The organism is Rhizobium sp. YS-1r (genome assembly GCF_000757525.1).
GTDB lineage: Bacteria > Pseudomonadota > Alphaproteobacteria > Rhizobiales > Rhizobiaceae > Neorhizobium > Neorhizobium petrolearium.
The window spans coordinates 224,497-279,951 of sequence record NZ_JPYQ01000009.1; the positions used below are offsets into that span (position 1 = coordinate 224,497).

Genomic DNA, 55,455 nt, shown 5'->3' on the forward strand with positions numbered 1-55,455 from the left:
GCAAGGTGGGGGAGCAGCCAGAGGTTATTCGGCCTTTACCCACAGAGGATAGAGGTCAACTTCACCCGTGAAGCGGACCGGGCTGAACTGGAAACCCTGCAGGTAGTCACGGCGGGCCCAGCGGCGGTTCTGCAGCATGCCGAAGACTTCCGGCTGGTCGGCGACGATCTGCGTCTGGATGTCGGCGTAGAGCTTGGCGCGCTCATCCCAGTTGGTCGAGCCGCGTGCCTTGTCGATCATTTCCGAAACCTTCGGATTGTCGTAGAACATCATCGCGTAATACTGGCCCCAGCTCGCCTTGTGGTACTGGTAGGCGACGGCGTCCGGATCGGTGGAGACCGGCGTCGTGTAGACCGAGGTCATGGCCGGTGAGGTCTCGACCTTCGAGCCGTTGGCGACCATGTTCGGCCACTGCTCCGGCTTGATCTCGACATTGATGTTGAGCGGCTTCAGGCTGTCGAGCAGCACGAGGCCGATACGGCGGGCTTCTTCGAGGCCGGCGACATGCACGTAAGGCAGGGTGATGCCGCCGTTCGGATACCCGGACTTGGCAAGATATTCCTTGGCCTTGGCGAGGTCCTTGCGCGGCATGCCGGGAACCGGAATATGGCCTTTCATGGCGTCCGGCAGGGGGCTGGTTTCCAGCGTTGCGGCGCCGTTATAGACCTGGATCAGCGCGTCGTAGTCGAGCGCGTAGGCGATCGCCTTGCGCAGGTTGATGTCGGCGGTCGGGCCCTTCTGCGTGTTGAATTTGATGCCGAAGGTGGTCATGCCCTTGTGGTCTTCGATGGCGATGCCGGGCACCCGCTTGATCTGCATGTAATCATCCGGCGTCAGCCCTTCGACGATGTCGGCTTCGCCGCGCTGTAGCGCTGCCTTCTGGGCGGCGGGCTCGCGGATGATCTTGAAGATCACGCCGGCCGGGCGGTTCTTGTCACCCTGCGGCCAACCCTTCCAGTAGTTCTCGACGGATTCGACTTCATAAAGGACGTTCGGCTCCCAGCGACCGAGCTTGAACGGGCCAGAGCCGGCCGCATGGTCGGTCAGCCACTTCTGACCGTAATCGCCGTCCACCTCATGCGCCTTCACCTCGGCAGGATTGACGATGTACCACCAGGGCAGGAAGGAGAGGAAAGGTGCATAGGGGGCCTTAAGGTCGAACTTCACGGTATATTCGTCGACCACGCTGATGCCTTCCGGCGCCAGAAAGTCCTTGAGCATCCAGGCCACGCCCTTGTTGAGCTTCAGGCCGCGCTCGAAGGAGTAGCGAACGGCTTCCGCCGTCACCGGATCGCCGTTATGGAATTTGGCGGTCTTGGCAAGGTGGAAGGTCCAGGTCTTTCCATCGGCGCTGGTTTCCCACTTTTCGGCGAGCCACGGCTTCAACTCGGCCGGATCGCCTTCATATTTCAAAAGCGCGTCGTAGACGGCCTGCTGGATCATGCGCGTCGACCAGTCGTAGCGGATATGCGGATCGAGAACCGGGATCGCCTGCCGGCCGCCGAACACGATCACGTTCCCCTTGTCGGTGCGCTCGAAGGCGCCAGCCGGCGAGGCGAGGACCGACGAGGCAAGCAGCCCCGCAATTGCGATATTCCTGATGATTTTGCCGAACATTCGTTCCCTCTCTTGTTCGTATGTTGGTTGTTCAGATCATTTGACGGACGACGCCCGCGACAACGCGGCGCGACAGGAGAACCGGGGCATCGACGGCGCGGCGGACCTCATCGAGCATCTCCGCCGAATAGCCCATGCAATGCATGACAATGAGATCGCAATCATCGAGCTGCTTGGCGCGCATGCCCATGTCGTCGCCCGCATAGGGTGAGGCCGACACGATGCTGTGATCGCCGCTGAAGACATGCCGCTCGTTGAAGTCGCGCACCTGCCGTTCGAGCGGCACGATGACCCCGAGCTTGCGGGCGGAGGCGGCCAGAGCCTCGACTGTCGAGTCGACGATGCGCTGCGCTTCGACGACCAGTGTATGTTCGAGCGGCTCGATCTTCGTGCCGGTGCACAGGAGGACGATCAGGTCGAAACCTTCACCATCGATCTTCTTCAGGAGAAGATTCAGCTTTTCTTCGGTCAGTGCCTTGGAGGAAACGATTTCTTCGCCGCTCTTCAAGCGCGTTGCGAAGGAATGCTCACCGTCTCTGGCGCGCATGGCATCGAGCTCTTCCGCGCCCATGCCGTCCAGCACGCCGAATTCGCGAAATTCGATGCTGCCTTCCGGCAGGCCGACGGTAATCTCCGCCATCATCTCGGGAACGAGATCCACACGGGGCGCCTGGCCGATCGTCACGAAGGCAATCTTGGATTTGGATGGCATGCTGTCGTCAATTCCCCTGCATGTTTGATGACAGGGAGCCTAACGCCCGGAAGCGCGCCTTCACTATAGGGTAATGCCCCTAGTCCGACATGATTCTGACATCTTTAATGCGGCCAATTTTTAGGCAAATTGGCTTTTCAACGCAATTTTCTTACGCAAAAATGCCTTTTTCGGTCACGGATGGCCTGCTGCGACCACCATACGGATGAGCGCGTTGGAAGAGGTGACTTCCATCTTGCTCATCACGTTCGAGCGATGGATTTCGACCGTCTTCGGACTGATGCCGAGCTGGCGGGCGATCGCCTTGTTGGACAGGCCTTCGGCCACCAGCGACAGGACCTGACGTTCACGCGGCGTGAGCCGCAGGAGCTTTTCGGAGAATTCCGGTGAAACGCCAGGCAGCGTGACGGGATGGGTGCCGTGCAGCAAGAGGCGGATGGCGCTTGCGACGATGCGGCGGGCGAGCACGACCGGCTTGCCGCTTGCCTTGGCGACCATCTGGCGGTCGGCTTCCGTAAAACTCACGGAATTCAGGACGATGATCTCCGCATCGGCAAGGTCGATCAGGGCACTTGCCAGCAGCTTCTTGTCGCCGTCGGCGGCATAGCTGGCGCTGATCTTGTAGGGCGCCAGCGCCGGGATTTCGAGTTCGCCAATCTGCTGCTGCAGCGGCTGGATGAGGCCGACGGCGGAGCCGTGCGCGGCGAGCGAGATGACCGCCGATTCCATCGCGCGCTGGGCGTTGACCGTCGGGCAGGTGCTCTCGAAATCGCCAAAAAGTCCGGTCGACAGGATCACCACCAGATCGAATTCGTTGGGCTGGAAGGCGGCGGCGATCTTCGCCATGCGCTCAGCGATCCGCGGCTTGGAGATGACGATGTCGCTGCCGTCAGCGAGCCGGGTGACGATGCTGGTTTCGCCGGGGCGCACCTTCAGATCATCGATTTCCGCCTGGGAAAGACCGTCGAGAGCGCCGATTTCCAGCGCCTCTATCGGTATATCAAGGTTTTCCAGCATGTCGCCGATGATATCCGTGCGCGGCGACTGTCCGACGCTCAAAAACATGACGCGATGACGGGCTTCCGCTGCTTTCGGTGAGGCCGAAGCCGGATTGTATGAGCTCTTCGTCACGGGCAGGGAATCGGTCCTTTCGATCGTCTCGGCATGATGGTTTTAGGCATGCACAAAATCAAGGCAAGCTCATTCTAGGGGCAGTCCCCTATAGGCATCCTTCGTCACACATGGCTAGGTTCTAGCACATTCTTCGGAGGTAAACATGATCCGTGATTTCGAAGCGGGTGAGATCGACCCGCTTGCCGTGGGCGCCTGGATTCTCGGAACCGGCGGGGGCGGCAGTCCCTATCTGGCCCAGCTGAACCTGAAAAAACTCTACAAGGAGGGCAAGCGCGTCAAGCTCATCGATCCCAAGGCGCTCGATGACGGCGATGCCGTTGCGGTTGTCTCGAAGATGGGAGCGCCACTGGTCGGCCAGGAACGCCTTGTCGATCCCGCCCATCTTGCCCGCGCCATGCAGCTCATGGAGGAATATACCGGCCGCAAGTTCCGCGCCGTGATGAGCGTCGAGATTGGCGGGGGCAACGCGCTCTCGCCTTTCCTCGCCGCCGCCATGCTGGATATTCCGGTCGTCGACGCCGATGCGATGGGCCGCGCCTATCCGGAAGCGCAGATGACGAGCTTCGCGATCGGCGACCTGCCGATGTACCCGCTGACGCTGGTCGATTGCCGCGACAACGAGGCGATCGTCGCCAAGGCCGCTTCCTGGAAGTGGATGGAGCGCATTTCTCGCAAGATCTGCACCGAAGTCGGTTCCACCGCGGCCACCTGCAAGGCACCGCGCACCGGCCGGGAAGTCAAGGAATGGGGCGTTCTTTACACGGTGACCAAGGCCGTCAGCCTCGGCCGTGCCGTGCTCGACGCCCGTGCCGCACATACCGATCCGGTCGAGGCCGTGCTTTCCCACGAGGGCGGCAAGGTGCTCTTCAAGGGCAAGATCGCCGACGTGGATCGCACGACGACCGGCGGCTTCCTGCGCGGTTCGGCGATGATCGAAGGTCTCGACGGCGACCGCGGTTCGAAGGTCGAGCTCGCCTTCCAGAACGAGTGGGCGGTCGCCTTCCGCGACAGCCAGCCGATCGCCATGACGCCGGACCTGATCTGCCTGCTCGATACGGTTTCGGGCGAAGCAATCGGCACGGAGACGGTACGTTACGGCCAGCGCGTGACGGTGGTGGCGTTGCCTGCGCCGGATGTGCTGACCAGCCCCAAGGGCCTGGAGCATGTCGGCCCGCGCGCCTTCGGTTATGACCTTGATTTCAAATCGGTGTTTGCAGCATGAAGCGGATCGGAATTGACGTCGGCGGCACGAATACGGATGCCGTGCTCATCGATGGCGAGAAGGTAATTTCGGCCATCAAGTTTCCAACCACCGCCGACGTAATGCAGGGCGTGGTCAATGCGATCGGCCACGTGGTCTCCTCCCAGGCGCCGGGCGCTTCGCCGGTCGATGCGGTGATGATCGGCACGACGCATTTCACCAATGCAGTGGTCGAGCGCGCTCGCCTGGAACGGGTCGCCGCGATCCGCATCGCCATGCCGGCGGGCGCGTCGCTGCCGCCGATGATCGACTGGCCGGACGAGTTGCGGGACGCGGTCGATCCGCTCTCCTTCATGGTGCATGGCGGCCATGAATATGACGGCCGCCCGCTTGTGCCGCTCGCCCGCGATGAGATCCGCGATGCAGCTATGAAGATTCGCGATGCCGGCGTAGATTCCATCGGTATCACCGCACTCTTCTCGCCGCTGACGGCCGAATGCGAGCTGGAAGCCGCCGAGATCATCCGCTCAGTCATTCCGAGCGCACGGATAACGCTGTCGCACACGCTCGGCCGCATCGGTCTGCTGGAGCGCGAGAATGTCACGCTCCTGAACGCGGCGCTTCAGGGCCTCGGGCGCAAGACGATCGACGCCTTTAAGGATGCGCTTCTGCGTGCCGGCATCGACGCTCCGTTTTACCTGACCCAGAACGACGGTACCGTCGTTCTGGCCGATGTCGCGGCCGCCAACCCGGTCTACAGCTTTGCTTCCGGTCCTACCAATTCCATGCGCGGTGCGGCCTTCCTGACCGGCCTCAAGGAAGCGATGGTCATCGATGTCGGCGGTACGACTTCCGACATCGGCTGCCTTGTCGGCGGTTTTCCGCGTGAAGCCAACAATGTCGTCGAGGTCGGTGGTGTCCGCACATTGTTCCGCATGCCCGACCTTTTGCCGATGGCGCTCGGCGGCGGTACCATCATCGATCCGGAAACCCGCAAGATCGGTCCGCGTTCGGTCGGCTATCGCATCACAGAAAAGGCGCTGGTCTTCGGCGGCGATACGCTGACCACGACGGACGTGGCGGTTGCCGCCGGCCTCGTCGAGATCGGCGACAGGGATCGGGTCAGGCATCTCGACAAGGCGATGGTCGCGGACCTCCTCAAGCGTATCGAGGCGATGGTGGAGGACGGCGTCGACCGGATGAAGACCTCGGCCGAAGGCGTGCAGTTGATCGCCGTCGGCGGTGGTGCGTTCCTGATCCCGGAAAAGCTCAAAGGGGCGAGCGAGGTGCTGCGTGTCGAACATGCGGGCGTGGCGAATGCGTTGGGTGCCGCAATGGCGCAAGTTTCCGGCGAGGTCGATCAGGTCTTCTCCGACATGTCGCGCGACAATGCGATCGCCGAGGCCGACCGCATTGCTCGCCGGCGTGCGGTCGAGGCCGGTGCGGATCCGAACTCGATCGTGACGCTCGACACGGAAGACATTCCGATCGCCTATCTGCCGGGTGATGCACGACGCGTGCGTGTGCGCGTCGTCGGTGACATCGCCTTCATGAAGGAGGAGGAGAAACGTGCAGCCGATGGCATGCGTTAACAGAGTGGCGGCAGTGCCTCTCCGGTGAGCCCAGTCTGAAAGATCATCCGGATCGCAAGACGCTGCATCCTATAGCGATGGGCGGCGATCCGGATTTCCTTGTTGAAATCCAGCCACTCAGCTATCGGATTTATCCTAGAGACTTGCCATAGTGCGCAAAGGCTTGCGGGAGAGGGGTCGTGCTCGCTCCCGGCTGTTGTGGTCTTCTGAAGATGCCGCTCTCCACATTCGCCGGCTCGTGGAAGTGATCCTTGATCCAGGGAATGTATTCGAGGATTGCCGAGGCTGGATGCCAGTAGCTCAGGTGAACATGCACCTGGCTCATTTCGCCGGCATGCGGGACGACAGGCAGGCGGTTGGCCAAAGCCAGATCCGCGACCTGGATATATTCGGTAACACCGCCAAGCCGTGTCACATCCGGCTGGACATAGTGTACTGCTCCAGCGCTGATGAAGCTTCTAAAGGCATCGATGGTGTAGAGCTGCTCGCCGAGGGCCACGGGAATGGAGGTGTTGCGGGCGAGGGCTGCATGGCTTGCCACGTCGTCGTACCACATCGGTTCCTCGAACCAGTAGATGTCGAGGTCGCGCGCCCGTGCACAGAAACGCTGGCAGGTGGGAAGATCCCATTTGCCGTTGGCGTCGATGGCAATCCGGACTGCGCCACCCACGCGCTTTCGGACCGCCTCCAGCCGCTCGATGTCGATGTTGGGATCGTCGTGGCCCACCTTGATCTTGATGCGGGTGAATCCGTCTTGCTCGACAGCACGGGCAGAACCCGCGATGAGTGCTTTCATCGAGAACGAGAGCCAGCCAATATCGGTATTGTAGGCTTCGAGCTTCTCGGTTCGTGCTCCACCCAGAAATGACCAAAGAGGGAGGCCTGCCTTCTTCGCCGCAAGATCCCACAGCGCAACGTCCACCGCCGCCAGCGCAAGATGCGTGATACCCGCGCGCCCGACCCACTGGAGGGCGGGATGACGGGCAAGCTTCGTCCAGAGACGCTGATGGTCGGAGGCGTCCTCGCCCATCAATAGCGGCGCATAGCAATCGCGAATACACGCCGTGATCAGCCGGTCTGACGGCAGGTGGGCATGGGTTCCGGTAAAGCCATAGCCCTCCAGGCCGTCTGTCGTGGTGATTTTCGTCCCCACGACTCCCCAGTGCGTAATGCTATGGGTGGAATCGGAGATTGAATCCGAAGTGAGCGGCAGGTGCAGGATAAACGGTTCGACGGCTGAAATCTTCATGATGGGACCTCCTCCCGTGCGCGGGCCATTTTGAAATGGGTGGACCGCTGGCCCAGACATAAACTCGGCTTCGCCGCTACAGGCGCTCCAGATAGGGTAAATCCGCCGGTTCGATCGTTTCGGCGACGGCACGAATGCGCAGCATTGCCCGGTGGCGAGATACCTTCAAATGTTGGACCAGCGCCTCGCAGGCCCCGGCGACGTCCCGGCGCTCAAGACGAGTGACGATCTTGAGATGTTCCGGCAGAAACGGCTCGCTCTCGAAGAGGCCTGAGGTGCGTCTGTAGAGGAAGTGGTGTGCAACCAAGAGGGCCTGTGGCAGGCTGACAGCCCGCAGGAGTGCCTGGTTCCCGCATCGCCTGAGCAGGTCCACGTGCAATTCCTGCTCCAGCTGATCCAACTGCTCGCTCCGCACCTCTGACGACGCCATCGTCATCTCGATGTTCGCTCGGAAGGCGGCAAGAAGCCCCCCAGGTAGATGAGGCACGGCCTTCTCAAGCGCGAGCGGCTCAAGCACCCACCGAAGTTCGTAGAGTTCATTAATGTGTTTTTCGGTTAAAGCCGGAGCACACCATCTGGCGCTGCCGTCTTTATGGACGATGCCCCGCTCCTGCAGGCGCGCGACAACATCGCGCGCCACGGTGCGGCTGACGCCGTAGTGGCGGGCCAGCAGGACCTCGTTGATACGCCAGCTGGCAAGCGAAGTGCGTGAGACGACCTCGATCTCGACTTCGGGATAGATCACCTCCCAGCTCGAGCGTGGCTGCAGTTCAAGCCCGTCATTGATGCCTGAAGTCTGAAGAACGCCTATCTCGCGGGTCACGGGCAAAACATCATAGCCTCGGCCTTCGGCCTTCTTCAGCAGGCCAAGTCGCTCCAGTTCGACCAAGGCCTGGCGTGCGGGGGCTCTGCTGATGCCGAAGCGTTCTGCAACCCGCGTTTCCGTCAGGCGGGTTGCTACCGGCAGCGCACCGCTACAGATGTCGAATGCCAGCAGATCGCAGGCGCGGCGGTAGAGCTTTGACGAAAGAGGTTTGGATGCGATCTGCATGGCGGCAAGGTCTTTGGAAAACGTCAGGTGATCAGGGATTGCACATCCTCGATCGAACGTCTAGTGTGTGCATTATACATTTTGCGAAAGAGGTGAGGGAGGAGCTTTCGCGATGCAGCAATCCGACCCGTCGACTCGATTGCCTCTGAACGAGTTGGCACGGTTTTCGCGCGAGGTGATTTCGGCCTCGGGCGCGGACCCTGCGACGGCCGACGCGGCTTCGCGCGCCATGATGCACGGCACGCGCCATGGCGTGGACAGTCACGGAATCCGCCTTCTTCCGCATTACATAGAGGCCTTGGAAGGCGGTCGCGTGAACAGGCACCCTAGCATCAAGATGCTGAACAGCTTCGGAGCGGCAAGGACACTCGATGCGGATCATGCCCATGGTGCGCTGGCGACCTACACGGCGATGCACAATGCCATCGAGTTGGCGAGCCGCTTTGGGCTTGGCGCCGTTGCGATCCGCAACACATCCCACTTCGGTCCGGCCGGCGCTTATTCCATCGAGGCAGCAAGACAAGGCTTTATCGGCCTTGTCTTCGCCAATTCCGACAGTTTCGTGCGGCTGCATGATGGGGCCGAACGTTTCCACGGCACCAATCCGATCTCGGTTGCCGTGCCGACGACAGAGGCCAATCCATGGCTCTTGGACATGGCGACGAGTGCTGTGCCCTTCAATCGCGTTTTACTTTATCGCAGCCTTGGACATCCGCTTCCGGATGCCGTCGCCTCGGACGAGGATGGGAATGATACCACCAATGCCGATCTCGTGGACATGTTAGCGCCTCTTGGCGCTGCATTCGGCTTCAAGGGTGCCGGGCTTGCCGGTGTCGCCGAAATCTTCAGCGCGGTGATGACCGGCATGCGCCTGTCTTTCGAAATCGCCCCGATGGGAGGACCGGACTTTGCCACCCCTCGGGAGATGGGGGCTTTCGTCCTGGCCATAAAACCGGATGCTTTCGTGGATCGGGAGACGTTCGATCGGGGCATGCGGCGTTATCTGGAGGGGTTGCGGACATCGCGGCCTCGTCAGAACGGGCAGGTGATGGCGCCCGGCGACAGGGAATGGAAGGTCGCGGAGGAGCGCGAGCGGAACGGCGTGGCGTTGGACCCGGCGACCGCAACAGCGTTTGAGCAACTCAGCAAGCGCTATGGCGTCGCCTTTCCCGCCTGAATGCTTAAACGCTCTCGTGAGGTCCTTGACATAGAGCTGAATTAACTCATAGTAGAAATTGGTCAGACAATCTGACCAGTTGTGCGTCAGGGGAGTGATGCGCCCGGAGGAGATTGATGTTCGTGGCTTTGGAGCCGCGCCGGCTTTATCGGCAGGTTGCGGAACAGATACGAGTGCTCATCGAGACGGGAGAGCTGAAGCCGGGCTCACGGCTTCCGCCCGAACGAGAGCTTGCGGAGCGTTTTGCTGTCTCCCGCCCGACGGTTCGCGAAGCCCTGATCGTGCTTGAGGTCGAAGGACATATCCAGATCCGGATGGGGTCCGGCGTCTACATCAGCAGCCGACCAAGGCTAGCCCTCGGTGTCCTGCCGAACGATGATACCGAAGGTCCTTTGGAGATCCTTCAGGCGCGCTGCCTGATCGAAAGCGGAATTGCGGAGGAAGCTGCGCGTCTTGTGACGCCCGCAAGCATTGCGCGTATCGATGCTATTCTGGAGCGTATGGAGCAATCGCTCAACGACGCCTCGGTTGCACTTGTCTGCGACCGGGATTTTCACACCGCTATTGCGGACATCATCGGCAATTCGGCTCTGAAACATTTCGCCGGGCTGATTTACGATTCACGGATGTCACCCTACTTCAAGAAACTCGCCAGCTATTTCGAAGGTCCGCACACCTGGAAGTTGGCGCTTGAAGAGCATCGTATCATTCGTGACGCCATTGCAGCAGGTGATCCTGCCGCGGCGCGTGAGGCCATGCGGCGTCATCTGACGCTGGCGCAAAAGAGATTCTCGGAAAGCTTCGGGGAGGAGCCAACCAGAGAAGACTGACCGTTTCGCCATCCGGGCGCGGTCATCCAGGAAGTTCAGTTTCACCTAGGAGGAAAGAATGAAACTCAAACTGACAACACTGTTGGGCGCAGCCGCAGTCAGCCTTGTCTCAACACTTTCTGCTCATGCAGAAACCGTTTTGAAGTGGGCCCATGTTTATGAGACCTCCGAGCCGTTCCACACGGATTCCGTATGGGCCGCGGAGGAGATCGCCAAGCGAACGGATGGCCGCTACAAAATCGAGGTCTATCCGGCGTCCCAACTCGGCAAAGAAGCCGACATCAACCAGGGCCTCAAGCTCGGCACCGTGGACATCATTATTTCCGGTTCCAGTTTCGCCGCGCGCGATTACAAGCCAATCGGCGTCACCTATTATCCTTATATCTTCCGCGACCCCAGCCATCTTCTCGCCTACACGAAGAGCGACGTCTTCAAGACGCTGACAAAGGGCTATGAGGAAAAGACCGGCAACCATATCGTGGCCGTCAGCTACTACGGAACGCGCCATACCACCTCGAACCGTGCGATCTCCAAATGCGCCGATATGGCCGGTTTGAAGATGCGCGTGCCGGACGTTCCGGCCTATCTTGCAATGCCACGTGCATGCGGCGCCAACACGACGCCGATCGCTTTCGCGGAAGTCTATCTGGCGCTTCAGAACGGGACCGTCGAAGCGCAGGAAAACCCCCTGACGACGATCGAGGCCAAGAAGTTCTATGAAGTCCAGAAGAACATCGTGCTGACCGGTCATATCGTCGATCACCTCAACACCGTTATCTCCAAGACCCGCTGGGCAAGCCTCTCCGACGAGGACAAGAAGATCTTCACGGACGTCATGCTCGAAGCCGCAGCCCGTACGACCAAGACCATCGAAGCGCGCGAGAAGGCGCTCGTTGATGAATTCAAGACGAAGGGGCTGACCGTCACCGAAATCGACAAGGCAGACTTCGAGAAAAATGTCGTCGAGAAAGTCAAACTTGAAGACTTCGGCTACGAGAAGGCCGATTGGGAAGCCATCCGCGCGATCAAGTGATGATCCTTGCCCCGGCGCATTCGGTGCGTCGGGGCAACCTCCTGCAATCTTTATGAACGGAGTCGATCCGATGACGGAGCATTCGCACGCGCCGATCAGCGTGGAAGAGATGGCGCATGCCTTTGAGGAAGAAGCCGCACCGGTTGATCTTTCTCCTTACGCGGTCGAGGACTGGGTGACGCTTGCGGTCTTCTGGGGCATGGGTCTTGCCGTCTTTTTGCAATTCTTCACACGCTATGTGCTGAATGACAGCTTCGCCTGGACCGAGGAAATCGCCGCCAATTGCCTTGTCGTCGTCGTTTTCCTTGGCTCGGTGATGTGCGTGCGAATGGTACGTCACATCCAGGTCGATCTACTCTACCGCTTCCTGCCGGGCCGGATCGTCAGAGCTTTAGAAACCACTGTCGATGCCATCGCCATTGCCTTCTTCGCCTATGTCACGTGGCTGATGTGGCGATATCTCGAGATTGTCGGCGACGAGCGGATGGTCACCGTCGATCTGCCGCGCGGCATAGTTTTTTATACGGTCTTCGCAGCCTTTGCGCTGATGTTTCTTCGCTCCCTGCAAAACCTGATCAGGGATCTGACAGGTACCAAATCGGTGCGCGAGCAGGCGCAGGAGCATATCAACGCGGGGGGAATCTGAGCATGCTTCTTCTTCTCGGATCATTCCTGTTGCTTCTGATTATCGGCACGCCGGTTGCCGTCTCCATGGCGGTTGCCTCGTTGCTATACTTGGTGATTTATGGCGTCGCGCCGGACATCATCGCAGCCCAGCGCATGATCGCCGGCGTCGAGAGTTTTCCGCTGATTGCGGTGCCGTTCTTCATTCTTGCCGGCAACCTCATGAATATTGCCGGCGTTACCGGGCGCATCTATCGGTTTGCGCTTGCGTTGGTGGGCTGGATGAAGGGCGGCCTGGCGCAGGTCAACATCATCGGATCGGTCGTCTTTTCCGGCATGTCCGGAACGGCGCTGGCCGATGCTGCCGGCATCGGCACGATCGAAATCAAGGCCATGAAGGACCACGGCTATCCGGTTGAAGCGGCAGTCGGCGTCACCGCTGCTTCGGCAACGCTCGGCCCCATCTTTCCGCCATCGTTGCCCTTCGTCATCTATGGCATGATGGCCAATGCCTCGATCGGGGCGCTGTTCATGGCGGGTATCATCCCCGGCGTCGTCATGACCGTACTGATGATGGTGACCGTCTATATCTTCGCCAGACGCAAGGGCTGGGGCTCGGATACGCCATTCGAACTGAAGCAGCTGCTGGGTGCTTCGCTCGAAGTGCTGATCGTGCTTGCCTTTCCCGCCTTGATATACCTGATGATCCTTGCTGGCCTGTCGATCAATATTGCGGTGCTGATCGGGCTCGCTTTTCTTGTCGCTCTCGACTGGTATTATGATTTTTCCGCGGTCATGGCACTGATGACACCGGTCCTCTTGATTGGCGGCATGACCATGGGTTGGTTCACGCCCACGGAAGCTGCTGTGGCCGCCGTACTGTGGTCACTATTTCTCGGGCTCGTGCGCTATCGCACGATGACGCTGCGGACATTGGCCAAGGCGTCTTTCGACACGATCGAAACCACGGCGTCGGTCCTGTTCATCGTCACGGCGGCATCCATCTTCGCATGGCTGCTGACGGTCAGCCAGGCCGCGCAACTGTTCTCCGACTTCCTGTTCGGCCTGACGGATAACTGGTGGACCTTCCTTCTCATCGTCAACATTCTTTTGCTGATCGTCGGAGCTTTCCTCGATACCATCGCTGCCATCAGCATCCTTGTCCCCATCCTGATGCCGGTTGCAGCGCGCTACGGAATTGATCCGGTCCATCTTGGCCTGGTCATTACATTGAATTTGATGATTGGCCTTTTAACGCCTCCGGTCGGTATGGTGCTCTTCGTACTCTCCCGCATCTCGAAGCTGTCCGTCGAGCGCACGACGCTTGCCATCCTGCCGTGGATGATACCGCTGTTCATAGCGCTTGGTCTGATCACCTTCGTACCGGCGATTACCCTTTGGCTGCCTACACTGCTGGGTCTCATCCGATAGGTATTCGGTCCGCTTCCGGCGGACCAAGCATTTTTTTGAACGAAAGGCATCAAAGCGATGCAAACGCGTGTTGCCCGACTTCACGCCCGGCGTGATTTGAGAGTGGAAACGTTTGAATATACCGAGCCACGGCCCGGCGAGGTCCTTCTCGTGATGGCGGCGGGCGGTATCTGCGGCTCTGACCTTCACTACTATCAGGATGGCGGATTCGGTCCCGTGCGGGTTCGCGAACCCATCATCGCCGGGCACGAAGCCTCGGGTTTTGTTCAAATCTTGGGCGAGGGTGTCACCGGGCTCGAAATCGGGCAACTCGTGGCGGTTAACCCGTCGCAGCCTTGCGGTGAATGTCAATATTGCCGGATCGGACAGCCGATCCATTGCCTCGAAATGCGTTTCATGGGCTCGGCCATGCGTTTGCCCCACGAAAACGGCATGTTTCGGGAAAGGCTGATCGTGCGGGCCACGCAGTGCCATCCGGTCGGCAATGGCGTCTCGGCAGGAGAGGCAGCCTGTGCGGAACCTTTGGCCGTCTGCCTGCACGCCGTGGCTCAGGCAGGCGATCTGTCCGGCAAGAAAGTGCTGGTGACGGGCGCCGGCCCGATCGGGCTGCTGACGGTTGCGGCCACTCGTCACGCCGGTGCCGCGGAAATCGTCGTCACGGATTTGACGGATGCCGCTCTTTCCAGGGCGCCGGCCATGGGGGCGACTCGGACAATCAACGTTGCGGCCGATCCGGACGGGTTACAGCCTTTTCAAGAGAACAAGGGCAGCTTTGACGCGGCTTTCGATTGCTCGGCGGCCGGGCCGGCGTTGCGCTCTGCCTTTGCCGCGGTCAAACCGCGCGGAACGATCGTTCAGGTCGGCGTTACCGGCGATATGACGATCCCGCTGAACGCCCTTGTCGGCAAGGAGATCGTCTGGCGGGGTTCGCAGCGCTTCCATGATGAATTCGCGCAGGCGGTGGAATTGATCTCGACGCGGCGTATCGATGTGCGGCCGATCATTTCCCACACGTTTCCGCTCGATCAGGTCGTCGAGGCTTTCGATCGGGCCAGGGACCGGTCAACGGCCTGCAAGGTGCAGATCACTTTCAAACAATCAAACCAGGTTTTGAAGGACGAGATATGAGACATACATGGCGCTGGTTCGGCCCGATCGACAAGGTGACCGTGCGCGATGCGGCACAGGCTGGCGCGGAAGGTATCGTCAGCGCGCTGCACCATATCGCAACCGGTGAGGTCTGGCCGGTTGACGAGATTGCCGAACGACACGAGCAAATCAAGGCCGGCGGGCTGGTATGGGACGTGGTGGAAAGCGTCCCGGTCTCCGAGGATATCAAGACGCAAACCGGCGACTGGAGACGTCACGTTGCCAATTGGCAGGAGACCTTGCGGCGTCTTTCTGCCTCCGGAATTCGCACCGTCTGCTATAATTTCATGCCGGTCTTGGATTGGACGCGGACGGACCTGCGCTGGGAAACACGCCATGGCGCAAAGGCGATGCGCTTCGATCTGGTCGATTTTGCCGCTTTCGACATCCATATTCTCAAACGTCCGGAGGCGGCTTGCGATTATCCGGAATGGCTGCAGGACGAAGCAGCGCGGCATTTCGCCGGGATGGCGGATACGAAGATTGCTGCGCTCGGCAAAAACATCGGTGCGGGACTGCCGGGCTCGGCGGATGGCTACACCTTGGACCAGTTGCTTGAGAAGCTTCGCTCCTATCAGGGCATCGATCGGGAGCGACTACAGCAAAATCTTGTCGATTTTCTCTCAGAGGTCGTGCCGGTGGCGGAGGAGGTCGGCATCAATATCTGCGCACATGGTGATGATCCGCCCTGGCCGCTCCTTGGTCTGCCGCGTATCCTTTCGACCGAGACCGACTACGCCCATATGCTGGAACAGGTCAACAGCCGGGCAAATGGCGTGACGCTCTGCACGGGTTCGCTGGGCGCGCGCGCAGATAACGATCTGCCCTTCATCGCCAGCCGCTTTCCCGACCGCATCCACTTCGTTCATCTGCGTAACGTAACCCGGGATACCGACACCGTTCCCTGCTCCTTCTTCGAGGATGAGCATCTGGAAGGCGCAACGGATATGGTCGCCGTTATCGCCGCACTGCTATCGGAAGAGGCGAGACGTCGCGAAGAAGGTCGGGAGGATCACCTCATCCCCATGCGGCCGGATCACGGACAGGAGATTCTCGACGACCTGACACGCGGTGCGCAACCCGGCTATCCCGCCATCGGGCGTCTTAAAGGCCTGGCGGAGCTTCGGGGCATCGAACGAACCTTGATGCATGCCCGCTACGGCTTTGGAGCATGACGGTGAACGCATGTCCGACAACACCGGCGGGCGCTTTTGTCTTGGTTTCGCCAACTATCCCATGATCGAAAGAGGCTGAAACCTGTGACCTATCCTCACCCGAAAGAGCGTTGCCTTAACCTGCGTGGGCGCGAATTGGTGCGGCGAGGGTCCTGATGATGCGGCGGTCGACAAGCGGTTTTACGTCCGGAACGTCACCACGGTCTATGACGACTGTGACGGGGTAAACGCGGCCACGAGCTGGTGACGGTCGCCCGGATAGGTGAGGCGAACCTGCGTAATGTGCTGGTCCGCGGTCCATGTGCGCCGCTCGATGACCAGGCAGGCTGTGCCGGCCGCGATGCCGAGGGTCGCGGCGATCTCCGGTTCGGCCGACACGGCGCTGATACGGTTTTCGGCCGCACTCCACGGCACCTTGCGCAAAAGCCATGTGCCAGGCCCTATATTGTCGTCAAACATTTCGTTTTCCGCTTCCGGTACCGCCCTCAGGCTGATCAGGCGATCCTCGTGGCAGAAAGGCCGGCGACCGGCATAGTGGCAACCGGTCACAGCGAGAACGCGGGCGCGGGGCGGCAGGTCCAGCCGATTGCGGTCCTCCGCGCGGGCAACGCGCAGTGTCCGGCCTTGCGGCCGCCAGGCATAGGCAAGCCCGAGCGCCTCCACCTCATGGCGGATGTCTTGAATCTCCAATACCGCCGATTGCACCTGCGGATAGGCGACGAAGCTGCCGGAACGACGGCGGCGCTCGATCAGCCCGCGTCGCACAAGATCGCCCAGAGCCTTGGAGACCGTCATGCGCGAGCAGCCATATTGCTGCGTGAATTCGTGCTCGAAAGGAATGCGGTGGCCGGGCGGCCATTCGCCGGACAGGATGCGGTTCTCGACATCGGCGAGAATCCGGTGGTGCAGCGTCGTATCCGGCGTCTTCTCCACCCGTTCGTCCATTGGCCTACCTTCGCATGACGCAATTCCCGGAAAGCCCGTCAACACCTTCCCGGGAAACCTTTTCGAACATTTGTCGCCGAAACCCGGTCGCGGAAATGCTTTGTCCACGTGCCCTAACCATCCGTTGCCGCCATGATCGCTTCGGAGCGGATTTCCTCCGTCAGCTTCAGGCGAAGCGCGGAGAATTCCGGGCTGGATTTGACCGTATAGTGACGCGGATGCGGCAGGTCTACAGGGGTGATCGATTTGATGCGGCCCGGACGCGCGGTCATTGTGACGACGCGGGAGGCCATGAACACGGCTTCTTCGATGTCGTGGGTGACGAAGATCACCGTCTTTACCTCGCGCTCCCATATCCCGAGCAGCAATTCCTGCATGAGGCCGCGTGTCTGGTTGTCGAGCGCGCCGAAGGGCTCGTCGAGAAGCAGGATGCGCGGATTGTTGGCGAGCGCGCGGGCGATCGCCGTGCGCTGTTGCATGCCGCCGGAAAGTTGCTTCGGCCAATGGTTCTCGAAGCCACGCAACCCGACCTTGTCGATATAACTGTCGACGATCTCCCATTTCTCCCTCTCGGGCACGCCTTTTTCCCTCAGGCCGAACGCGACATTGTCGCGGATCGTGAGCCACGGAAAGAGCGTGTAGGATTGAAAGACCATGCCGCGATCGGCGCCCGGCCCGGTGACCGGCTGGCCGGCCAGCGTGACCGAACCGGTTGTCGGCCGGTCCAGACCGGCGACGATGCGCAGGAGCGTTGACTTGCCGCAGCCGGAAGGGCCGAGGATGGTGACAAAGTCGTTACGCGGAATCTCCAGGTCGGTCGGCTGCAGCGCCGTGACCGGCTGGCCGCCATTGACCCCCGGAAAGACGCGGGAGACGTTGGAGATGACGAGTTCGGCGCTCATGCGAGCCTCCAGGCATAGAGGCGGCGATTGACCGCTTTGAACAGGAAATCGGACACGAGGCCGATAAGACCGATGACGATGATGCCGAAGATGATCTGGCCGGTCGCCATCAGCGCCTGCGAATTGATAATCATGTAGCCGATACCGGAGGAGGCGCCGATCAGTTCGGCGACGATGACATAGGTCCAGGCCCAGCCGAGCACGAGGCGTAGCGTCTCGGCAATGTCCGGTGCATTGGCCGGGATGAGCACACGGCGGATGACACCGGAATCCTTTGCGCCCAGCGTATAAGCGGCCTCGACCAGATCGCGGCGCGTATTGGCGACGCCGACGGCGATCATCAGGATGATCTGGAAGACCGAGCCGATGAAGATGACCAGCAGTTTCTGCAGTTCCCCGATGCCGGCCCAGAGGATGAGCAGCGGCACGAAGGCAGAGGCCGGCAGATAACGGGCGAAGGAGACGAAAGGTTCAAGCAGCGCCTCGACCGGCTTGTAGGCGCCCATGGCGATGCCGAGCGGCACGGCGACGACCGAGGCGAGCACGAAGCCGCCGACGACACGCCAGACGGTCACGCCGATATCGGTGAGGAAACCCTGCTCCGTCAGCAGATAGAGCCCGTCACGGGCCATCGTGATCGGGTCGGCCAGAAAGGTAGGCGATACGAAGCCGCCAAGCGTCGCAAAACCCCAGGCCGCGAAGAAGAGGACGAAGAAAAGAATGCCGAGGGCGATGCGCGCGCCGCGACCGATGGGCTGCAAGGGATGCATGGGGCCGGGTCCGTTTGTCCGGTTGGGAGAGGGGCGGCGCCTTCTGCGCCGCCCTTGGGCGTTTAGTCGATGAAGGACGTATCCGCCAGCTTTTCGAGGTCCGGCTTCGCCTTGATGACACCGGTCTCCAGAAGCAGGTCGGCGGCATCGGCGGTAAAGGTTTTGAACTCGCCTTCGAAGAACTTCTTGTTGGCGGCCTTGTCCTGCCATTCCAGATGCTTGGCGGAACCGGCGAAGGCTTCGGCTGACTGCTTCACATCGGCGCCCATGATGCCGTAGGACTTTTCCGGTTCCTTCTTGATCAGTTCGAGCGCTTCGAAATAGGAAGTGGCAAACGCCTTGGCCGCGGCCGGATTGTCCTTCAGGAAGGCAGGCGTGCAGCCGAACGTGTCCATGACCGCCGGATAATCCAGCGTCGTGGCGATGATCTTGCCCTTGTCGGGGGCGGCGCGCACGGTCGACAGATAGGGTTCATAGGTCATGGCGGCATCGTTCTGGCCCGCAACGAAGGCCTGTGCGGCCGGCCCCGGTTCCATGTTCACGACCTTGACGTCTTTCAGCGAGAGGCCGTTCTTCTTCAGGATATAGGACAGGAAGAAATAGGGCGAGGTGCCTGGTGTGGAGGCGGCGATCGTCTTGCCCTTCAGGTCGGCGATCTTGGCGACGTCCGGGCGCACGACCATACCATCGGCGCCATGCGACTTGTCCATCTGGAAGATCTGCGTCGAAGCGACGCCGTTCGCGTTCCAGACGACCCAGGTTTCGACCGTGGTCGCGGCGCACTGGATGTCGCCGGACGCAAGCGCCAGATGGCGGCTGGCCTGCGGGATTTTCTTGATGGTGACGTCGAGGCCATTCTTCTTGAAGATGCCGGCTTCCTTGGCGAGCGTCAGCGGCGCAAAGCCGGTCCAGCCCGATATACCGATGGAAACGGCGGTTTCGGCACGGGCGGCGCTGGCTGCAGCAAGCACGGCGAGAAGAGTAGTGGCAAAAATTCTGCTTTTCATAACGTTCCCCTTATCCAGAACTGGTTGTCTTATGATCGCGTTCCGGCAGGTATACTAGCCACGCCAGCTCTCATTTGTCTATGCATAAATGCCGATAAAAACGGCATTCACTCGTTTCGCAAAAGAACGAGGCAAAGGGACGCCGTACCGGAGAGATCAAGGAGGCCTCGCCTCGTCATGACCGCATCGAGGGCGCCGAGTCGCGCATCGCCGACCGACACCTCGCCGTTGCGGCAAAAGAGGAAGGCGATGTCGGAGCCGATCGGCAATTCGCAATGACCTTCGACCTCGATGGGCAGGACGCGATGCGAATAGCGGCCGCGGCGGGTCATGACGTTGAGATCGCGCACCGGCCCGCCGGTCAGGCTCGCGGTCACCGGCACATCGCCTGGAAAGGCAAGTGGCGGGGAGGAGGGGGCGAGAACGACCCGCCCTTGCCCCTCAATATCGAGCGCGACGCCGTCGCCGCTCAGAAATGTCAGCGTCCGGTCTATGCCGGGGAAGAGCGAAAAAGGCCCGTCGCTCGCCACGTCCGCCATGCTGATGCGCCAGTCGAAATCGTCCATCGAGGCACCCGGAGGGAAGGCAAGGATTTCAGCGGTCTCGCCACCGCCGTTTTTCCAGGCCATCCACTGATAATCGGCCGCGCGCAATATCTTCATGAATGCGTCCTGCATTGCGATCCGGCGGCCGAAGGTCAGTTTCCAAGAATGCCCGGCAAACGCAGGCCCATCTTCCTCGCGTGATCGATAGCGATGTCATAGCCGGCGTCGGCATGACGCATGACGCCAGTTGCTGGATCGTTCCAAAGCACGCGCTCGATGCGCCGCGCCGCATCTTCCGTACCGTCGCAGCAGATAACCATGCCGGCATGCTGCGAGAAACCCATGCCGACGCCGCCGCCATGATGCAGCGACACCCAGGTGGCGCCGGAAGCGGTGTTGAGCAGGGCGTTAAGCAGCGGCCAGTCGGAGACGGCATCCGAACCGTCTTTCATCGCTTCCGTCTCGCGGTTCGGCGAGGCGACGGAGCCGGAATCGAGATGGTCGCGGCCGATGACGACCGGCGCCTTCAATTCTCCCTTGGCCACCATTTCGTTGAAGGCGAGGCCGAGGCGGTGGCGGTCGCCGAGACCCACCCAGCAGATGCGCGCCGGCAGCCCCTGGAAGGAGATGCGTTCCCTGGCCATGTCCAGCCAGTTGTGCAGGTGCTTGTTATCCGGCAGCAGTTCCTTGACCTTCGCATCGGTCCTGTAGATGTCCTCCGGATCGCCGGAAAGGGCTGCCCAGCGGAAGGGGCCGATGCCGCGGCAGAAGAGTGGGCGGATATAGGCCGGCACGAAGCCGGGGAACGCGAAGGCGTTTTCCAACCCCTCTTCCTTGGCCATCTGGCGGATGTTGTTGCCGTAGTCGAGCGTCGGCACGCCTGCGTTCCAGAAATCGACCATGGCCTGAACATGCACCTTCATCGAGGCGCGGGCGGCCCTTTCGACAGCCTTCGGGTCGCTCTCCTGCCTGGCGCGCCATTCGGCGACCGTCCAGCCCGAAGGCAGGTAGCCGTGCAGCGGATCATGCGCCGAGGTCTGGTCGGTGACGATATCGGGCCGAACTCCGCGCTTCACCAGCTCCGGAAAGATATCCGCGGCGTTGGCGATGAGCGCGATGGACTTCGCTTCGCCGGCCTTCGTCCATTCGCCGATCCTTGCGAGCGCCTCGTCGAGGCTGTGTGTCTTTTCATCGACATAGCGGGTACGCAGGCGGAAGTCGGCGCGGGTCTCGTCGCATTCGACGGCAAGGCATGAGGCGCCGGCCATGACGGCCGCGAGCGGCTGGGCACCACCCATGCCGCCGAGGCCGCCGGTCAGGATCCACTTGCCCTTGAGATTGCCGGCGTAATGCTGGCGTCCCGCTTCCACGAAGGTTTCGTAGGTGCCCTGGACGATGCCCTGCGCGCCGATATAGATCCACGAGCCAGCGGTCATCTGGCCGTACATGGCCAGGCCTCGTCTGTCGAGTTCGTTGAAATGGTCCCAGGTCGCCCAGTGCGGCACGAGGTTGGAATTGGCGATCAAGACACGCGGGGCATCCTTGTGGGTGCGGAATACGCCGACCGGCTTGCCGGACTGTACCAGCAGCGTCTCGTCCTCGTTGAGATCCTTCAGCGTGGCGACGATCGTATCGAAATCGGCCCATGTTCGGGCTGCGCGGCCGATGCCGCCATAGACGACCAATTCGTGCGGACGCTCGGCCACATCGGGGTCGAGATTGTTCATCAGCATCCGGAGTGGCGCTTCGGTGAGCCAGCTCTTTGCAGTGAGTTCACTGCCCGTCGGGGCATGGATTTCGCGTTCGTTGTGGCGCGGATCGATCATGGTGGTTTCCCCTCAGTTCTTGTTGGCGAGCGCAAAGGCCTCGATGCGGGTGAGAATGGCCTTCAGGTGGACGCGAAGCGTCTCCGCCTTCGCCGCGTCATAGGCGAAGGGCAGGTCCTCGCTCCGCAAATGCGTGGATTGCGCCAGTTCCATCTGGATGGCGTGAACGCCGGTTTCCGGCTGGCCGTAATGGCGCGTCGTCCAGCCGCCTTTGAAGCGACCGTTGAGGATGGACGTGTAGCCCTCGGCCGTCGCTGTCACGTCGACGGCTATTTTTTCGATCTCCGGTGCGCAGGTCCTGCCCATGTCCGTGCCGATGTTGAAATCCGGCAGCCTGCCCTCGAACAGGAAGGGAATGTGCGAGCGGATCGAATGGCAGTCGTAGAGCACGGCAAAGCCATGGGTCGCCTTCACCCGCCTGATTTCGGCGGCGAGTGCGGCGTGATAGGGGGCGTGGAATTCGGCAAGCCGGGCGGCTATATCGGCTTGCCTCGGTGCTTCGCCATCCTCCCAGATCGCCAGGCCGTCGAAATCCGTTTCCGGGACCAGGCCCGTGGTGTTCTGCCCCGGATAGAGGCTCGCGCCCGCCGGATCGCGGTTGGCGTCGATGACATAGCGATGAAAGGTGGCACGCACCGTGGTCGCATCCGCCAGCAGACCGTCATAGAGCTTGTGGATATGCCAGTCGGTATCGGCGAGCTTGCGGCCATTGTCGTTCAGCCGTTCCCAAATTGCGGGCGGCACGTCGGTTCCCGTATGCGGGAAACCGAGAATGACGGGCGAGGTGCCCCGACTGACCTCGAAAACAGCCATCTCAAACCTCCAATGCGGGGAGAATGCCGGCGGACACCGACGCCGTCAGCGCGCCGGACGAAACCAGCGCGGCTGCGGCCTTGAGGTCGTTCGCCATATAGCGATCCTCCTCCAGCGCAGGCACGACGGCACGGATTGTGGTGAGCGCCTTCTGAAGCTCGGTCCCGGTCTTCAGCGGTCCGCGCAGTTCCACGCCTTGGACGGCGGCAAGCGCCTCTATACCAAGAATGGAAAACAGATTTTCCGTCATTGCCAGCAGGCGGCGCGCGCCATGGCAGGCCATGGAGACATGATCCTCCTGATTGGCGGAGGTCGGCGTTGAGTCCACCGAGGCTGGATGGGCCATCTGCTTGTTTTCGCTCATCAGCGCCGCGGAGGTGACCTCGGCGATCATCAGTCCGGAATTGAGCCCCGGCTTTTTCGACAGGAAGGCAGGCAGGCCGTAGGACAGCGCCGGATCGACCAGAAGGGCGATGCGACGCTGGGCGATTGCCCCGATCTCGCAGATGGCGAGCGCCGTCTGGTCGGCGGCAAATGCCACCGGCTCGGCGTGGAAATTACCGCCGGACACGACGGAATTATCGGAAAGGACCAGCGGGTTGTCGGTTACCGCATTGGCCTCGATTTCCAGCGTGCGGGCGACGGAGCGCAGAAGATCGAGGCAGGCGCCATCCACCTGCGGCTGGCAGCGGATGCAATAGGGGTCCTGCACCCGCTCGTCGCCTTCGATGTGGCTCTTGCGGATTTCAGAACCGTCCAGCAGTTCACGCAAGGCGCCTGCCGTATCGATCTGGCCTTGGTGCCCGCGCAGCGTGTGGATATCGGGATGGAAGGGCGCGGAGGAGCCCATCGCCGCATCGGTCGAAAGTGCTCCGGTGACCAGCGCCGCCTGCAATGCGCGGTGGGCGCGGAAGAGGCCGGCAAGCGCCAGTGCCGTGGAGGTCTGCGTGCCGTTTATGAGGGCCAATCCCTCCTTGGCGGCCAGCACGATCGGCACAAGTCCGGCCTTTTCCAGGGCTGCGCGGCCCGCAAGCCGGCTGCCCTCGAAAAAGGCCTCGCCTTCGCCCATCATCACCGCCGCCATGTGTGCGAGCGGCGCGAGATCGCCGGACGCGCCGACCGAACCCTTCTCCGGAATGACGGGGGTGACGCCTTTCTCCAGCATGGCCTCGATCAGCCGCACCAGTTCCGGCCGGACACCCGAAGCGCCGCGCCCGAGGGAGACGAGCTTCAGCGCCATGACGAGCCGCACGATATTTTCTGGCAGCGGGTCACCCACGCCACAGCAATGGGAGAGGATGAGGTTGCGCTGGAGTGTGGCGACATCCGCCGCGTCGATCTTGATCGAGGCGAGCTTTCCAAAGCCGGTATTGATGCCGTAGACCGGAGCGTTGCCGGCGGCAATCTCGGCGATGCGCCGCGCGCCATTTTCGATCGCCATGTCGAAGGCGGGATCGAGCCGGGCAGTGGCGCCGTTCCAGTAGATATCCGTCAGGACGGGGAGGGAAACCTGTCCGGGTGTGAGAACGTGGGTCATCAGGATGCCTTCCTTCCCTTGAAGATGCGGGCGTGAAGGGGATTGAAGCCGATGCGATAGACGAGTTCTGCTGGGCGTTTCAAGTTCCAGACCGTAAAGTCGGCGGATTTGCCGGCCTCCAGCGTGCCTGTCTCGTGGAGGAGGCCAAGCGCGCGGGCGGCCTCGCGGGTGGCGCCCGCCAGGCATTCTTCGACGGTAAGGCCGAACAGGGTCGCGCCCATATTGAGCGTCAGCAGAAGTGAGGTAAGCGGCGAGGTGCCGGGATTGCAGTCGGTGGAAAGCGCGATCCTAACACCGGCCTGCCGCAGCGCGGCCACCGGCGGCGCCTGCTTCTCGCGCAGCGTATAATAGGCACCCGGCAGAAGCACGGCTACCGTTCCGGCCCTTGCCATGGCTTCTGCCCCTTCCACGTCGAGATATTCGAGATGTTCGCAGGAGAGTGCGCCATAGGACGCCGCCATTTTCGCGCCGCCCTGATTGGAAAGCTGCTCGGCGTGAAGCTTGACCGGCAGCCCCAGTTCCTTCGCCTTGTCGAAGACGGTCCGCATCTCAGCAACCGAAAAGGCTATGCCCTCGCAAAAGCCGTCCACGGCATCCACAAGCCCCTCTGCATGGGCCATGTCCAACCCCGGCAGCACGACATCGCGGATATAGTCGCCGTTGCGGCCCTTGTATTCGGCCGGGGTGGCATGCGCGGCAAGCCAGCTCGTCACGACACGCACAGGGCGGATCTCGCTGAAGTGGCGGGCGGCGCGCAGCATGTTCAGTTCGGTCTCTACGGTCAGTCCGTAGCCGGACTTGATCTCGACGGTCGAAACGCCTTCGGAAAGCAGCGCATCAAGGCGCGGCAGGCTTTCTGCCACCAGTTGGTCCACCGAGAGCGCCCGCGTTGCCGAAACTGTCGAGACGATGCCGCCGCCGGCCCTGGCGATCTCTTCATAGCTTGCACCGGACAGCCGCATTTCAAATTCCATCGCGCGATCGCCGCCGAAGACGAGATGGGTGTGGCAATCGATGAGCGAGGGGGTGATCAGCCGCGCCTGGCAATCGGTCGCGGGCAGCGCGGCGAATTCCGCTGGCAGCACGCTTTCCGCGCCGGCATAGGCGATACGTCCGTCAACGACTGCAAGGGCTGCGTCTTCGGTGACGGCAATATCGTTTGAAAAGGTCGCAAGCCGCGCATTGCGCCAGAGGCCATTGGCCGGATGGTCGGAAGTAGGCAAGGAATTGTTCCCGCTCATTGTCTTTTGCCTTTCCTTTGTTCGTAATATGTATATACATAATGGTGAACCTGACAAGACGAAAAATCGGGAACGCGATGATGACGACGCTTCACGCAAAAACGGCATTGACGGCCGGAGGCTGGCTGCGGGATGTGCGGCTGATGCTCGAAAATGGTCGGATTGCGCGGGTAGAAGTCGGGGTTGCCGCGACCCCGACGGATGAGCGCCTCGACGTTCTCCTGCCCGCAATGCCCAATTTGCATAGCCATGCCTTCCAGCGGGCCATGGCTGGGCTGACGGAGGTGCGAGGCACGGGTGACGACAGCTTCTGGAGCTGGCGCACGCTGATGTATCGTTTTGCCTTGTCGATGACGCCGGATCAGGTCGAGGCGGTTGCCGCGCAGCTCTATATGGAAATGCTGGAAGCCGGCTTCGGCCGCGTCGGCGAGTTCCATTACCTGCACCATGACAAGGACGGTGCGGCTTATGCAAACATCGCCGAGATGGCGGAACGTATCGCCGCAGCCGCGGCCAAAACCGGCATCGGGCTGACGCTGCTGCCGGTGTTCTACGCCCATTCCGGCTTCGGCGGGCAGGCGGCCGGCGAAGGCCAGCGGCGTTTCGTCAATTCCACCGAAAGCTTCGCGCGGCTGATGGAGGGGGCGGCGAAAGCCGTCGCCTCGCTTCCGAAAAGCCGGATCGGTATTGCGCCCCATTCCCTGCGCGCAGCGACCATCAAGGAGATCGCCGAGATCCTGCCGCTCGCCAAGGACGGGCCGGTCCATATCCACGTGGCCGAACAGGTAAAGGAGGTGGAGGACTGCGTCGCCTTCTCAGGCGCAACTCCGGTAAACTATCTCCTGGCGAATGCCCCGGTCGATCGGCGCTGGTGCCTTATCCATGCCACCCACATGACGGAGGCGGAAACCCGCGCTATGGCGAAAAGCGGCGCCGTCGCCGGCCTCTGCCCGGTCACGGAGGCCAATCTCGGCGACGGCATTTTTCCGGGCGCGGATTTCCTCGCGGCCGGTGGTGCCTTCGGCGTCGGTTCGGATTCCAACGTGCTGATCGGGCTTGGCGACGAACTGCGCCAGCTCGAATATTCGCAGCGTCTCGCCCGCCGTGCCCGCAACGTTATCGCGCCTGTCAACGGCTCGACCGGCCGTGCCCTGTTCGACCGTGCGCTCGCGGGTGGCAACCGGGCGCTTGGCGATGAGGCGGGTATCCGCGAGGGCGCGCCGGCCGATCTCGTCTCGCTCGATCTTTCAGGGTATCCGTGGGTTACAGGCGATACGGTCCTCGATCATCTGATCTTCGCGGGTGGTCCGAAGCCGGACAGTGTTTGGGTGAACGGCGTCAGGCAGGTAAAAGGCGGTCGGCACAAGTTTCGCGAAGGCATCGAGGCTCGCTTCCGGGCGACCATGCAGGCGCTGTTGAGCTGAAACGACAACGACAGCTAACCGCTTAAACACATCCCTCCCTGGCATCTGCCAAGGATGAAAACGTGGCTGAGGAAGAGCGCAATGAGATTGTGTCCGTCCTCGCCTCAAATCCTGACGTGGGTGATGTCATGGTGGGGACAGGTGGCGCGCGGAAGATACCCTTTGGCGGTTGTAGCAAAAGGAGGAGCGGCGGCAATCTGCAGCAAAGACACACAGACAAATCTTTCCTAGGCAGTTCGAAACGAGCTGCGCAGAATGCCGGAGTGAGGTCGCAAACGCCACCAAGTTCAATCATCGCGAGCGCACCAGCTTCGGAGCGACATCTGTCGTTCGGCGCATCGGTGAACCGATGCCAGACGGTTTTATGGCCTATCGGCGATGTTCAAGCATCGCCGGAGAATCCAGGACGTCGCCAAGGTAATCGATGTCGACCCCGCTACACCGCGTTGTGAAAATACATCCTGCCATCGTCCAATCCAGCCGGCCACGTGGTTCCATTCATGCCGAGCATCCTCCTTCGACATGCCGAAGTAAGGTGCCGCTGCTACGGCGTATGCGAGGCTGAAGTCGTCCAGTCGTCCCCACGAACGCGAAGGGATTCGGACAAAAGCCTCATGCATTCGACAACATCCGCCAACAAAGCGTATCTACCATATTGATCCCGTCATGGAGGTCCGCAGATTGGAAGACGACCTCAACAATGTCGAGGTGATGGTTGTTGGCAGTTGCTACCCAAGGGTGCGCGGGCAGGTCTTGTTTTTGCCAAGGGCGAGGCCGATCCGGCGGACTATGTTATTCATATCTCGCCACAGCCGGACCTTCACGCCATCCGCCAGAAAACCGGATTGTCCCAAAAAGGCGTTTGCCGCCCGGTACGGATTTTCCTTCGGCCGTGTTCGCGATCGGGAGCCTGGGCGATCCAATATCGATGCACCGTCCCGTATCCTTCTCACTATCATCGAGAAGGTGCCGGGGGGCATAGAGCGGGGCTTTCCGTAGCTTGACCGGAGGTCTCATGATGCAGCCGGATCTGGTTATGGCGTCTCTTTCTTCTTAGCGGATCTTGAGGAGTGGGCGCTGAGCGCTTTTTCCTCCTCTTCGGGATAGGCGAACCAATAAAACCCCATATCGGCGAAACGCTGGGCGGCATTCGCTGCGCCGGGTTTTTTATTGGCGACACCGGCCGCAAGCGCTTCGAGTACCGCAAGAACGGCGGCATCGGAGGTCGAGGAGAAGCTGCGCCGGGCATGGGCGTAGACGACGACTTTTCCAAGCTTTGCGATCGGCGAGGTCTGGCTGTCCGTCACGACAAGGATCGGGATGTCGTGCTGATGGGCGAAACGCGTCATCGACACCGTGTCGCGCAGATAACGTGGGAAGGCGATCGAGATGACCAGGTCGTTCGGCCCGAGTCCCGCCAGATGGCGAGCGACGGAAAGCGCGCCGGCGCCACTTTCGACGGCGCGCGCGTCGCAGCCGATCGCCTGGAGCCGATGCATAAGGACGAGCGCCAGGCCCGCAGCGTTGTCGAATCCCAAGACGAAGATCCGCCGGGCATCGACGATCATGCTGACGGCTTGCTCGGCGCGCGCTGGGTCGAGGTTGCCGAGAGAACCTTGAAGATTGGCGATGTCTTCCATCAGCGAAGCCGCAACCACGTCCGGCGTCGTTGATTCCTCCGACAGTTTTCGCCGCAGGCGTTCCACCGGTTCGATCGCCGGCGCCATGCCACGCAGCAGTTCAGCACGAAAATCGGCATAGCCATCGAAGCCAAGCTTGCGGGCAAACCGGTTGGCGCTTGCGGCCGACACGCCGGTGATATCTACGGTGTCGTTGATGGAGAGGCCGGCCACCTTCATTGGATACTTAAGGACATAGTCGGCGAAGGTCCTCAACGCTTGAGAAAGCTCCGGATAGATGGTTTCGATACGTTCCGCGACCACCGAATTGGCTGGCAGTCCGGCCCGCGGGGAGGGTGCATCATCGGTTGTCACGGTTATGCTCATTTCGTTCTTGTAAATATTTTTTCATTTGATATCGTCTCTTGTAATAGCCGGTTACAGGATATCCAACAACAGCAATAGCACGAAATTTTCCGGTCAAAACAACAGGGGAACGATCATGAAATCTTTGCCCGCCGACGTGTCGCGCCGTGCCTTGATGCTGATGAGTATGGGGGCGGCGGCGTTGGCGACCCTTCCGAAACTCTCCTTTGCCGCCATGCCGACGAAGGTTACCACTGCTAACGGTTGGGTATCCAACGTCCAGTATTCCGGCTTCTTTCTCGCGATCGAGCAAGGTTATTTCGAAGAGTTCGGGGTGACGGCGGAGTTCCTGCCCGGCGGGCCCAATGCCCCGGATACGCTGGTATCTCTCTCGGCCGGCCAGGCGGAGATCGCCACGGCGAACTGGCTGCCCTTCATCGACGCCGTCCAGAAGGGAAACGACTTTGTGCTACTCGGCGCACAATGGGCGAAGAGCCCGGCAGCCGTCATGTCGATGGCGAAGAGGCCGTTGCTCGAGCCGAAGGACATACTCGGCATGAAAATCCTCATTCAGAAACCCTCCGACAGCCAGATCATTGATGCGATTCTCGACGGCGCCGGACTGCCGCATGACTATACGACCGCGCCGACCGGTTTCTCGCCCGAGCCGTTGCTGGCCGGCGATGGTGACGCTTACCTCGCATTTGCGACCAATCAGCCGATCACGCTGGAAAAGATGGGGCTTGTCGCCGGAAAGGACTTTCACGTCACGCTACTCGACGACCTCGGTTACCATGTCACACAGGGCCTTTATCTGACGAGCCGCAAATTTCTCACCGAAAACCGCGCGGCCGTGGTCGGATATGTGGCGGGCATGATCAAGGGCTGGAAGGCGGCGATTGCCGAGCCGCAGGCCGCACTCGATGTTGTGCTCAACAAATACGGCGCCGATCTCGGTCTCGATGCGGCCCAGCAGAAGCGTCAGAACGAACTGCAAATGCCGCTTGTGGCGCCCGCTCGGGATACGAAGCTTTTTGCTCTGCAGCCTGACGTGTTCACGGGTCCGATGTCGGAGGTGGCGAAGGCCGCGGGACGAACGGTGCCGGAGTTCGGCAGGATTGCAGACACGAGCGTCGTGGACGAGGCGCTCGCAAAACTGGCCTGAGGCCGAGGGGAACGAAAATGAAAAGACTACTTTGTTATGCGGCGATGCTGTTCGCCGCAGCCGCTTCGGCTTGGGCCGATGAAATGCCGAAGGTAAAGGTCCAGCTCGGCTGGATAGGCAACGTTCAATACGGCGAACACTATATCGCCCTGGAGGACGGGTTGTTCAAGAAGCATGGCATCGACGTCACGGTCAGCCCCGGCGGGCCGAACGCCCCGAGTGCGCTGACCTCCGTTGCGGCGGGCGACGCGGATATCGGCTTCACGGGCTGGCTGCCCTTCCTCGACGCGGTCGCGAAGGGCAATGATTACGTGCTGATCGCGGCGCAGATGCAGGTCTCGCCGCTCGGCATCATCTCGCTGAAGGACAAGCCGATCCTGAAGCCGCAGGATCTCGTCGGTTCGAAGATCCTGGCGCAGGGACCGAACGAGAAGACGGCGATCGAAGCGACGCTTTCGCTTGCCGGCCTGCCGAAGGACCAGTGGACGCAGGTGCCGGCCGGCTTCTCGCCGGAGCCGCTGCTTTCGAAGGCCGGCGACGGCTATACCGGGTTTGCGACCAACCAGGTCATCACGCTCGAGCAGATGGGGCTCGTCAAGGACAAGGACTTCTATTTCCGCAGCTTCGACGATCTGGGCTTCAAGGGGTATGCCGGCATCGCCTTCACCAGCCGCAAATATCTCGACGAGCATCGCGACCGGGTGGTCGCCTATCTCGAAGGAGTGATCGAGGCCTGGCAGAAGAACGAGAAGGATTTCTCCTACGCGCCGAAACTGATCGTCGAGAAATACGGCGCAGATTACGGTCTCGATATCCAGCAGCAGACGCGCCAGAACGAGGTCCAGGCGCCCTATTATCGGCCGGGTGGAGATCCGGACTTCCCGATCTATTCGATCAAGCTCGACTATATCGCCGGACCGATGATGGATGCCGCCCGGGCCACCGGACGGACCGATCTGCCGGAGGCTTCGAAAATCGCGGCTCCCGATCTCGCGCTCGAAGCGCTCGCCAATCTCAAGAAGACTGCGAACTGAGGCATTGATGACGACTGCAATACCCGAACGCGCCGATATCCTGATCCGGCGTGCCTATGTCGTGACGCTCGATCCGGAGAACCGGGTCCTCTCGGACGGTGCCATTGCGGTCTCCGGCAAGCGGATTACCTGGATCGGCACCAGCGCCGAAGCAGCGAAGATCGTTGCCTTGGAAGTCATCGACGCCTGCGGACAGATTGTGATGCCGGGATTGGTCGATGCGCATTTCCATACCGGGCAGCAGCTGCTGCGCGGCAAACTGCAGGCGATAGGCCGCAAGCGGCCGCTCAAGTTGCCGGTATGGAAGAATTACCTTATCCCATGGGAAAGCTGTCTTGAACCGGAGGACGTGTATCTTTCGGGCCTCGTCGCCTATTCCAATATGATCCAGGTGGGCACGACCTGCTTTGCGGAAGCGGGTGGTCCGCATCCCGACGAGATGGGCAAGGCGGCATTGGAAGTCGGCATCCGCGGCTTCATCTCGCAATCCACCGTCGACCAGAACGAGAATATCGGGGCGAACGTGCCGCCGAACATGCTGTTCACACATGACGAGGCGCTCGAAAAGAACGTTTCCCTGGTCAAACGCTGGAAGGATGGCGACCGGGTCAAGGCCTGGATGTCGCTCCGGCAGGTGATCGTCTGCTCGCCGGCTCTCATTCGTGATATCGCGGCCGAGGCCAAGGCAGCGGATGTGAAGATTCATACGCATCTTTGCGAGGGCAGTTACGAGATCGACTATACGGCGGAGAAATTCGGGTTGCGCCCGACCGAATGGCTGGACAGCATGGGCGTGCTTTCGCACCGTCTGCATTGCGCTCACTCGGTACTCCTGTCGGATCGGGAGGTCGATCTCTACCAGAAGCACCGTTTATCGGCCTGCCACTGCGCCTTCGGCAATTACTCGATCGGGCATTCACGCCTGATCGAGATGTGGCGTCGCGGCATCGATATCGGGCTCGGGACCGACGGACCGGGCGGCGGCGGCACGCTCGACATCTTCCAGGTGGCGCGCGTCGCGCGCATCGCCCAGCAGGCGATCCATTCCTCGACGCTGCATTGGAAGGATCCGATTTCCGCGGAGGAACTGCTGAGGGTTGCCACGCAGGGCGGGGCGAGGGCGCTCGGCATCTACGACCAGGTCGGCACGCTGGAAGTCGGCAAGAAGGCTGATATCCTGCTCTGCAACGTCGACAACATGGACCATCAGCCGATGCAGGACCCGCTTTTCGTCGCAGCTTCGGTGGTTGTCGGTCGTGATGTCGATACGGTTCTGGTCGACGGTCGCGTGGTGATGCGCAAGCGTGAGCTGCTAGGTGTCGATGTCGAACGCGTTGAGGCGCAGCTCCAGGAGCGCATGCCGGTGATCTCAGAACGCTTCGAAAGGCTGATCGCATGAGCGCGGGTACGTCAATCCTGCTCGATCACGTCGGCAAGGACTTCGAAATGGATGATGGCCGCAAGGTCGTTGCCGTCGAGGACGTGCGACTGGAGATCGGCGCCGGCGAATTCGTGGCGCTGATCGGTCCTTCCGGCTGTGGCAAGAGTACGCTTTTGCGTATGCTCGCCGCCCTCGAACAGCCCAGCCGGGGCCGCGTGACCGTCGAGAGAAAGGCACCGGAAGAGCTTTCGCGCAATCACCGCCTGGGCGTCGCCTTTCAGGACCACGCACTCCTGCCCTGGCTTTCCGTCGAGGCCAATGTCGCGCTGCCTTTTCGGATCGCCAATCGTACAGTCTATCACACTCGTGTGGCAGAACTGATCTCGCTTGTTGGCCTTAGGGGTTTCGAAAAGGCGCGGCCGAGCCAGCTTTCGGGCGGCATGCGCCAACGCGTTTCTATCGCTCGTGCGCTGGTGCTGAGCCCCGACGTACTCCTGTTGGATGAGCCTTTTGGCGCGCTCGATGCCGTGACGCGGCGGCAGATGAATCTCGAATTGCAGCGCATCTGGCAGGAGCAGCATATTTCCACGCTTTTGGTCACCCATTCGGTTGATGAAGCACTGTTTCTCTCGGACCGCGTTGTGGTGATGTCCGGCCGGCCCGGGCGAATCCTCAAGGAGATCGCGGTCCCGTTCGGGCGGCCGCGCGATCCGGAAATCATGCGCAGCGCCGAATTCCACGCATTGGAAGACGAATTGACCGAGGCGCTCGAACAGCCGGGAGTGGCCCCTTGAAGCGCATTGCCAAACGCCGCGTCCAGGATATCACCTATGGCATGATCGGCATCGCCGCCTTTCTGGCTCTTTGGGAATATATCGGCGTCAACACTCTTGCCGGCCTGACCTGGCCGCCGCTGACTGCGGTGCTGGCCTATCTCTTCGATCCTTCGCGGCAATCGCTTTTCATTCGGGCGACGAGTGCCAGCTTTTCAATGGTGGGGGCGGGCTATCTCGCCGGAAGCATGATCGGCATCGCGTTGGCGGCTGTCGCCCACCTTGTGGCGCCGTTGAGGGAGGGGCTAGGGCGACTTTCTTCCGTTATTCATTCCATTCCGTCGATCGCGCTCGCACCGCTCTTCATCGTGCTGCTCAGCAAGGAATGGTCTGGCATGGCGATCGCCACGCTCAATGTCTATTTCATCCTCTTCATCGCCACCCAGTCGGGGCTTGCCGCGGCGACGCGCGCCCATCACGACGTCTTCACGGTGCTCGGATCGAACCGCTTCAACCGGCTGGTGCGGCTGGAAGCGCCTGCCGCGCTGCCGGCCACGGTCTCCGGGCTCAAATATGCGGTGCCCGCCGCCTTTATCGGGGCGATCATTGGTGAATGGTTCGGTGCAACGCGCGGCCTTGGTCTCCTCATGGTCTCTGCCATGCAGAATTTCCAGATCCCGCTTCTTTGGAGCGCGGTGCTGTTGACGGCTGCAGGCTCGCTCGTCTCGTTCGGCCTGATGTCGATCGTTGAGCGTTTCGTCTACGCGAGGTATCGCTGATGCTGAGCGCCCTGAAAACCGCCTTCAACCGTTATTGGGGTGTGCTGCTGATCTTGGTGCTCTGGCAGGGCTGGGTAACGATCGGCGATCTCAACGCTATCGTCATGCCCCAGCCTGCCGATGTGGTGGTCGACCTGGTCAGCGATCCCGGCGTTTATTTCCGCAACGGCGTCCAGACGCTGGCGCTGGCTGCGGGCGGTTTGCTGCTTGGCATGGCCTTCGGCAGCATGATCGCGATTGCCTGCTGGTTTTCCAGACTGGCGACCGGCATGCTCGTACCACTCGCGATGATCTTCTCATCTGTACCAGTCGTAGCACTGATTCCGGTCGTCGCGCGGCTGCTCGGCTACGACATCAAGACTGTCATGGCGATCGTGGTGATCGTATCCTTCTTCCCTGCATTCGTCTTCACCTCGGCGGGCATGCGGGCCTTGCCGCCGGGCTCGGAGGACCTTTTCCAGGTGCTCGGTGCCTCGAGGAGAATGCGCTTCCGACACCTCGTCATGCCGGCCGCGGTGCCGAACTGGATGATCGCGCTGAGACTTGCAGCTCCCTCTGCTGTGCTTTCGGCGATGTTGGCGGAGTTCCTGATGGGACAGAGTGGATTGGGCTACATGTTTCGCGCAGCAGCTGGTGATTTTGCAACCGAGCGCGCGTTTGGTACTTCGATCATTGCGACTATCGTTTCTGTTATCACGTTCACCCTGTCGCAACGCGCCGAGCGGATTGTCAACGAACGCTGGCGCTGAAGGGATTTCCATGCCCTCCATCTATCTCGCCGGTCCCGAAGTGTTCCTCCAGGATGCCATGGCAGTCATGCGCGAAAAGCGCCGACTTGCGCGCAGTTTCGGCTTCGAACCGACCGGTCCTGGAAGTGACGAAAACCAGGGGCCCGTGGTTGGCCTGAATGCCACGGCGATCTATGCCCGCAACGAGGATGCGATGCGCCGGGCGGAGTTTTGTCTCGCCAACATCACCCCGTTCCGCGGCATCAGCGCCGATCCGGGCACCGTCTACGAGATCGGATTCATGATTGCGCTTGGCAGGACTGTCTGGGCCTACACCAATCATCCTGACGACTACGGCGTGCGTGTGCGGTCGATCTGGTATGCGGGGCTCGAAATCGATGAGGGTAGCGGTCGCCGGCGCGGACCAGACGGCTTGGCGATTGAAAACCACGGCAAGGCAGACAACCTGATGATTGATGCCGGCATCGAGGCCCAATGCGGCAGGGTCCTTCGCGCGCCGGTTCTTCCGGCCGATCCGGATCGGGATTTGACGACCTATCGGGAAGCTTTACAGGCCCTTACTGAAATCTGTTCGAACTGAAGCCGGTATGCGCTGTGGGCCACGGTGATGCAATCTTTTTCGACAGCACTACTTCGTGACGTTCCCAAGAATGGACATGGATTTCGTTCGCACGTCAGGCCTTCTGGAAATTGTGCGTCGTTACGATATTTTGATATCAAAGCCATCGTTTAGGTAGAGATGATATCAGTGCCGGCGGTTACCATTCGAAATCTTCCTGATGAAACGCATCGTGCACTGCGAATGCGACCGGCTCATCATGGCCGTCGCACCAAGACTGAAATCCTTGACATTCTCGAGACCGCTGTTCGTCCTTCGGGACGCTTGAAGCTCGATTCTTTACTGGTGGCGATTGGTCGTGACGCCGAGCCTTCCAACAGCGACGTTGAAGCCCTGCAGAAAAGTCGCGATGAGGGGGCTGCGGAACGGATGCCCTTCAAATGATCTTGCTGGTCACAAACCCGATATCCGAACCGTCGAAACCGGCGCCTGATGAGGCAGCGGTCGCTTGGTTAGATGCCCAAGCCACCGAGACGTTGTTCCTTTCTGCGACGATCGCTGAACTGTGTTTCGGGATTGCTGCTATCCCTCCGGGAAGCGGCAAGCTATTCTTTGCGATCGCCTAGAGGGTGACGTGCTGCCACACCTTTCCGACCGCATCTTGCCTTTCAATCTGGCGACTTCGCGGTTTTACTCGGAGCTGATGGCGCGCTCGGGTATCTGGGAAGGCGAACCACACGGCTGACGGTTACATCGCAGCCACAGCAGTGGCAGATGGGCTGATGGTTGCCACTCGCGACACAAGCCCGTTCGAGGCCGCGGGGTTGAAAGTGATCAACCGCTGGTCCAGATGACAATAGTATGGATCCAGGTGCCTTAGGTTCGTATCGGTTGAGGCCAGTCGGTCAGGCCGTTTCGCACTGACCGCCCTCGTTGGTGCGCCAGGCGGATCGAAAGCCCGCCTAGCCGTCTGCTCATATGTTTCTTCCTGTGGCGGAGCTCATCGCTTCGGCAAGTTGAGCCGAGAGCGCCTCATGCCACTCGACCGGCTTGCGGATGAGCATTCCGGTCTTGGGAATTGGTATGCGCGTGAGCTGTGGATCAGTCATGTTGCTTTCCTCAGGCTGTTTCAAGACAGAAACATCATCTCATATGTGTAGTTTCGGCCCACGCGGCCACCTCGCTCCCCGTTTGGCCTGCCTTCCCGTCGAACCGCCGCCGCTCCGATGTCCTGGGGCGTTATTCAGCGTTCTTCATCACTCAGCATGTGATCTGCCAAGCTGTAGCAGTGGCTCGCCTGATAGGCGTTCCGGCCCCGGTTCATATGCGTCAGGTTGAACGCCCGGATGGCCAGCAACGCTTGAGGCTCCGCCAGGAATTTGCCGATCGACGAGAAGCCGCGGACCCTGATGCCGAACATGTCGTCGCCTCGCGGGAAGAAATAGCTAACATCCTCCGGCATCACGACGCAGCGCTCAAGAAAAGCTTCGTCCACTTGGTCGTGATCGAGCGAATGGTCGGTGGTGAAATTGGAAAGATGCACCACGAAAAGCGCGCGGACGCCCGCGCCGTCCGCATAGAGCGAGAAAAGCTCCATCCAGCTCGCATTTATGCGAACGAGCGCCTTGCCCGGAGTCGACGGCAGACAAGAAACCGACCAGTAGTGCCGTTCGGTCCGGCAGGGGATCGGGATACAGTCGCGGCCGTAACGCCTGAGAATCTCCAGAACCTCTGGCGCCTGCGGTCGGCCGAGCAGCTTCTCAAACCGGACGAGATATTTGAAGCGCAGTTCCAGTGACTCCGAACGCTCGTCGGCGTCGCGCAGGGTCGTCTTGCCCTCCATCCAATCGCGCTGCCGCTGGAGATCCAACAATTGGCTCAGACCGGTGCTGCTTGGTCGGCGAGCGGCGTTCATCGGCGGTCCAGCAGTCTCGTCACCGCCTCGCAGACAAGGGCGGGAACGCTTTCAGCATCATCCAGATAGGCACTTTCCAGCAGGCCGTCCGAAAGCGCGACGAGAAGGGATGCGGTGACGGAGGGAGCGGGGTCGCCGTCCTCTATAAGAAGGTTCTCGAGACTGTTGTGATACCAGGCGCGGCGCGCATTGATCGCTTGTCGCACAGGGCTGGCTGGATCGGGATATTCGGCCGCCGCGTTGAGGAATGGACACCCCCGCCAGCCTCCCGCGGTCACAGCCTCGCTGATGCGCCCCATGATAGCCAGGATCATTTTCCGAGGAGGTTGCTTGTGAAGGGAGGCAACTGCCGCCCGGCCGAGCCGGTCTATCTCTTCGAGATAGGCGACGACGAGGTCATCCTTCGAGGGAAAGTGGTTGTAGAAAGTCGCCTTGGCCACGCCGGCTTCTGCGATGATGCGGTCGATACCGACAGCATGGATGCCTCCCTCGTAGAAAAGTCGCGTCGCGGTGTCCAGCAGACGACGGCGCGCGGACCCTGCTTCAGGTGGGGTTTCAGAAGTACGTTGTTTCATGGGTTGACTTTAACAGACAGGTCTGTACAGTGCAAGAAGTAGACAGACCGTTCTGTATAGGAAGGATATTATGCAGCCTCGAGAGACAGCCGAAGTCATCCGTCGGTTCAACCAGGCGTTTGAGGAACACGATCCTGTGATCTTCGAAGACCTGATCGCACCGGATTGCGTCATGGAGTCGATCCAGCCGGCGCCGGACGGCACGCGCTATGCAGGCTACGACGTCAACCTGGCATTCTGGCAGGCCATGGCGGCCGACCGCGTCAACCGCTTCGAGGTAGAAGAGACTTTTGTCATGGGCGATCGCGCCAATATCCGCTGGCGCTTCCATTTCGGCGACGGCGGCTCGGTGCGCGGCGTTAGCCTGATCCGTGTTCGTAACGGCCAGATCGTCGAGGCCCTGGCCTATGCCAAAACCCCCGGTCAATCGGCGCCCTTGCCGGAGTAACCCGCAGCCAGAACGACAAGACAAGCGAGAGCCGCAAGCCTCGTCGTTTTCTTTGTTCAACCGCAGCCTCGTTCATCATCGACCACTCGCTCGGGATAGACGACGGCTTCATCACGCAACGAGATGAGAACATGACCAGTGACACCAAAATTACCCGCGACATCGTGGAACGCTTCCACAACGCATTTGAGAAGCATCGCCCCGAAGACCTCGATGATTTGATCGGCGCGGGCTGTGTTCTCGAAAATACGGCCCCGGCCCCGGATGGAGCGCGCTACGAAGGGCGTGAGGCTTGCCTCACTTTCTGGAGGAGCGTGGCGTCGTCCGCCAATCTTGTCTTCAAAGCTGAGGAAATCTCCGCGATGGGCGGCCGCGGGATCATCCGCTGGCAGCTTCGCTGGAGCGAGCGCGAAGCGGACCGGGTTCGAGGCGTCAACATCATGCGGGTTCAGGACGGAAAGATCGTCGAGGGTCTGGGATACGTGAAGGGAGGCTGACGTTCCGATCGCGAACCGGCGATCCTCGCGGGTCGCTATCCCAGACCATGCGCGGCGGCGTGCCGCCGGAATAGGGCGCCAGCCGAAGGAGCAGACCCATGATCATCATAGCTGGTTACACCCGCACCGTCGAATGCTGGCGCGACCAGACCACACTGGACGCTTGGCGTAAGGTCGCAAAGGGGCCGCGCGGGAAATCTCGAGAGGTCGCCGTAAGCCTCTACCGCACCGACAAGGCCGAAAAACCTTTCTGAGGACGAGCCCATCGTGCCAACAAAACCGCGTGGTTGATCCTTGGTCCATTACAAGTCCCATACCTGCTTGCCTTAGGCGTCAAAACTGTCAGTTGGCGGGCACCCAGGCGTAGGCGCCATCGGTCTTGAGCATCCGGCCGAGGCCGGGGACGGAAAGTGGAAGCCGAGTACGGGAATGCGCTCGGCGGTCGCCCTGTCGAAGATGCGCCGACGGGAGGCAAGGCCCCAGGCACGATCTCGGCACCGGCTTCGTAGAGCTCGACATCGTTCATGACCGGCTCGCGGCTAAGGGGTTACTACTGGCCTAGCTTAAACCATGAAGTGATTAAATCTTGGGCGGTGCAAGCGGTCGATGCGGCTTGCCAACTCGACGACCATCTTTGCGGACATATCGGCGGGCCACATGGGGCTGTTCAAGCCGGCTACGATGGGAGCGGCGCCTTTTTGTCGATGCGTATTGGTTCTTTTTACGAGTGTAGATCTCGTGTGAAGCCGCAGCTTTGCCCATTCCTGATGGGAATGGGATCCATCAGAAGATGTGTCGGGCGAATCAGCTGAGAGTCGCATAAGTTTCATGCGGTTCCTCTAAGGGGAGCGCCTTTACGTTCAGGATCTCCGCTATGGCTTCGATCATCTCTGCCGAAAACGTGTCAAAGACCTTTCAGCAGCGCGTGTCCCAGCCGGGCATGATCGGTGCCGTGCGCGGTTTCATCGCTCCGATCAAAAGACCGGTTCCGGCGGTGGATGATATCACATTCTCCATCGCAGCCGGTGAGGCGGTCGGATATCTCGGCCCAAACGGGGCGGGCAAGTCCACCATGATCAAGATGCTGACCGGTATTCTTGCGCCATCCGCCGGCACGGTGACAGTGCTCGGCCGACATCCGCAGGCGGAACGGGTCGCCAATGCGCGTCAGATCGGTGTCGTCTTCGGTCAACGTACGCAGCTTTGGTGGGAACTGCCGCTCTTTGAGAGTTTCGAGTTGCATCGGCGCATGTATCGCATGCCGGCAGACCTCTTCGCCCGCAACCGAACCGATCTCACCGAGATGATGGGACTTTCGCCCTTTCTCGATCGCCCCGTGCGGCACCTGAGCCTTGGCCAGCGCATGCGTGCAGAGATCGCCATGGCGCTGATGCATGATCCCAGGATCCTCTTCCTCGACGAGCCGACCATCGGGCTCGACGTGGTGGCGAAGGATGTGGTGCGCAAGTTCCTCTCGCGCATCAACCGCGAACGCGGCACGACGATCATCCTCACGACCCATGATCTGCAAGATATCGAGGAGATTTGCCCGCGTCTTATCATGGTGGACGAGGGGAGGCTGTTATTTGACGGCGCAATCGGTGAGCTTCGCTCCCGCTTCGGCGCGCGCCGCCGCCTGACGCTGGAATTTGTAAGCGAACCGGGCCGCGTACGCGTTGCGGGTGCGGAGCTTGTCGGCGGGGAGGGGCGTGTTCGCGAACTCCTGATTGCCGATGATGGACGCTCACTCATCGAGCTGTTGGCAGCCCTTGAGGCCGACGTCGACTTGCGCGACGTGCGTCTGCACGAGCCTGGCATCGAGGAGATCATCCGCACGCATTATCAGGCGAGGGCTGCGGCATGAGCGCCTTCCTCGCCCTCATCCGGGCCGCCTTCCAGCGCGAAGTCGAGCACCGGGCCAAGATGCTCGTTCGTATCCTCGGGAGCCTCGTGGAGATCGTTGCACGTGTTTCGATCTGGCAGGCGGTTTTTAGCGGACACGGCTCGATGAACGGTATCACGCTTTCCCAGATGGTTACCTATGCGCTGATCGGCGGCACGATCCTGTCCAGCTGGGATGCCACGATGATCGTGCGCGATGTCGGCACGACGATCCGCACCGGAGCGATAGGCGCGACGCTGCTGCGTCCGGTGGGCTATCCCCTTATGCTGCTCGCCGAGCAGCTAGGCGCGCGCTTCTTTGACTGGTTGCTGATTTCGCTGCCGGTGATCGCCATCATGGGGTTCTGCTACGGACTGCAATTGCCTGCGAGCTTCGGTCACGGCATTCTCTTTGTCGGTTTTCTGTTTGTCTCGCTTGCCGTACTGATGCTGACGGGCATCCTGCTCGGTTTGTTTTCATTCTGGGTTTTCGATGCTCATTCTCTCGAATGGTTCATGCGCGGCGCCTTGGCCACGCTCTCCGGTGGGCTCGTGCCCATCTGGTTCTTTCCGGCCGGCCTGGCAACGGTAGCGCATGTTCTGCCCTTTTCCTGGATCACCTATCATCCGATGGCGGTCTATCTAGGAGCGCGCGATCTTGCCTCTTCCGCTCTTTACCTCGTCGCTGGTGGCGGATGGGTGATGGCCCTCGGCCTTGCCGTTGCCTTTGTCTGGTCGCGGGCCTGCGGACAGGTCGTGGTGCAGGGGGGCTGAGGGATGCGCGACACGCTGTCTCTGCTCTTCTATCTGATGCGGCTTCGGGTGCGCACGCGGCTTGAATTTCGCGCCAGTTTGGTCATCGCCTGGGCGGCACAAGCCTTCGGTTATGCGGGTGTCTTTGCCTCGATCTGGCTCATCATTACCCGCTTCGAGAATATCGGTGGCTGGACCTGGCCGCAGATGGCGCTGCTCCTCGGCTTCCATACGCTGGGTTATGCGCTTGGGGCCTGTTTCACGCTGGTGCAGTTGAGGCGCATGGAGGAGATCGTGCTCGGCGGCGAGTTTGACACGCTGCTGGTTCGGCCGCTCAACCCTTGGGCCTATCTCGTCTTTTCGGGCTTCAACATCGAATATGGCGGGCATGTGCTATTGGGGGCGGGGCTGATCGTCTGGGCGCTGCCGCAGATTCCCATCGAGTGGGATGTCGAGGCCTCTATCCTCATCTTCGGTGCTCTCGTGAGCGCGGCGCTCATTACGGCATCCATGCTCACCATGATCGGTGCCTGCGCCATGATCCTTGGCCGTGCGCGCTATCTTTTCGGCATCTATTTTGATTTTTGGGAATTGTCGCGTTATCCGGCCAGCATCTTTGCCCCGGTCTTCCAGATCGCGCTCGTTTCGGTCATGCCGCTCGGCTATATGGCATACGTGCCGGTGTCGGTCCTGCTCAAGCGGCCGGTCGCTTATCTCGGAAGTGCGGCGGAGATCGCGGCGCTTGCTGCCGGCCCGATCTCCGTTCTGGCAGCGGTCGTCTTCTGGCGCTTCTGCCTGCGCCGCTATCAGGGCGGCGGCGGATGAAAGAGCGCGCGGATAGTTATCTGTAAAATAACCATAGTTCCCTTGTCAGCTCAATTTCTAAAGGACCATCTCGTCCCAGTCTGCTCCACGTTGGCTGTGGCTCAGCGTCAGTCCACAGTCAGACGTGATGTCGCCTTGAATGACCGGAATTCCCTGAGCGCCCGGATCGAGCGACCATCATCAATGGCAGCAAGATCGAGGATCACCGCGTTGGCGATTGTCATGGGCACCACGAGTGACTGCGATTCCCCCGGTTCGCCGCGCGAAATCGAAATCTGATGTTCCGGCGCTGGATCGATGCGAGCCGCATGCAGATCCGTCAGGGCCAGCGTCTGGGCGCCGCGGTCTGCCGCGATCCTTCGAAGCTCATGCACCAGAGGGGAGGTACGGCGGAAGGTCAACAACCAGAGCACATCATATTTGCAAAATGTCGAAAGCGCCTCCGGCAGCTGGTCCACTTGGCCGCCGAGATTGACTGCGTCGTATCCGGAGCGCACCAGGCGGAGCGTGATCAGCGCCGAAAGCGCCGAGGAATGGCCGCGGCCGAAGACGAAGATGCGGCGGCTGTTGCACAGGCGCTCGGAAAAAGCACGGATGTCGGCGTCGGAGACACTGTTGCGGACGTTGTTCAACGCGGCGATCTCGCTGTCGAGCACCGAGGCGAGCAGACCACCTTCTTCTGCCCTCACAAGGCGTGCCGCCATGCGCGCGGCCGGGCTTTCGAAATCTTCACCGCCTACCATCAGGTTTGCCTGCAGGAAGCTTCGAAATTCCGGGTAGCCCTTGAAACCCAAGCGCCGCGCCAGCCTCACGGCCGAGGCGGGATGCACGCCTGCACGGAGGGAAACATCCTTCCCATTATCCATCGCTGCACGGATCGGATCCTGGACCAGGACATCGAGAAGACGCGTGTCAGCGTCCGTCAGCCGCGTCGAATGGCGGCTGATGAGATCGCCGAGCGCTTGTGGTGCCGGATCGTGTTTATCCATCAGCCTTACGATATCCTGACGCTGCGAAAATCGCGCGCGAGATCGACCCGCTCGCCGCTGTCGTTCTCAAAGAACAATGCGCGGCCAAGATCATAGGAAATCCAGAGTTCCTCTGAATGTTCTGCCACCTCGCGTCGCGGTGTTGTCACGGTCAGCCGGCCGGCCGGGCTGTCGCAATGGAGAAGTAGGTCAGATCCCGTCATTTCGGAGAGCACAAGACGCGCCGACAGCGCCGGACGCTCGGGTCTTTCCGTGTGAACGGTCAGGATTTCCGGGCGAAGACCGGCGGTTAGCCCTTCCATGCCCTGCCAGCCGGGCAGTTTCTCCGCGGCAACGAAATTGATTGGTGGTACGCCGAGAAAACCGGCGACAAAGCGGTTGCGCGGCCGATCGTAGATGACGTCGGGTCGATCGAACTGGAGAAGATGCCCGTCCTTCATGACTGCTACGCGGTCCGCCAGCGACAGCGCTTCCGTTTGATCGTGCGTCACATAAACGATGGTCGCCCTGAGCTGCCGATGCAGTTGCTTGATTTCCGTGCGCATGGCCACGCGTAGCGCATTGTCGAGGTTGGAGAGCGGCTCGTCCATCAAAAAGGTAGAGGTATTGCGCGCCATGGCGCGACCCATGGCGACCCTCTGACGCTGGCCGCCGGACAGCGCCCCCGGTTTGCGCTCAAGATACGGATCGAGCTGAAGCATGCGCGCCACTTCTTCCGCTCGGCGGTTGCGCTGCGCCTTCGGCATGCCGCGCAGCTCGAGACCGAAGGCGATATTTTCGCGCACGCTCATATGCGGGTAGAGTGCATAGTTCTGGAAGATCATCGCGATGTCGCGGTCCTGCGGCGCAAGATCATTGGCGCGTTTGCCGCCAATCTCGATCTCGCCTTCCTCGCAGCGCTCCAGCCCGGCAATCAGTCGCAGAAGCGTGGATTTGCCGCAGCCGGACGGACCGACAATGACGACGAATTCACCCGGTTTGATATCGAGTGAAACGCCATGCAATACCGGCATGCCGCCCGGATAGGCCTTGCGGATATGGCGAAGCGAAATTCCACTCATGCCGCGGTCTCCTTGTGGCGAAAGGCGCTGCGAATGGAGATCGCCAGCGTCGGCCGATCGGTTGTGAACACCTTGACGCCGAGCGCGAGTGCCTTTTCGATCTGCGAGTGCGAATGGGCCGCCCAGCAGCCGAATTCCAGGCCGGCTGCGCGGACGGCGTTGCCAAGCGCACGATCTGCACAATCGATGTGGACGCCGATCTCCGGAATGGCATGCGCCTTCGCCACCTCGATCACAGTCTCCACCCCCAGTTGGCGAAGCACGGGCGGACTGACCAGCCAGAGCCGCGGACGATTGCTGGCACGGGCCAATTCATCCAGGGAACGCACGAGGAAAGAGGAAAAGGTTGTCCGCTCCAGCATTCCATGCCGGGCGAGGAGCGTCACCACACGTGGCACGAAATCCCGATAGGGCTCGCCGTCGACACCAGGCTTGATCTCACAGCGGAAACCGACGGGGCTTGCCTCGTAAAGCGCACAGAGTTCCTGCAACGTGAGTGGATGGCCACCGCCGCCATAGTTGATCGTCGCGTCCTTCACGTCGGCCAGGGCCATGCGTGCGATTTCGCCAAACGTGTCGGTCGTGCCGTCCAGCGTCGGGTCGTGATGCACGATTATGGCGCCGTCCGCCGTCGGATGGATGTCGAATTCCACCTCCTCCAGTGCCATCTCGGCCGTTGCGGCGAAACCACGTGGTGTGCTGTCGCCGAATTCCAGGGTGCCGCCACGATGCGATGCGATGCGTGTCATTCTAGTGTCCTCGACTTACTTGATTGCGCCCATGGTGATGCCGCGCACGAGATGTCGCTCCACGAGCAGAAAACCGATGAGCACGGGCAGGATGGTGATGGTGGAGGCGGCCATGACCAGCGGCCAGTCGATGAGACCTTCGCCGGGATTGACGCGGTAAAGCCGAGCCAGACCGATCTGCAGCGTGTATAGGTCTTGCCTGCCCACCGCGACGAGCGGCCAAATATAGTTGTTCCACTCAGTGATGAAGATGTAGAGGGCCATGGACGAGATGGCGGGACGCGATAGCGGCACGATGATGCGCCACAGCACCTGCAAGGGTGTCGCCCCGTCCATATAGGCTGCCTCATCCAGCGCTTTTGGAATGCCTCGGATATACTGGCGCAAGAAAAAAGCGGCAAAGCCGTTCGAAATGGCCGGCAGGATTAAGCCGGCATAGGTATCCAGCAATCCGGCCTTCGCGAGCGTTAGATAGTTGGGAATAAGGCTGATATGGCTAGGGATCATCAGGGTCGCCACGGTCGCGCCGAACAACAGATCGCTCGCCGGAAAACGGAAACGCGCGAAAGCGAAGGCCGCAAGCGTGGCAAGTGTTATGCCCAGCACCGTCACGAGACCCGATACGATGAGGCTGTTGGCAAGATAACGGGCGAAGTTGAACTGGCCGATGGCGCGGTCGTAATTGTCGAGCGTGAAGGCCACTTCTCCGGCGTAAAAGGCATCTGCCGTCTGGAAGGACATCCAGATGGAATAGAGCACCGGCGACAGGAACAGCAGTCCGACCAGCAGCGATAGGACCGCAAGAATTTGGTTCTCAGGCTTCATAGTGCACCTTGCTGCCGATGATGCGGGATTTGACGATTGCAAGCGCCACGAGCAGGACGAAAAGGATCACTGCAAGCGCGGAGCCGCGGCCGATGTCGAACAGCACGAAGCCGATTTCGTAGAGCAGGTTCACCAGCATATCGGTTGCGCCGGCCGGTCCGCCATGCGTCATCACATTGACGATGGTGAAGACCTGGAAGGCTTCGATCACCGAGATGATCAGAAGGAAATAGGTGGTTGGCATCACCAGCGGCAGTGTCACGCGGCGAAAGACATGCCAACGGCGTCCGCCGTCGACGGAGGCGGCATCGTAGAGTTCCTGCGGGATCGCCTGCAGGCCGGCAATGTAGATAACGATGTCATAGCCGATCTGTTTCCATGTGTTGACAAAGATCAGCACCCAGAGCGCCAGATGTGGGTCCTGCAGCCATTGCGGACGGCCAAGACCGAGCGGCTCGAGCAGCGCGTTCATCATGCCGTAATCGGTCGAGAAGACCCAGGAAAAGACCACGGCGATGGAGACGGTGGAGGTGACCGAGGGCAGGAAGAGCGCCCCGCGCAGCAGTCGTGATGACAAGGTCTCGCGCACGAGATAATTCGCAATGACCAGCGCCGCACCGAGCCTTAGAGGAACGGAGAAGACGGCGAAAAGTGTGGTGACCCGGAGCGAATTCCAGAAATCGCGCGATAATAGCAATTGCTCGTAGTTACGCAGACCGACGAACGGCATGTTCGACGAAAGGAAATTCCATTCGCGCACGCTAAGGTTCAGGCTTGTGAGGATCGGGATATACGTGAAGACCGCGATGAAGATCATCAGCGGCGCAACGAAGAGATAAGGGGTCAGCTTGCGGAGCATGGCAGAATTTGCGCCGGCGAGAAAAAAAGCCCACCGGCGCCCTTTCGAAGAAGAGGGATCAGTTGCTGGTGCGCTGGTTCTCCGCGCGCGTCTGCTCGGCGAAATCCTTCATCGTCTCGTCGACCTTGCGTTGACCCAGCGCCATGGCCTCCCACATCTTGTATTCGGTGGAGCGCATCCAGGTCACGACCGTTGAGCGGGCGCGGCCATGGGCGTATGGCAGCGAGTTGATGGCCACATCGATACCCGGCTGTGTTTCTAGCGCCTTGACGGCGACCGGAAGAGCGGCGCTCTTTTTGTTGATCGGCAGATAGCCGGTGGCGGCAAACCAGGCCGCATTGGCTTCCGGCGAGGCGGCGTAGCTGATGAACTTGTACGCGGCGTCTTGGACTTCCTTCGGAGAACTTGCCATGATGCCGATGCCAGCGCCGCCAATCGGGACCGAGCAGACTTTGTTGCAGGGCATCGGACGCACGACGAGATTGTCGCCGATGGCTTTTTTCGAACCGACATAATTGCCGGTCGAATTCATCATGATGCCGACCTTGCCGGCAAGGAAGGCGTCGCGGCCATTGTCCTCATCCGTTACGCCATCGGGCGACGCTACCTTGTGGTGGTTTACCAGCGAAGCCATCCATTGATAGGCTTCGACCGTATTCGGCTTGTCGAGCAAGATCTCGTTCGTGGTCGGGTCGATCAACTCGCTGTCGTTGGCCATGACAAGACCCCAACGGGCAAACTGGCCGGGCGCTGCGATGCCGGAAATCCCTTCGGAACCGAGCTTTTCGCTGATGGTCTTTGCCGCGGCAAGGATGTTATCGAAGGTCTTTAGCGGCGTCTGCGCCGAAAGGCCGGCGCGGGCAAAGATGTCTTTGTTGAAATAGAGGACCGGCGTGGATGAGTTGAACGGCACGACATAGTTCTTGCCGTTAATAATACCGACTTCGCGCGCGTAATCATAAAGGTCGCTCTTAAGCGGATCGGCGTCGAAATAGGGTGTCAGGTCAGTCAGGATATTGTTGTTGGCAAAGAGGCCGTAGCGGGTGATTTCCAAGATTACGGCATCCGGCGCACGGCGCGCCGGGATTGCAGCCTGCAGCTTTGCGACAATATCGTTATAATTGCCGATGAACTCCGCTTCGACATCGATGCCCGGGTTGGCGGCCTCGAACTGGGTGATTATCTTGGCGAGAGCCTCACCCTGACCTTTGTTGAAAGAGTGCCAGAACTTGACCGTTGTGGCCGCGTCAGCCGTGCCGAGCGTGCCGAACAGCGCAAAGACGGTTGCAGCAATCGTAGAATGCAATTTGCGTGTCATGTCTCTCTCCTATGCAAATGAAATTGCAATGGAGGCGGTGTAACTCCGTTAGGAGACAGTTCGGTGAAGCCTTTGTTAAACTTTGATGACGGGCGACTTCGTCGCCCTGTCGAACGTGTGGGGGATGACCGAGAATTTGCATGTTCAACGACCTGCAACGGCGTCCATCCTGTCGCGAAAGACGCCTGTTTGTACATGAAGGGAACCAAACCTGATGGGGCGCGTCATGGCCGATAGCATCGAAGTGACTTGGTGCGGATGAGGCATCGTCTGCAGTTCAGTCGGCCTGCCGACCGCGTCCCTTCAAAAATCGCGTTGACTGCGTAATTTGTCTGTGATTGATTGTTGACAATCGATGAGCAACAAAAAAGGTGTTCGGTGAACGAGCAGGGTGGCCGAGGTTTCATTCGCATTCCAAAGGCGACATTTCGCGCGCACATCGTCGATGGTCTGCGGAGCGCCATCCTGAAAGGTGAAATTTCACCTGGAGCACAAGTCACCGAATCGAGCCTTGCAGAGCAGTTCGGCGTCAGTCGCGGTCCGTTGCGCGAGGCCATGCGCCAGCTGATTGACGAGGGTCTCCTCGTCACGATCCCTTACACAGGAACCCATGTCGTTGAACTGTCCGTGGATGATGTCCGCGAAATCTATTCCATGCGTGTCAATCTCGAAATCTTTGCGTTCGAGCTGGTGTGGGAGAAGCGTGACGAAGCGTTCCGTCAGGGTCTGCTGTCGCGCCAGGCGGAATTGACGCGTTGCATCGACAGTGGCGATGATGTCGCCAGTATTGACGCTGAACTCCAGCTTCATGGCTTTGTCTACGAAGTTTCCGGCCACAAGATCCTGCAAAAGACTTGGGAAAGCATCCGTGGTCGCCTGCAACTCTATTGGGCTGCGCATCATCGAGCACACGGCATCCGTGGGCCCCGCCGCGATGGTCACGACAGTTATGTTGCTAATGCGTTGGGAGAGAGTCTGGATGTGATGCGGACTGAAATCAGGGCGCACATGGCGCGCGGCGGACAGCAGACCGAAGATTTTCTGCTTTCGTCGAACGCTGGCAAGCTGGAGCGGTCGGACGTCCAGGCAAGGGCTACGAGATGACGGACGCCTTCTGTCCTGCTCATTCTGTCTTGATGATGGGATGCGGCAACATGGGCGCGGCGATTGCCGCTGGCGTGTCCGCGCGCATGCCATTGATCGAAATCACAGCCGTTGATCACGATGCCGCGAGGGCGCGGAAGCTTTTGCCCCCCGATAGCCCTGTTCGTGTCCTGCCCAGTGTCGAAAGCCTGGAGGCAAGGGCTTTCGATGTCTGCATCCTCGCCGTCAAGCCGCAACAAGTCGAGGCGGCACTTCAGACGGCACAGAATAATGTCGCCGGCGCGTTAGTCATATCGATTGCTGCGGGAATCCCGCTTGCGCAGATCAGGGCGCGATCGGATCAGGCAAGTCGCATTGTGCGCGTGATGCCCAATCTGCCCGCGACGGCCGCTTCCGCAATGAGCGTAGGCCATGCCGCGCCGGACACGATTTCAGATCTGGATCGAAAGGTCGTCGAAGCTTTGTTTCAAGCCATCGGCCGCTTTTGCTGGGTGGAGCAGGAAAGCGACATTGATCTTGCAACCGGCATCTCCGGCAGTGGACCTGGTTATGTTTTCGCCTTCACGGAGCATTTGCAGCGGGCCGCGGAGCGTATGGGTTTCGCCACTCCCGTCGCCGAGCTTTTGGCGCGCCAAACAGTTGTCGGCGCTGCTCGCCTTCTTGAACTGGATAGCCGCGGCGCACGCGAACTGAAAGACGCCGTCACCAGCCCCGGCGGAACGACACAAGCCGGCCTTTCCGTTCTGGAGGCGGAAAACGGCCTTGCCGAACTGTTGATGAAAACAACGGCGATGGCGGCGAGCCGCGCAACGGAACTCGCAAAATTACACGAACAAGAGCCGCAAAGGCCGTGATCACGTCAAAACCTTAGAGGACGAACAAATGATTACCACACGGAGAACCCTTCTCGCCGCACTGACCCTTGCCCTGACGGGGTTTGCCACATCGGCGTTCGCTCAAGACGCTTCCACGCTTGATCGCATTAAGCAGGACAAGCAACTGCGCATCGGCGTGACCTCCGCTGAGCCTTGGTTTTTCAAGGATCCGATGACGGAGAAATGGACAGGCGTTGGTGTAGCCATGGGCGAGAAATTGGCCACCAGTCTCGGCGCGACGCTTGTTCCTGTCGAAACGACATGGGCAAACGCGGTGGCGGCACTTCAGGCCAATCAGATCGATATGATGTTTGTGCTCGATCCCACGGAAGAGCGCAGGAAGGCCATCGATTTCCCGGATGCGCCTCTCTTCTACTATGCCATGGGAGCGCTGGTCGCGGCGGATTCCGCCGCAAAGTCCTGGGAAGACATTGATAAGCCCGGCACGCGCATCGGGGTGACGCTTGGGACCTCGCTCGATAAGAACATCACTGCTATGGCGAAGAACGCCGAAATCAATCGCTTCTCCAGCAATGATGAAGCCATCGCAGCCTTTGCCGCCAGACGCGTCGATGTCGTCGTGCAGTTCCATCCGGCGCTTGTGGTTCAGTATTCGCGTCTGAAGCTCGGCAAGGTCATCTTACCCACGCCCGTCAATCCGGTGCCGACCAGTGCGGGCCTGCGCAAGGAAACGACCCCCGCCTTCCGCAACTGGATCAGCGAGCAGTTCGCCGAGCTCTACAAGAACGGCGTGCCGGACCAGATCTTCAATGGTTACCTGAAGTCGAAGAACATCGATCCCGCCGGCATTCCGGGCCTGGTCAAGGAAGCGTGGAAATAGCAATGAGCGAGAGGGGAGGGCAAGTCCTTCCCCTTAAGCCTCCTGCCTTCGTCACCAGATCAATCGCCGGGAATGCGCGCCTGGCGGTTGCGGCCCTGCTCCTTGCAAGGAACCTCAGTCTCATGAGCTATCACTGGGATTTTTCCGGGGTATGGTCCCGCTGGGACCTGCTGCTGACCGGACTCGTGAACACGGTCAAGATCGCCGGCATCTCGATCGTCCTTGGCGTCATCGTCGGGCTGCTGCTGGCTTTCATGAAGCTCTCGCCCCGACGGTTCCTGTCCGTACCCGCCGCCGCCTTCATCGAGTTCTATCGCAATACGCCGCCGATCATCCACTTCTTCTGGTTCTATTACGCCCTGCCGGTGCTGGCCAATGTCAGCCTCAATCCCTTCGTCGCGGCAGTGCTTGCGCTATCCACGCAGTCGGGGGCCTTTTATGCGGAAGTGTTTCGCGGCGGCATCGTGTCGATCGAAAAGGGCCAGTGGGAAGGTGCTCGGGCGCTCGGCATGCGGCATTCGCAACTGATGCGCCGCATCATCCTGCCGCAGGCCATGACGAGAATGTTTGCGCCTTTCGTGGAGCGCTCCTTCGAGCTTACCAAGACCACGGCGCTCGCCTCGACGCTGGCCTATGCCGACCTCCTCTACCAGGCCATGCTGGTGAATAGCGAAACCTTCCGCCCGCTTGAGGTCTACACCACCATTGCCCTGATGTACGTCATCCTGCTTGTCACGGCCAGCGCGCTTGCCCGTGTTGCCGAAGCACGCCTGACGGCCTATCGCTGAGGAGCCGCAGCATGGATTACCAGTTTGATTTCGTGCTTGTGCTTCGAAGCCTGCCGGTTCTGTTACGAGGGCTGCTCGTCACCGTCGAACTCTGGGTGCCGAGCGTTTTCATCGGCCTGTGTGCGGGCTTCCTGCTGTCGCTGGCGCGGCTGTCGAAATCGCCATGGCTGAGGATGCCGAGTCTGTTCTACATCGAGCTCTTTCGCGATACGCCGGTACTCATCCAGTTGATCTGGTTCTTCTACGCGTTTCCGATCATCATCGGTGTGCAGCTGTCACCTTTCGCCGCGGCGCTGCTGGGCCTGGCGCTGAACACATCGGCCTATTCGGCAGAAATCTTCCGGGGCGGCATTCAGTCGATCGCGCAGGGACAGTGGGAAGGTGCGCGTGCGCTTGGCATGCGTCATTCAAAGATATTGCAACGCATTATTCTGCCGCAGGTCTTCAAGCGCATGCTCCCGGCCTTCACCAACCGGGCTATCGAAGTCGCGAAGATGTCCTCGCTTGCCTCGGTACTGTCGGTGCATGAACTGATGTACCAGGGGCGGCTGCTCAGCTCCACCTACTATCGGCCGCTCGAAATCCTGACGACCGTGGCCTTCATCTACTTCGTCCTCATCTATCCCGGCACCTGGCTTTCCGCGCGTCTAGAGCGGCGCCTTGCGGCGAAGGCCTGATGTTTCCAAGGAGAACCCCGCCATGACCGAGCCCATTCTTCGCGTCACCGATCTGCAGAAGTATTTCGGCGATCTGCATGTTCTCAAGGGCATCGACTTTTGCGTCGAGGCCGGTGAGCGCATCGCCATCATCGGCGGCAGCGGCTCCGGCAAGAGCACGTTTCTGCGCTGCCTGAACTTCATGGAAATGCCAAGCGGCGGCACGATTGCGCTGGACGGCAAGCCGATCGGCAAGCCCCATGGCCCGGACGGCGCCCGCCGTTATCCCGAATCCGAGCTGTGCACGGTGCGTGAGCGCGTCGGCATGGTTTTCCAGCAGTTCAATCTGTTTCCGCACATGACCGTGCTGGAAAACGTGATGGAGGGGCTGCTGACCGTCAAGGGCATGAGAAATGCTGCAGCGAGGGAGAGGGCCGTGCGCGAACTCGAAAAGGTGGGGCTCGGCACCAAACTCGATGCCTATCCCGGCAAGCTGTCCGGCGGGCAGCAACAGCGTGTCGCCATTGCCCGCGCCCTGGCCATGGAGCCGGAAATCCTGCTGTTCGACGAGCCGACCTCGTCGCTGGACCCGGAATTGGTCGGAGAAGTTCTGCGTGTCATTCGCCAGTTGGCCGATGAGGGGCGCACCATGCTTCTCGTCACGCATGAGCTGGGCTTTGCCTATCACTTCGCGACCAAGGTCATTTTTCTGGCTGACGGCGTGTTTCATGAGGTGGGCACGCCCGATGATGTTCTGAAGAACCCCCGGCAGGAACGAACGCGCGCCTTTCTCGAACGCTTTAGCGAATTCGGATTCTGAATCCGGATAACTTACAAGGAATATGAACATGAATGCAGTTGCCGCCAGCAATACCAGCTCCCAGGGTTACGTGGCTGACCACCGCAACGATAATGTGCTGATCTACCTCAACGGCGAATTCTTCAAGCGCGACGAGGCCAAGGTTTCTGTCTTCGATGCCGGTTTCGTCCTGGGCGATGGCGTTTGGGAGGGCGTTCGTCTGGTGAACGGCAAGATCATCGCCCTGGATGAACATCTCGACCGTCTTTACGAGGGGGCCAATTCGATCCAGCTCGACATCGGCATGACCCGCGAGGAGCTGGCCGAGGCCCTGTGGCAGACCTTCCGAAGAAACGACATGACGGACGGTGCCCATGCACGCGTGATGGTGACGCGCGGCAAGAAGAAGACGCCGAATCAGGATCCGCGCTTTGCGATGGGACAGGCCACAATCGTGATTATTGCCGAGTTCAAGATCCCGAAGCCGGAATCCAAGTCAAAGGGTCTCTCCTTGATGACCTCCACCATCCGCTGCAGCACGCCAGATGTGTTCGATCTGCGGCTCAACTCCCATAGCCGCCTGAACTTCATTCACGCGCTCATTCAGGCAATCAATTGTGGCGCCGACGAAGCGTTGATGCTCGATCCGCATGGCTTTGTTGCCAGCTGCAATTCCACCAATTTCTTCATCGTTCGCAGTGAAGAACTGTGGACTTCGACGGGCCGCTACAATTTCAACGGCATCACGCGCAAGAAGGTGATCAAGCTCTATTCGGACGCTGGGCATGTGGTGCGCCAGAAAGACTTCACGCTGGCGGAAGTCTATAGCGCGTCCGAAGCATTCGTGACCGGAACGCTTGGCGGAATAACACCGGTCACGCGTATCGATGGTCGTCATGTCGGCAATGGGCAACCCGGTCCGGTCACGCAGCACATCGCCGATCTCTACGCCGCTTACATCAACGGCTGAGACCTGGTGTTTTGAGTGGTCGAACCGCCATAACCGCAACTCGTCGGCCAGCTGACCGGGGGGCGAGGGGCCGCGGTCGATTGGGCATAAGGGAGCAGTGCTCAAGATTCAAAGCGACGCGTGAGCTGAGAGCTTGCGGCAACGGCTGTGCGATCAGAAAGAAGTGAGTTGTCGGGATATGCGACCACAAGATCGAATAGCTCATCGCGCAAGGATTTGCACGGACGCAGGAGGTCAAGAGCCGTCCTGCTGATCGAGGCGTGAGCGCTTTCCAATGTCTCCCGGCATAGGCCGTCGGCGATAACAACCACATTATAGGTGGTGTCATCGGTCTCAGCATCTTGAGCAAAGACTTCATACGGCTGGTTCGGCTCCGCAAGGCCAATGATAAAGCTCAGTAACGTCCCGCTCGAAACCATGTCGCTCAGTTTCCTGGCGAGTTGCAAGCCGGCATTCTCGGCGCGCGTTCTTTTTACCGAATACGCCTGAACCAGGGTGCTGCGGCCGATACCGCGACCGCCCGAAGCCAGCTTGTTTGCTGGAATTCGCAGCACATTCGAAAAGTGCTGGCGCATCTTTGCCGACCAGACGGTCGGGTTCTTGACCAGGTCCATGTAGGCCGGGTGTTCGATGGTGCGCAGATCCTTAAGTTCATAAAGCGTGAAGTAGCGATTTTCAGGCTCCAGAAAAGACGCGTAGCGCCGGGCGCGCAGCATTCCGGGTGTCGTCAGCCTTTCAGGCACGTGCTCGAATGTGTGCCAGGCCTCGTATTCCTCGGTCATGGCACTGGGATAATTGTTCCAGAGAGCCAGAAACGCGCCGCTCATGCACCGCCTCCGATCTGCAGAACGACCTTAGTGGCGACGCGCTGATGGGCAACCCTGAAGCCGGTCAAAGCATCCGCCAATGGCAGCCGGTGCGATATCAATTGGCTCATCATCACCTGATTGGCCGCAAGAAAGGCGATCACTGCGTCCCAGTCCTCAGCCGGAGCGCGGTAGGAGCCGCGGATTTGCTGATGCATCCTGACGAGTTTGACTAAGTCGATCTCCGCCGGCTGGGGATGAATTCCGACGACCGTGAAGATGCCGCGTTTTTTGAGATACGGAAGTGTTGCTGACACGAGGGCGGGCACGCCCGCTGCTTCGATGATGGCATCGAAGGGCGACAGTTTTGAAAGCGTCTCGTCAATAGTGACATGCTTTGTGTCGACCAAGTATTCGAAACCGATCGCGCGAAGCGCCGCCAGCCTCGGCTCGTCATCGCGCCCCATGACGACCACGTCGGCACCCTTGGCACGTGCCAGGACAGCGATAC

Annotated in this window: 57 protein-coding genes and 2 pseudogenes (1 of these 59 only partly in view); 32 read left to right on the top strand and 27 right to left on the bottom strand. The window is 60.5% G+C overall.

The genetic code is table 11. From position 1 onward, the window contains the following. Positions 1-24: 24 nt before the first annotated feature. From JL39_RS10350 to JL39_RS32445, 3 genes are all read right to left on the bottom strand, one after another. The gene (locus JL39_RS10350) at positions 25-1,617 is read right to left on the bottom strand and encodes an ABC transporter substrate-binding protein (RefSeq protein WP_037149401.1); all 1,593 of its coding nucleotides are present in this window, start codon (positions 1,615-1,617) and stop codon (positions 25-27) included. A gap of 31 nt (positions 1,618-1,648) precedes the next feature. After that, on the bottom strand, positions 1,649-2,329 hold the full coding sequence (locus JL39_RS10355; protein WP_037149403.1) for an AroM family protein: 681 nt from the start codon (positions 2,327-2,329) through the stop codon (positions 1,649-1,651). A gap of 174 nt (positions 2,330-2,503) precedes the next feature. After that, positions 2,504-3,460 carry an AroM family protein gene (locus JL39_RS32445; protein ID WP_244446864.1) on the bottom strand — a complete coding sequence of 319 codons (957 nt, stop codon included), beginning with the start codon at positions 3,458-3,460 and terminating at the stop codon, positions 2,504-2,506. Positions 3,461-3,605: 145 nt separating this feature from the next. Here JL39_RS32445 and JL39_RS10365 point away from each other — a divergent pair, with 145 nt between their 5' ends. Together JL39_RS10365 and JL39_RS10370 are read left to right on the top strand one after the other, a co-directional pair. Continuing rightward, positions 3,606-4,685 (top strand): DUF917 domain-containing protein, encoded by a 1,080-nt coding sequence (locus JL39_RS10365; protein WP_037149408.1) that lies wholly within the window; start codon positions 3,606-3,608, stop codon positions 4,683-4,685. Next, positions 4,682-6,256: a hydantoinase/oxoprolinase family protein gene (locus tag JL39_RS10370; RefSeq protein ID WP_037149411.1), complete on the top strand. Its 1,575-nt coding sequence runs from the start codon at positions 4,682-4,684 to the stop codon at positions 6,254-6,256. The genes JL39_RS10365 and JL39_RS10370 overlap by 4 nt, the downstream gene beginning before the upstream one ends. Before the next feature lie 130 nt (positions 6,257-6,386). Here the strand turns inward: JL39_RS10370 and JL39_RS10375 are convergent, their stop codons facing one another. Together JL39_RS10375 and JL39_RS10380 are read right to left on the bottom strand one after the other, a co-directional pair. Beyond that, positions 6,387-7,505, bottom strand: coding sequence for a mandelate racemase/muconate lactonizing enzyme family protein (locus JL39_RS10375; protein WP_037149414.1), 1,119 nt, complete (start codon positions 7,503-7,505; stop codon positions 6,387-6,389). A 76-nt stretch (positions 7,506-7,581) separates the two neighbouring features. Further along, entirely contained in the window at positions 7,582-8,556 is a 975-nt protein-coding gene (locus tag JL39_RS10380) for a GntR family transcriptional regulator (protein ID WP_052182801.1), read from the bottom strand. 112 nt (positions 8,557-8,668) lie between these two features. Here JL39_RS10380 and JL39_RS10385 point away from each other — a divergent pair, with 112 nt between their 5' ends. From JL39_RS10385 to uxuA, 7 genes are all read left to right on the top strand, one after another. Continuing rightward, positions 8,669-9,733, top strand: a complete 1,065-nt coding sequence (locus JL39_RS10385; protein WP_037149417.1) for an Ldh family oxidoreductase — start codon at positions 8,669-8,671, stop codon at positions 9,731-9,733. 116 nt (positions 9,734-9,849) lie between these two features. Then, on the top strand, positions 9,850-10,563 hold the full coding sequence (locus tag JL39_RS10390) for a FadR/GntR family transcriptional regulator (RefSeq protein ID WP_037149419.1): 714 nt from the start codon (positions 9,850-9,852) through the stop codon (positions 10,561-10,563). A 58-nt stretch (positions 10,564-10,621) separates the two neighbouring features. Further along, positions 10,622-11,596 carry a sialic acid TRAP transporter substrate-binding protein SiaP gene (locus JL39_RS10395; RefSeq protein ID WP_037149422.1) on the top strand — a complete coding sequence of 325 codons (975 nt, stop codon included), beginning with the start codon at positions 10,622-10,624 and terminating at the stop codon, positions 11,594-11,596. Between the two features lie 70 nt (positions 11,597-11,666). Next, positions 11,667-12,242, top strand: a complete 576-nt coding sequence (locus tag JL39_RS10400; protein WP_037149716.1) for a TRAP transporter small permease — start codon at positions 11,667-11,669, stop codon at positions 12,240-12,242. Positions 12,243-12,244: 2 nt separating this feature from the next. Continuing rightward, positions 12,245-13,651: a TRAP transporter large permease gene (locus JL39_RS10405; RefSeq protein WP_037149424.1), complete on the top strand. Its 1,407-nt coding sequence runs from the start codon at positions 12,245-12,247 to the stop codon at positions 13,649-13,651. Between the two features lie 57 nt (positions 13,652-13,708). Beyond that, complete coding sequence (locus tag JL39_RS10410) at positions 13,709-14,779, top strand: L-idonate 5-dehydrogenase (RefSeq protein ID WP_037149427.1); 1,071 nt, start codon at positions 13,709-13,711, stop codon at positions 14,777-14,779. Beyond that, positions 14,776-15,975: a mannonate dehydratase gene (gene uxuA, locus JL39_RS10415; RefSeq protein WP_037149430.1), complete on the top strand. Its 1,200-nt coding sequence runs from the start codon at positions 14,776-14,778 to the stop codon at positions 15,973-15,975. Before JL39_RS10410 ends, uxuA begins: the two co-directional genes overlap by 4 nt. A gap of 204 nt (positions 15,976-16,179) precedes the next feature. Here uxuA and hutC read toward each other — a convergent pair whose 3' ends face one another. From hutC to hutI, 9 genes are all read right to left on the bottom strand, one after another. Continuing rightward, positions 16,180-16,920 (bottom strand): histidine utilization repressor, encoded by a 741-nt coding sequence (gene hutC, locus JL39_RS10420; protein ID WP_037149432.1) that lies wholly within the window; start codon positions 16,918-16,920, stop codon positions 16,180-16,182. A 113-nt stretch (positions 16,921-17,033) separates the two neighbouring features. Continuing rightward, a complete protein-coding gene (locus JL39_RS10425) occupies positions 17,034-17,822 on the bottom strand; it encodes an ABC transporter ATP-binding protein (protein ID WP_037149435.1) in 789 nt (262 codons plus the stop codon). Next, on the bottom strand, positions 17,819-18,592 hold the full coding sequence (locus JL39_RS10430; RefSeq protein ID WP_037149438.1) for an ABC transporter permease: 774 nt from the start codon (positions 18,590-18,592) through the stop codon (positions 17,819-17,821). Before JL39_RS10430 ends, JL39_RS10425 begins: the two co-directional genes overlap by 4 nt. Before the next feature lie 62 nt (positions 18,593-18,654). Continuing rightward, positions 18,655-19,599 carry an ABC transporter substrate-binding protein gene (locus JL39_RS10435; RefSeq protein WP_037149441.1) on the bottom strand — a complete coding sequence of 315 codons (945 nt, stop codon included), beginning with the start codon at positions 19,597-19,599 and terminating at the stop codon, positions 18,655-18,657. 107 nt (positions 19,600-19,706) lie between these two features. Continuing rightward, positions 19,707-20,261, bottom strand: coding sequence for a HutD family protein (locus JL39_RS10440; RefSeq protein WP_037149720.1), 555 nt, complete (start codon positions 20,259-20,261; stop codon positions 19,707-19,709). Positions 20,262-20,296: 35 nt separating this feature from the next. Next, a complete protein-coding gene (gene hutU / locus JL39_RS10445; RefSeq protein ID WP_037149443.1) occupies positions 20,297-21,970 on the bottom strand; it encodes a urocanate hydratase in 1,674 nt (557 codons plus the stop codon). Positions 21,971-21,982: 12 nt separating this feature from the next. Further along, the gene (gene hutG / locus JL39_RS10450) at positions 21,983-22,783 is read right to left on the bottom strand and encodes an N-formylglutamate deformylase (protein WP_037149445.1); all 801 of its coding nucleotides are present in this window, start codon (positions 22,781-22,783) and stop codon (positions 21,983-21,985) included. A 1-nt stretch (position 22,784) separates the two neighbouring features. Further along, positions 22,785-24,320: a histidine ammonia-lyase gene (gene hutH / locus JL39_RS10455; protein WP_037149449.1), complete on the bottom strand. Its 1,536-nt coding sequence runs from the start codon at positions 24,318-24,320 to the stop codon at positions 22,785-22,787. Continuing rightward, complete coding sequence (gene hutI, locus JL39_RS10460; protein WP_037149452.1) at positions 24,320-25,561, bottom strand: imidazolonepropionase; 1,242 nt, start codon at positions 25,559-25,561, stop codon at positions 24,320-24,322. The genes hutH and hutI overlap by 1 nt, the downstream gene beginning before the upstream one ends. 80 nt (positions 25,562-25,641) lie before the next feature. On the opposite strand from hutI, the gene JL39_RS10465 reads away from it, so the two are divergent. After that, positions 25,642-26,985, top strand: a complete 1,344-nt coding sequence (locus JL39_RS10465) for a formimidoylglutamate deiminase (RefSeq protein WP_037149724.1) — start codon at positions 25,642-25,644, stop codon at positions 26,983-26,985. A gap of 1,034 nt (positions 26,986-28,019) precedes the next feature. Here JL39_RS10465 and JL39_RS10470 read toward each other — a convergent pair. Continuing rightward, complete coding sequence (locus tag JL39_RS10470) at positions 28,020-28,979, bottom strand: MurR/RpiR family transcriptional regulator (RefSeq protein ID WP_244446865.1); 960 nt, start codon at positions 28,977-28,979, stop codon at positions 28,020-28,022. Between the two features lie 127 nt (positions 28,980-29,106). Between JL39_RS10470 and JL39_RS10475 the strand changes: the two genes are divergently transcribed. The 9 genes and pseudogenes from JL39_RS10475 (at position 29,107) to JL39_RS32450 (ending at position 36,264) form a co-directional block, all read left to right on the top strand. Beyond that, positions 29,107-30,135: an ABC transporter substrate-binding protein gene (locus tag JL39_RS10475; protein WP_052182802.1), complete on the top strand. Its 1,029-nt coding sequence runs from the start codon at positions 29,107-29,109 to the stop codon at positions 30,133-30,135. A 17-nt stretch (positions 30,136-30,152) separates the two neighbouring features. Further along, positions 30,153-31,169, top strand: a complete 1,017-nt coding sequence (locus tag JL39_RS10480) for an ABC transporter substrate-binding protein (protein WP_037149467.1) — start codon at positions 30,153-30,155, stop codon at positions 31,167-31,169. Between the two features lie 7 nt (positions 31,170-31,176). Then, complete coding sequence (locus JL39_RS10485) at positions 31,177-32,568, top strand: amidohydrolase family protein (protein ID WP_037149470.1); 1,392 nt, start codon at positions 31,177-31,179, stop codon at positions 32,566-32,568. Next, entirely contained in the window at positions 32,565-33,344 is a 780-nt protein-coding gene (locus tag JL39_RS10490) for an ABC transporter ATP-binding protein (protein WP_037149473.1), read from the top strand. The genes JL39_RS10485 and JL39_RS10490 overlap by 4 nt, the downstream gene beginning before the upstream one ends. Then, positions 33,341-34,102 carry an ABC transporter permease subunit gene (locus tag JL39_RS10495; protein ID WP_037149475.1) on the top strand — a complete coding sequence of 254 codons (762 nt, stop codon included), beginning with the start codon at positions 33,341-33,343 and terminating at the stop codon, positions 34,100-34,102. Before JL39_RS10490 ends, JL39_RS10495 begins: the two co-directional genes overlap by 4 nt. Further along, complete coding sequence (locus JL39_RS10500) at positions 34,102-34,851, top strand: ABC transporter permease subunit (protein ID WP_037149478.1); 750 nt, start codon at positions 34,102-34,104, stop codon at positions 34,849-34,851. Before JL39_RS10495 ends, JL39_RS10500 begins: the two co-directional genes overlap by 1 nt. Before the next feature lie 10 nt (positions 34,852-34,861). Then, complete coding sequence (locus JL39_RS10505) at positions 34,862-35,431, top strand: nucleoside 2-deoxyribosyltransferase (protein WP_037149482.1); 570 nt, start codon at positions 34,862-34,864, stop codon at positions 35,429-35,431. A gap of 168 nt (positions 35,432-35,599) precedes the next feature. Continuing rightward, positions 35,600-35,854, top strand: coding sequence for a plasmid stabilization protein (locus JL39_RS10510; protein WP_037149731.1), 255 nt, complete (start codon positions 35,600-35,602; stop codon positions 35,852-35,854). After that, a pseudogene (locus tag JL39_RS32450) lies at positions 35,851-36,264 on the top strand (PIN domain-containing protein). The gene JL39_RS10510 and the pseudogene JL39_RS32450 overlap by 4 nt, the downstream one beginning before the upstream one ends. A 120-nt stretch (positions 36,265-36,384) precedes the next feature. Here JL39_RS32450 and JL39_RS32790 read toward each other — a convergent pair. The 3 genes from JL39_RS32790 to JL39_RS10525 form a co-directional block, all read right to left on the bottom strand. Then, positions 36,385-36,519 (bottom strand): hypothetical protein, encoded by a 135-nt coding sequence (locus JL39_RS32790; protein ID WP_280114087.1) that lies wholly within the window; start codon positions 36,517-36,519, stop codon positions 36,385-36,387. Between the two features lie 134 nt (positions 36,520-36,653). Then, positions 36,654-37,325 carry a hypothetical protein gene (locus JL39_RS10520; RefSeq protein ID WP_037149485.1) on the bottom strand — a complete coding sequence of 224 codons (672 nt, stop codon included), beginning with the start codon at positions 37,323-37,325 and terminating at the stop codon, positions 36,654-36,656. Next, positions 37,322-37,900, bottom strand: coding sequence for a TetR/AcrR family transcriptional regulator (locus tag JL39_RS10525; RefSeq protein ID WP_037149488.1), 579 nt, complete (start codon positions 37,898-37,900; stop codon positions 37,322-37,324). The genes JL39_RS10520 and JL39_RS10525 overlap by 4 nt, the downstream gene beginning before the upstream one ends. Before the next feature lie 70 nt (positions 37,901-37,970). Here JL39_RS10525 and JL39_RS10530 point away from each other — a divergent pair, with 70 nt between their 5' ends. The 3 genes from JL39_RS10530 (at position 37,971) to JL39_RS10540 (ending at position 39,099) form a co-directional block, all read left to right on the top strand. Next, positions 37,971-38,348, top strand: a complete 378-nt coding sequence (locus JL39_RS10530) for a nuclear transport factor 2 family protein (protein ID WP_037149491.1) — start codon at positions 37,971-37,973, stop codon at positions 38,346-38,348. A 131-nt stretch (positions 38,349-38,479) separates the two neighbouring features. Further along, positions 38,480-38,845, top strand: a complete 366-nt coding sequence (locus JL39_RS10535; RefSeq protein ID WP_037149494.1) for a nuclear transport factor 2 family protein — start codon at positions 38,480-38,482, stop codon at positions 38,843-38,845. A gap of 98 nt (positions 38,846-38,943) precedes the next feature. Next, a complete protein-coding gene (locus JL39_RS10540) occupies positions 38,944-39,099 on the top strand; it encodes a hypothetical protein (protein ID WP_200883936.1) in 156 nt (51 codons plus the stop codon). A gap of 88 nt (positions 39,100-39,187) precedes the next feature. Here the strand turns inward: JL39_RS10540 and JL39_RS32455 are convergent. Beyond that, positions 39,188-39,339 (bottom strand): annotated as a pseudogene (locus tag JL39_RS32455) (MBL fold metallo-hydrolase); the annotation flags it as partial. A 380-nt stretch (positions 39,340-39,719) separates the two neighbouring features. Between JL39_RS32455 and JL39_RS10545 the strand changes: the two are divergent. The 3 genes from JL39_RS10545 to JL39_RS10555 are packed head-to-tail and all read left to right on the top strand — an operon-like array spanning position 39,720 to position 42,304. After that, positions 39,720-40,709, top strand: coding sequence for an ATP-binding cassette domain-containing protein (locus tag JL39_RS10545; RefSeq protein WP_037149497.1), 990 nt, complete (start codon positions 39,720-39,722; stop codon positions 40,707-40,709). Continuing rightward, positions 40,706-41,500, top strand: a complete 795-nt coding sequence (locus JL39_RS10550; protein ID WP_052182803.1) for an ABC-2 family transporter protein — start codon at positions 40,706-40,708, stop codon at positions 41,498-41,500. The genes JL39_RS10545 and JL39_RS10550 overlap by 4 nt, the downstream gene beginning before the upstream one ends. Before the next feature lie 3 nt (positions 41,501-41,503). Continuing rightward, positions 41,504-42,304: an ABC-2 family transporter protein gene (locus JL39_RS10555; RefSeq protein ID WP_037149499.1), complete on the top strand. Its 801-nt coding sequence runs from the start codon at positions 41,504-41,506 to the stop codon at positions 42,302-42,304. A gap of 107 nt (positions 42,305-42,411) precedes the next feature. On the opposite strand, the gene JL39_RS10560 is transcribed toward JL39_RS10555, so the two are convergent. The 6 genes from JL39_RS10560 to JL39_RS10585 are packed head-to-tail and all read right to left on the bottom strand — an operon-like array spanning position 42,412 to position 48,105. Next, positions 42,412-43,293 carry a MurR/RpiR family transcriptional regulator gene (locus JL39_RS10560; RefSeq protein WP_037149502.1) on the bottom strand — a complete coding sequence of 294 codons (882 nt, stop codon included), beginning with the start codon at positions 43,291-43,293 and terminating at the stop codon, positions 42,412-42,414. 5 nt (positions 43,294-43,298) lie between these two features. Then, positions 43,299-44,354: an ABC transporter ATP-binding protein gene (locus JL39_RS10565; RefSeq protein WP_037149505.1), complete on the bottom strand. Its 1,056-nt coding sequence runs from the start codon at positions 44,352-44,354 to the stop codon at positions 43,299-43,301. Continuing rightward, positions 44,351-45,103 (bottom strand): glycerophosphodiester phosphodiesterase family protein, encoded by a 753-nt coding sequence (locus tag JL39_RS10570; protein ID WP_037149508.1) that lies wholly within the window; start codon positions 45,101-45,103, stop codon positions 44,351-44,353. Before JL39_RS10570 ends, JL39_RS10565 begins: the two co-directional genes overlap by 4 nt. A 15-nt stretch (positions 45,104-45,118) precedes the next feature. After that, positions 45,119-45,928 carry a carbohydrate ABC transporter permease gene (locus JL39_RS10575; RefSeq protein WP_037149511.1) on the bottom strand — a complete coding sequence of 270 codons (810 nt, stop codon included), beginning with the start codon at positions 45,926-45,928 and terminating at the stop codon, positions 45,119-45,121. After that, the gene (locus tag JL39_RS10580; protein WP_037149514.1) at positions 45,918-46,787 is read right to left on the bottom strand and encodes a sugar ABC transporter permease; all 870 of its coding nucleotides are present in this window, start codon (positions 46,785-46,787) and stop codon (positions 45,918-45,920) included. The genes JL39_RS10575 and JL39_RS10580 overlap by 11 nt, the downstream gene beginning before the upstream one ends. Before the next feature lie 58 nt (positions 46,788-46,845). After that, positions 46,846-48,105 carry an ABC transporter substrate-binding protein gene (locus JL39_RS10585; RefSeq protein ID WP_037149517.1) on the bottom strand — a complete coding sequence of 420 codons (1,260 nt, stop codon included), beginning with the start codon at positions 48,103-48,105 and terminating at the stop codon, positions 46,846-46,848. A 345-nt stretch (positions 48,106-48,450) separates the two neighbouring features. Between JL39_RS10585 and JL39_RS10590 the strand changes: the two genes are divergently transcribed. The 7 genes from JL39_RS10590 (at position 48,451) to JL39_RS10620 (ending at position 54,138) form a co-directional block, all read left to right on the top strand. Beyond that, the gene (locus JL39_RS10590; RefSeq protein WP_244446866.1) at positions 48,451-49,209 is read left to right on the top strand and encodes a GntR family transcriptional regulator; all 759 of its coding nucleotides are present in this window, start codon (positions 48,451-48,453) and stop codon (positions 49,207-49,209) included. Further along, the gene (gene proC / locus JL39_RS10595) at positions 49,206-50,063 is read left to right on the top strand and encodes a pyrroline-5-carboxylate reductase (RefSeq protein ID WP_037149520.1); all 858 of its coding nucleotides are present in this window, start codon (positions 49,206-49,208) and stop codon (positions 50,061-50,063) included. Before JL39_RS10590 ends, proC begins: the two co-directional genes overlap by 4 nt. A gap of 28 nt (positions 50,064-50,091) precedes the next feature. Continuing rightward, complete coding sequence (locus tag JL39_RS10600; protein ID WP_037149523.1) at positions 50,092-50,925, top strand: transporter substrate-binding domain-containing protein; 834 nt, start codon at positions 50,092-50,094, stop codon at positions 50,923-50,925. Between the two features lie 122 nt (positions 50,926-51,047). Then, the gene (locus JL39_RS10605) at positions 51,048-51,713 is read left to right on the top strand and encodes an amino acid ABC transporter permease (protein WP_037149740.1); all 666 of its coding nucleotides are present in this window, start codon (positions 51,048-51,050) and stop codon (positions 51,711-51,713) included. Between the two features lie 11 nt (positions 51,714-51,724). Continuing rightward, positions 51,725-52,390: an amino acid ABC transporter permease gene (locus JL39_RS10610; RefSeq protein WP_037149526.1), complete on the top strand. Its 666-nt coding sequence runs from the start codon at positions 51,725-51,727 to the stop codon at positions 52,388-52,390. A 22-nt stretch (positions 52,391-52,412) separates the two neighbouring features. Then, entirely contained in the window at positions 52,413-53,189 is a 777-nt protein-coding gene (locus JL39_RS10615; protein WP_037149528.1) for an amino acid ABC transporter ATP-binding protein, read from the top strand. Positions 53,190-53,217: 28 nt separating this feature from the next. Next, entirely contained in the window at positions 53,218-54,138 is a 921-nt protein-coding gene (locus JL39_RS10620; protein WP_037149742.1) for an aminotransferase class IV, read from the top strand. A gap of 101 nt (positions 54,139-54,239) precedes the next feature. Here the strand turns inward: JL39_RS10620 and JL39_RS30505 are convergent, their stop codons facing one another. Together JL39_RS30505 and JL39_RS10630 are read right to left on the bottom strand one after the other, a co-directional pair. Beyond that, positions 54,240-54,965 (bottom strand): hypothetical protein, encoded by a 726-nt coding sequence (locus JL39_RS30505; RefSeq protein WP_052182804.1) that lies wholly within the window; start codon positions 54,963-54,965, stop codon positions 54,240-54,242. Next, positions 54,962-55,455, bottom strand: partial view of an alcohol dehydrogenase catalytic domain-containing protein gene (locus JL39_RS10630; RefSeq protein WP_037149530.1) — the 3' end only. It continues 541 nt past the right edge of the window; 494 of the gene's 1,035 nt are visible here — the last part of the coding sequence; its start codon lies beyond the right edge, outside the window; its stop codon occupies positions 54,962-54,964. Before JL39_RS10630 ends, JL39_RS30505 begins: the two co-directional genes overlap by 4 nt.

Bases quoted from the DNA above. Each gene is read 5' to 3' on its own strand.
- JL39_RS10350 (WP_037149401.1), bottom strand. From the start codon at position 1,617: ATGTTCGGCAAAATCATCAGGAATATCGCAATTGCGGGGCTGCTTGCC.
- JL39_RS10355 (WP_037149403.1), bottom strand. From the start codon at position 2,329: ATGCCATCCAAATCCAAGATTGCCTTCGTGACGATCGGCCAGGCGCCC.
- JL39_RS10365 (WP_037149408.1), top strand. From the start codon at position 3,606: ATGATCCGTGATTTCGAAGCGGGTGAGATCGACCCGCTTGCCGTGGGC.
- JL39_RS10370 (WP_037149411.1), top strand. From the start codon at position 4,682: ATGAAGCGGATCGGAATTGACGTCGGCGGCACGAATACGGATGCCGTG.
- JL39_RS10375 (WP_037149414.1), bottom strand. From the start codon at position 7,505: ATGAAGATTTCAGCCGTCGAACCGTTTATCCTGCACCTGCCGCTCACT.
- JL39_RS10380 (WP_052182801.1), bottom strand. From the start codon at position 8,556: ATGCAGATCGCATCCAAACCTCTTTCGTCAAAGCTCTACCGCCGCGCC.
- JL39_RS10385 (WP_037149417.1), top strand. From the start codon at position 8,669: ATGCAGCAATCCGACCCGTCGACTCGATTGCCTCTGAACGAGTTGGCA.
- JL39_RS10390 (WP_037149419.1), top strand. From the start codon at position 9,850: ATGTTCGTGGCTTTGGAGCCGCGCCGGCTTTATCGGCAGGTTGCGGAA.
- JL39_RS10395 (WP_037149422.1), top strand. From the start codon at position 10,622: ATGAAACTCAAACTGACAACACTGTTGGGCGCAGCCGCAGTCAGCCTT.
- JL39_RS10400 (WP_037149716.1), top strand. From the start codon at position 11,667: ATGACGGAGCATTCGCACGCGCCGATCAGCGTGGAAGAGATGGCGCAT.
- JL39_RS10405 (WP_037149424.1), top strand. From the start codon at position 12,245: ATGCTTCTTCTTCTCGGATCATTCCTGTTGCTTCTGATTATCGGCACG.
- JL39_RS10410 (WP_037149427.1), top strand. From the start codon at position 13,709: ATGCAAACGCGTGTTGCCCGACTTCACGCCCGGCGTGATTTGAGAGTG.
- uxuA (WP_037149430.1), top strand. From the start codon at position 14,776: ATGAGACATACATGGCGCTGGTTCGGCCCGATCGACAAGGTGACCGTG.
- hutC (WP_037149432.1), bottom strand. From the start codon at position 16,920: ATGGACGAACGGGTGGAGAAGACGCCGGATACGACGCTGCACCACCGG.
- JL39_RS10425 (WP_037149435.1), bottom strand. From the start codon at position 17,822: ATGAGCGCCGAACTCGTCATCTCCAACGTCTCCCGCGTCTTTCCGGGG.
- JL39_RS10430 (WP_037149438.1), bottom strand. From the start codon at position 18,592: ATGCATCCCTTGCAGCCCATCGGTCGCGGCGCGCGCATCGCCCTCGGC.
- JL39_RS10435 (WP_037149441.1), bottom strand. From the start codon at position 19,599: ATGAAAAGCAGAATTTTTGCCACTACTCTTCTCGCCGTGCTTGCTGCA.
- JL39_RS10440 (WP_037149720.1), bottom strand. From the start codon at position 20,261: ATGAAGATATTGCGCGCGGCCGATTATCAGTGGATGGCCTGGAAAAAC.
- hutU (WP_037149443.1), bottom strand. From the start codon at position 21,970: ATGATCGATCCGCGCCACAACGAACGCGAAATCCATGCCCCGACGGGC.
- hutG (WP_037149445.1), bottom strand. From the start codon at position 22,783: ATGGCTGTTTTCGAGGTCAGTCGGGGCACCTCGCCCGTCATTCTCGGT.
- hutH (WP_037149449.1), bottom strand. From the start codon at position 24,320: ATGACCCACGTTCTCACACCCGGACAGGTTTCCCTCCCCGTCCTGACG.
- hutI (WP_037149452.1), bottom strand. From the start codon at position 25,561: ATGAGCGGGAACAATTCCTTGCCTACTTCCGACCATCCGGCCAATGGC.
- JL39_RS10465 (WP_037149724.1), top strand. From the start codon at position 25,642: ATGACGACGCTTCACGCAAAAACGGCATTGACGGCCGGAGGCTGGCTG.
- JL39_RS10475 (WP_052182802.1), top strand. From the start codon at position 29,107: ATGAAATCTTTGCCCGCCGACGTGTCGCGCCGTGCCTTGATGCTGATG.
- JL39_RS10480 (WP_037149467.1), top strand. From the start codon at position 30,153: ATGAAAAGACTACTTTGTTATGCGGCGATGCTGTTCGCCGCAGCCGCT.
- JL39_RS10485 (WP_037149470.1), top strand. From the start codon at position 31,177: ATGACGACTGCAATACCCGAACGCGCCGATATCCTGATCCGGCGTGCC.
- JL39_RS10490 (WP_037149473.1), top strand. From the start codon at position 32,565: ATGAGCGCGGGTACGTCAATCCTGCTCGATCACGTCGGCAAGGACTTC.
- JL39_RS10500 (WP_037149478.1), top strand. From the start codon at position 34,102: ATGCTGAGCGCCCTGAAAACCGCCTTCAACCGTTATTGGGGTGTGCTG.
- JL39_RS10505 (WP_037149482.1), top strand. From the start codon at position 34,862: ATGCCCTCCATCTATCTCGCCGGTCCCGAAGTGTTCCTCCAGGATGCC.
- JL39_RS32790 (WP_280114087.1), bottom strand. From the start codon at position 36,519: ATGACTGATCCACAGCTCACGCGCATACCAATTCCCAAGACCGGAATG.
- JL39_RS10520 (WP_037149485.1), bottom strand. From the start codon at position 37,325: ATGAACGCCGCTCGCCGACCAAGCAGCACCGGTCTGAGCCAATTGTTG.
- JL39_RS10525 (WP_037149488.1), bottom strand. From the start codon at position 37,900: ATGAAACAACGTACTTCTGAAACCCCACCTGAAGCAGGGTCCGCGCGC.
- JL39_RS10530 (WP_037149491.1), top strand. From the start codon at position 37,971: ATGCAGCCTCGAGAGACAGCCGAAGTCATCCGTCGGTTCAACCAGGCG.
- JL39_RS10535 (WP_037149494.1), top strand. From the start codon at position 38,480: ATGACCAGTGACACCAAAATTACCCGCGACATCGTGGAACGCTTCCAC.
- JL39_RS10540 (WP_200883936.1), top strand. From the start codon at position 38,944: ATGATCATCATAGCTGGTTACACCCGCACCGTCGAATGCTGGCGCGAC.
- JL39_RS10545 (WP_037149497.1), top strand. From the start codon at position 39,720: ATGGCTTCGATCATCTCTGCCGAAAACGTGTCAAAGACCTTTCAGCAG.
- JL39_RS10550 (WP_052182803.1), top strand. From the start codon at position 40,706: ATGAGCGCCTTCCTCGCCCTCATCCGGGCCGCCTTCCAGCGCGAAGTC.
- JL39_RS10555 (WP_037149499.1), top strand. From the start codon at position 41,504: ATGCGCGACACGCTGTCTCTGCTCTTCTATCTGATGCGGCTTCGGGTG.
- JL39_RS10560 (WP_037149502.1), bottom strand. From the start codon at position 43,293: ATGGATAAACACGATCCGGCACCACAAGCGCTCGGCGATCTCATCAGC.
- JL39_RS10565 (WP_037149505.1), bottom strand. From the start codon at position 44,354: ATGAGTGGAATTTCGCTTCGCCATATCCGCAAGGCCTATCCGGGCGGC.
- JL39_RS10570 (WP_037149508.1), bottom strand. From the start codon at position 45,103: ATGACACGCATCGCATCGCATCGTGGCGGCACCCTGGAATTCGGCGAC.
- JL39_RS10575 (WP_037149511.1), bottom strand. From the start codon at position 45,928: ATGAAGCCTGAGAACCAAATTCTTGCGGTCCTATCGCTGCTGGTCGGA.
- JL39_RS10580 (WP_037149514.1), bottom strand. From the start codon at position 46,787: ATGCTCCGCAAGCTGACCCCTTATCTCTTCGTTGCGCCGCTGATGATC.
- JL39_RS10585 (WP_037149517.1), bottom strand. From the start codon at position 48,105: ATGACACGCAAATTGCATTCTACGATTGCTGCAACCGTCTTTGCGCTG.
- proC (WP_037149520.1), top strand. From the start codon at position 49,206: ATGACGGACGCCTTCTGTCCTGCTCATTCTGTCTTGATGATGGGATGC.
- JL39_RS10600 (WP_037149523.1), top strand. From the start codon at position 50,092: ATGATTACCACACGGAGAACCCTTCTCGCCGCACTGACCCTTGCCCTG.
- JL39_RS10605 (WP_037149740.1), top strand. From the start codon at position 51,048: ATGAGCTATCACTGGGATTTTTCCGGGGTATGGTCCCGCTGGGACCTG.
- JL39_RS10610 (WP_037149526.1), top strand. From the start codon at position 51,725: ATGGATTACCAGTTTGATTTCGTGCTTGTGCTTCGAAGCCTGCCGGTT.
- JL39_RS10615 (WP_037149528.1), top strand. From the start codon at position 52,413: ATGACCGAGCCCATTCTTCGCGTCACCGATCTGCAGAAGTATTTCGGC.
- JL39_RS10620 (WP_037149742.1), top strand. From the start codon at position 53,218: ATGAATGCAGTTGCCGCCAGCAATACCAGCTCCCAGGGTTACGTGGCT.
- JL39_RS30505 (WP_052182804.1), bottom strand. From the start codon at position 54,965: ATGAGCGGCGCGTTTCTGGCTCTCTGGAACAATTATCCCAGTGCCATG.